At 33.7% G+C, this 57,671-nt stretch carries 38 protein-coding genes and 3 tRNA genes (2 of these 41 cut by a window edge); 23 read left to right on the top strand and 18 right to left on the bottom strand.

The window, feature by feature from the left end:
• Positions 1-1,556: the 5' portion of a bacillithiol biosynthesis cysteine-adding enzyme BshC gene (gene bshC / locus AB3G39_RS13530; RefSeq protein ID WP_369765466.1), read on the bottom strand. The gene continues 34 nt to the left of window position 1, outside the view; the window shows 1,556 of its 1,590 coding nt (coding positions 1-1,556); the start codon lies at positions 1,554-1,556; its stop codon lies off the left edge, out of view.
• A 104-nt stretch (positions 1,557-1,660) separates the two neighbouring features.
• On the opposite strand from bshC, the gene AB3G39_RS13525 reads away from it, so the two are divergent.
• Entirely contained in the window at positions 1,661-2,944 is a 1,284-nt protein-coding gene (locus AB3G39_RS13525) for an MFS transporter (protein WP_369765465.1), read from the top strand.
• A gap of 5 nt (positions 2,945-2,949) precedes the next feature.
• On the opposite strand, the gene AB3G39_RS13520 is transcribed toward AB3G39_RS13525, so the two are convergent.
• Entirely contained in the window at positions 2,950-5,043 is a 2,094-nt protein-coding gene (locus tag AB3G39_RS13520) for a T9SS type B sorting domain-containing protein (RefSeq protein WP_369765464.1), read from the bottom strand.
• Between the two features lie 63 nt (positions 5,044-5,106).
• The gene (locus tag AB3G39_RS13515; protein ID WP_369765463.1) at positions 5,107-9,174 is read right to left on the bottom strand and encodes a T9SS type B sorting domain-containing protein; all 4,068 of its coding nucleotides are present in this window, start codon (positions 9,172-9,174) and stop codon (positions 5,107-5,109) included.
• 168 nt (positions 9,175-9,342) lie between these two features.
• Between AB3G39_RS13515 and AB3G39_RS13510 the strand changes: the two genes are divergently transcribed.
• The 4 genes from AB3G39_RS13510 to AB3G39_RS13495 all read left to right on the top strand — a co-directional run bounded on the left by AB3G39_RS13510 (position 9,343) and on the right by AB3G39_RS13495 (position 15,291).
• Positions 9,343-11,571, top strand: coding sequence for a radical SAM protein (locus tag AB3G39_RS13510; RefSeq protein WP_369765462.1), 2,229 nt, complete (start codon positions 9,343-9,345; stop codon positions 11,569-11,571).
• 101 nt (positions 11,572-11,672) lie between these two features.
• Positions 11,673-12,158 carry an acetyl-CoA carboxylase biotin carboxyl carrier protein subunit gene (locus AB3G39_RS13505; RefSeq protein ID WP_369765461.1) on the top strand — a complete coding sequence of 162 codons (486 nt, stop codon included), beginning with the start codon at positions 11,673-11,675 and terminating at the stop codon, positions 12,156-12,158.
• 100 nt (positions 12,159-12,258) lie between these two features.
• Positions 12,259-13,698, top strand: a complete 1,440-nt coding sequence (gene accC, locus AB3G39_RS13500; protein WP_367751941.1) for an acetyl-CoA carboxylase biotin carboxylase subunit — start codon at positions 12,259-12,261, stop codon at positions 13,696-13,698.
• Positions 13,699-13,749: 51 nt separating this feature from the next.
• On the top strand, positions 13,750-15,291 hold the full coding sequence (locus tag AB3G39_RS13495) for an acyl-CoA carboxylase subunit beta (protein WP_369765460.1): 1,542 nt from the start codon (positions 13,750-13,752) through the stop codon (positions 15,289-15,291).
• A gap of 51 nt (positions 15,292-15,342) precedes the next feature.
• Here AB3G39_RS13495 and AB3G39_RS13490 read toward each other — a convergent pair whose 3' ends face one another.
• Complete coding sequence (locus AB3G39_RS13490) at positions 15,343-15,837, bottom strand: nuclear transport factor 2 family protein (RefSeq protein WP_369765459.1); 495 nt, start codon at positions 15,835-15,837, stop codon at positions 15,343-15,345.
• A 51-nt stretch (positions 15,838-15,888) separates the two neighbouring features.
• Positions 15,889-16,341, bottom strand: a complete 453-nt coding sequence (locus tag AB3G39_RS13485) for a DUF3291 domain-containing protein (RefSeq protein WP_369753425.1) — start codon at positions 16,339-16,341, stop codon at positions 15,889-15,891.
• Positions 16,342-16,651: 310 nt separating this feature from the next.
• Here AB3G39_RS13485 and AB3G39_RS13480 point away from each other — a divergent pair, with 310 nt between their 5' ends.
• From AB3G39_RS13480 to AB3G39_RS13465, 4 genes are all read left to right on the top strand, one after another.
• A complete protein-coding gene (locus tag AB3G39_RS13480) occupies positions 16,652-17,746 on the top strand; it encodes a GDSL-type esterase/lipase family protein (RefSeq protein WP_369765458.1) in 1,095 nt (364 codons plus the stop codon).
• A complete protein-coding gene (locus AB3G39_RS13475) occupies positions 17,736-19,115 on the top strand; it encodes a sialate O-acetylesterase (protein ID WP_369765457.1) in 1,380 nt (459 codons plus the stop codon). The genes AB3G39_RS13480 and AB3G39_RS13475 overlap by 11 nt, the downstream gene beginning before the upstream one ends.
• Positions 19,116-19,275: 160 nt before the next feature.
• Positions 19,276-21,570, top strand: a complete 2,295-nt coding sequence (gene bglX, locus AB3G39_RS13470) for a beta-glucosidase BglX (RefSeq protein WP_369765456.1) — start codon at positions 19,276-19,278, stop codon at positions 21,568-21,570.
• 126 nt (positions 21,571-21,696) lie between these two features.
• The gene (locus AB3G39_RS13465) at positions 21,697-22,653 is read left to right on the top strand and encodes an aldo/keto reductase (RefSeq protein ID WP_367768444.1); all 957 of its coding nucleotides are present in this window, start codon (positions 21,697-21,699) and stop codon (positions 22,651-22,653) included.
• 57 nt (positions 22,654-22,710) lie between these two features.
• Here AB3G39_RS13465 and AB3G39_RS13460 read toward each other — a convergent pair whose 3' ends face one another.
• The 6 genes from AB3G39_RS13460 to AB3G39_RS13435 form a co-directional block, all read right to left on the bottom strand.
• Entirely contained in the window at positions 22,711-24,270 is a 1,560-nt protein-coding gene (locus tag AB3G39_RS13460; protein ID WP_369765455.1) for a glycoside hydrolase family 28 protein, read from the bottom strand.
• Between the two features lie 91 nt (positions 24,271-24,361).
• Positions 24,362-25,651, bottom strand: a complete 1,290-nt coding sequence (locus AB3G39_RS13455) for a cellulase family glycosylhydrolase (RefSeq protein WP_367768450.1) — start codon at positions 25,649-25,651, stop codon at positions 24,362-24,364.
• Positions 25,652-25,824: 173 nt separating this feature from the next.
• Complete coding sequence (locus AB3G39_RS13450; RefSeq protein WP_369765454.1) at positions 25,825-27,027, bottom strand: AGE family epimerase/isomerase; 1,203 nt, start codon at positions 27,025-27,027, stop codon at positions 25,825-25,827.
• A gap of 2 nt (positions 27,028-27,029) precedes the next feature.
• Positions 27,030-28,226: a glycosidase gene (locus AB3G39_RS13445; protein ID WP_367768456.1), complete on the bottom strand. Its 1,197-nt coding sequence runs from the start codon at positions 28,224-28,226 to the stop codon at positions 27,030-27,032.
• Positions 28,227-28,249: 23 nt separating this feature from the next.
• Positions 28,250-29,641 carry an MFS transporter gene (locus AB3G39_RS13440; protein WP_369765453.1) on the bottom strand — a complete coding sequence of 464 codons (1,392 nt, stop codon included), beginning with the start codon at positions 29,639-29,641 and terminating at the stop codon, positions 28,250-28,252.
• 25 nt (positions 29,642-29,666) lie between these two features.
• Entirely contained in the window at positions 29,667-30,818 is a 1,152-nt protein-coding gene (locus AB3G39_RS13435; protein WP_369765452.1) for a glycoside hydrolase family 26 protein, read from the bottom strand.
• A 275-nt stretch (positions 30,819-31,093) separates the two neighbouring features.
• On the opposite strand from AB3G39_RS13435, the gene AB3G39_RS13430 reads away from it, so the two are divergent.
• The 8 genes from AB3G39_RS13430 to AB3G39_RS13395 all read left to right on the top strand — a co-directional run bounded on the left by AB3G39_RS13430 (position 31,094) and on the right by AB3G39_RS13395 (position 47,180).
• Positions 31,094-31,972 (top strand): AraC family transcriptional regulator, encoded by an 879-nt coding sequence (locus AB3G39_RS13430; protein ID WP_369765451.1) that lies wholly within the window; start codon positions 31,094-31,096, stop codon positions 31,970-31,972.
• A gap of 380 nt (positions 31,973-32,352) precedes the next feature.
• Positions 32,353-35,502, top strand: coding sequence for a SusC/RagA family TonB-linked outer membrane protein (locus AB3G39_RS13425; RefSeq protein WP_369765450.1), 3,150 nt, complete (start codon positions 32,353-32,355; stop codon positions 35,500-35,502).
• Positions 35,503-35,514: 12 nt separating this feature from the next.
• Positions 35,515-37,068 (top strand): RagB/SusD family nutrient uptake outer membrane protein, encoded by a 1,554-nt coding sequence (locus AB3G39_RS13420; RefSeq protein WP_369765449.1) that lies wholly within the window; start codon positions 35,515-35,517, stop codon positions 37,066-37,068.
• Positions 37,069-37,145: 77 nt separating this feature from the next.
• Positions 37,146-40,454, top strand: coding sequence for a VCBS repeat-containing protein (locus AB3G39_RS13415; protein ID WP_369765448.1), 3,309 nt, complete (start codon positions 37,146-37,148; stop codon positions 40,452-40,454).
• A gap of 180 nt (positions 40,455-40,634) precedes the next feature.
• Entirely contained in the window at positions 40,635-43,499 is a 2,865-nt protein-coding gene (gene galA / locus AB3G39_RS13410) for a beta-galactosidase GalA (protein WP_369765447.1), read from the top strand.
• Positions 43,500-43,510: 11 nt separating this feature from the next.
• Positions 43,511-44,749: a glycoside hydrolase family 27 protein gene (locus tag AB3G39_RS13405; RefSeq protein ID WP_369765446.1), complete on the top strand. Its 1,239-nt coding sequence runs from the start codon at positions 43,511-43,513 to the stop codon at positions 44,747-44,749.
• Positions 44,750-44,758: 9 nt separating this feature from the next.
• The gene (locus tag AB3G39_RS13400) at positions 44,759-45,721 is read left to right on the top strand and encodes a glycoside hydrolase family 5 protein (RefSeq protein ID WP_369765445.1); all 963 of its coding nucleotides are present in this window, start codon (positions 44,759-44,761) and stop codon (positions 45,719-45,721) included.
• A gap of 433 nt (positions 45,722-46,154) precedes the next feature.
• The gene (locus tag AB3G39_RS13395) at positions 46,155-47,180 is read left to right on the top strand and encodes an outer membrane beta-barrel protein (RefSeq protein WP_367768479.1); all 1,026 of its coding nucleotides are present in this window, start codon (positions 46,155-46,157) and stop codon (positions 47,178-47,180) included.
• A gap of 197 nt (positions 47,181-47,377) precedes the next feature.
• Here AB3G39_RS13395 and AB3G39_RS13390 read toward each other — a convergent pair whose 3' ends face one another.
• The 5 genes from AB3G39_RS13390 to AB3G39_RS13370 form a co-directional block, all read right to left on the bottom strand.
• Entirely contained in the window at positions 47,378-48,280 is a 903-nt protein-coding gene (locus AB3G39_RS13390; protein WP_367768482.1) for an N-acetylmuramoyl-L-alanine amidase, read from the bottom strand.
• Between the two features lie 36 nt (positions 48,281-48,316).
• Positions 48,317-48,796: a hypothetical protein gene (locus AB3G39_RS13385; RefSeq protein ID WP_367751987.1), complete on the bottom strand. Its 480-nt coding sequence runs from the start codon at positions 48,794-48,796 to the stop codon at positions 48,317-48,319.
• A 46-nt stretch (positions 48,797-48,842) separates the two neighbouring features.
• Positions 48,843-50,156 (bottom strand): 30S ribosomal protein S12 methylthiotransferase RimO, encoded by a 1,314-nt coding sequence (gene rimO / locus AB3G39_RS13380; protein ID WP_369753441.1) that lies wholly within the window; start codon positions 50,154-50,156, stop codon positions 48,843-48,845.
• Positions 50,157-50,411: 255 nt separating this feature from the next.
• Positions 50,412-51,914: an OmpP1/FadL family transporter gene (locus AB3G39_RS13375; RefSeq protein WP_367768488.1), complete on the bottom strand. Its 1,503-nt coding sequence runs from the start codon at positions 51,912-51,914 to the stop codon at positions 50,412-50,414.
• Positions 51,915-51,945: 31 nt separating this feature from the next.
• On the bottom strand, positions 51,946-52,956 hold the full coding sequence (locus AB3G39_RS13370; protein WP_367768491.1) for a hypothetical protein: 1,011 nt from the start codon (positions 52,954-52,956) through the stop codon (positions 51,946-51,948).
• Between the two features lie 101 nt (positions 52,957-53,057).
• On the opposite strand from AB3G39_RS13370, the gene proS reads away from it, so the two are divergent.
• The 5 genes from proS (at position 53,058) to rpsT (ending at position 55,202) form a co-directional block, all read left to right on the top strand.
• Positions 53,058-54,536 (top strand): proline--tRNA ligase, encoded by a 1,479-nt coding sequence (proS, locus tag AB3G39_RS13365; RefSeq protein WP_367768494.1) that lies wholly within the window; start codon positions 53,058-53,060, stop codon positions 54,534-54,536.
• Positions 54,537-54,613: 77 nt separating this feature from the next.
• Positions 54,614-54,685, top strand: a tRNA-Glu gene (locus AB3G39_RS13360).
• 47 nt (positions 54,686-54,732) lie between these two features.
• Positions 54,733-54,804, top strand: a tRNA-Glu gene (locus AB3G39_RS13355).
• Positions 54,805-54,843: 39 nt separating this feature from the next.
• Positions 54,844-54,915: transfer RNA gene (locus AB3G39_RS13350), tRNA-Glu, on the top strand.
• Positions 54,916-54,950: 35 nt separating this feature from the next.
• Positions 54,951-55,202, top strand: coding sequence for a 30S ribosomal protein S20 (rpsT, locus tag AB3G39_RS13345; protein ID WP_072941373.1), 252 nt, complete (start codon positions 54,951-54,953; stop codon positions 55,200-55,202).
• Positions 55,203-55,300: 98 nt separating this feature from the next.
• On the opposite strand, the gene AB3G39_RS13340 is transcribed toward rpsT, so the two are convergent.
• Positions 55,301-55,711 (bottom strand): response regulator, encoded by a 411-nt coding sequence (locus AB3G39_RS13340; RefSeq protein WP_367768496.1) that lies wholly within the window; start codon positions 55,709-55,711, stop codon positions 55,301-55,303.
• Between the two features lie 3 nt (positions 55,712-55,714).
• Positions 55,715-57,427: a PAS domain-containing protein gene (locus tag AB3G39_RS13335; RefSeq protein ID WP_367768497.1), complete on the bottom strand. Its 1,713-nt coding sequence runs from the start codon at positions 57,425-57,427 to the stop codon at positions 55,715-55,717.
• A 171-nt stretch (positions 57,428-57,598) separates the two neighbouring features.
• Between AB3G39_RS13335 and typA the strand changes: the two genes are divergently transcribed.
• Positions 57,599-57,671, top strand: partial view of a translational GTPase TypA gene (gene typA / locus AB3G39_RS13330; protein WP_367752001.1) — the 5' portion only. The gene runs 1,724 nt beyond the window's last position; only the first 73 of its 1,797 coding nucleotides appear in the window; the start codon lies at positions 57,599-57,601; its stop codon lies beyond the right edge, outside the window.

Below are 57,671 nucleotides of genomic sequence, written 5' to 3'. Positions count from 1 at the left end.
GGATGCAACTGTGAAATTAATTTTGGGATTAAATTGGGTCCATTCTCGAGGTAAAATTCAGAAAAATTAATCTGGCGTTCCTGTAAACTTTTGTTAGGAAATAATTCGTTTTGTAATTCGGTTGCTCGTTCTATAAGTTCGCTGTATTTCCTTTTTTGTGCTTTAAGGAGCCTTTTTTCAAGGTTTTCTAATCCTTTTATTTGTTTTACTTCTTGTGCTTTCACTGCTCCCACAAATGATTTATCGGTTTGTTTTGCTAGTTCAAATAAGTCGGCGAACTGTTTTTGCAATTGCTCTTTTTGAACTGTTAAATCGATTGGGAACGGAGATGCTGTCAGCGTTACCTTATCAATAAGATTATTTTGTTTTGAAAATAAATCGGACCAGGTTAACTCTAATTTGTCGGCTTTTTTTATTTGTTTTTCGGTTGCTAGAAGTACGGAGTTTCGAACTAATAACATAGGAAAAGTAATGTTTACCCCCTCGAAAAAAGATTTTAATTCTAACCAATAGGCTATTTCTCCGCCTCCGCCTATGTAGCAAAGATTAGGTAGAATTACTTCCTGAAATAAAGGTCTCATGATTACGTTTGGGCTAAACATTTCGGGGTTTGAATTTAATAATTTTAAAATTTCGTCTTCTGTAAATTCAATTTTGGTGTTGTTTACTTTATACTTATTATTTTCTATAATGATACGTTCACGTAAATTATCTTCAATATAAAATAAGTTAATCTCTCTTGGATTTACTTGGATATTGTACTCATTTAATTTTTCTGTAGTTTCTAAAACTGCTTTATGAGATGTTTGCTGAAGCAACTCTTCTTTTATATAAGGAATGAAGTTTCTTTTTAAGTCTTTGTCATCTGCATCAAGGATTACTAAACCGTAGGTGCCAAAAAGAGCATTAGCTAAATGTCTTGTTGCATTGGCTAAATTGTGATGTTGTAGATACGCATCTTCAAATAGTTTTTTTAATGCATTTGCATTAGTGCTTGTCCCTAATTCTTGTTCGTATATTTTAAAGAAAGCTTCAAGACCTTCGGTAGATAATCGCCCTACTGGACCAGTGCTTTCAGTATTCCATCTGAATTTTTTACCTTTGAAATTAAAATAATTGATTTCTTCAAAATCATGATCTTCTGTAGCCATCCAATAAATGGGAACAAAATTATAGGCTGGGTATTTTGTTTTTAATTCCTCAGTAAGATTTATAGTAGAAATAATTTTGTATAAAAAATACAAAGGACCACTGAATAAATTGAGTTGGTGTCCAGTGGTTACTGTAAATGTATTATTTACTTTTAATGCTTCAATATTTTGTTTTGTCAAATGTGATATAGCTATAGAAGCATATTGCTTTTCAATAACAGAAGCCAATGTAGCTCTTGAGTCATTATTAAAATTAGCTTGTTTCTCAATGATTTGCGATTCAAAGTTTTCCAACTTTGGGAATCGATTGTATAAGGGTTGTAAATTTGATTTTTCGTCTAAATAATCATTCATTAAGGGAGAAAAATATCCAGAACTTTGATAGCTGATACAGTCGGTAGGCATAAGAGAATTTATTTGATGTAAAAATACCGAAAATTTTTGAAACAAAATATATTTGTTACTTTCGAAAAATAGTATCAATTTTATCGAAATATTTTAACATACAAATGAAAGATAATTTAAGTTCTAAGAAAGAAAACTCATTAAAACATGTTCTTTTTAGCAGTTTAATTGGTACAACAATTGAGTTTTTTGATTTCTATATTTATGCCAATGCCGCGGTTTTGGTTTTTCCACAATTATTTTTTCCGTCTTCAAATAGTACCAATTCAGTCTTACTTTCGTTAGCCACTTTTTCAATAGCTTTTCTTTCTCGACCATTGGGTTCAGCGGTATTTGGCCATTATGGCGATAAGATAGGTCGCAAAACAACGTTGGTAATTGCTTTATTGACAATGGGAATTTCTACAGTGAGTATTGGTTTTTTACCTAGTTATGCCAGTATTGGGATTGCTGCTCCCTTGTTGTTAATGTTGTGTCGCTTTGGTCAAGGAGTTGGTTTAGGTGGCGAATGGGGTGGAGCAGTGTTATTAGCCATCGAAAATGCTCCACCCAATAAACGGGCTTGGTATGGTATGTTTCCGCAATTAGGAGCACCAATAGGTTTATTACTTTCTGGGGGAACCTTTTTGATTTTGACAGATATACTTAGTCCCGAATCTTTCCTTGATTATGGATGGAGAATTCCGTTTATAGCCAGTTCTTTATTGGTTGTAGTTGGTTTTTACATCCGATTAAAAATTACTGAAACCCCCGCTTTCGAAAATGCTAAAATAGAACAAGAGGAAGTGAAAATTCCGTTTTTTACTTTATTAAAATTTTATAAAAACCAATTGATTTTTGGGACATTTGCGGCTATTACTACCTTCTTGGTATTTTATTTAATGACGGTATTTACTTTGAGTTGGGCAACCTCAGATTTGGGTTATTCCAAAAGAGATTTTTTATTGATGCAGTTGTTTTCAGTATTGTTTTTTGCCCTTTTTATACCTATTTCGGCTTTAATTGCGGATCGAATTGGGCGTAGAAAAATGCTTATTTATTCCACAATCGCAATTGCAATTTTTGGTTTTATATTTTCTTTTTTCATGAATTCAGGAAATCCCGTTCTCGTGACTTTATTTTTATGTGTTGGAATGACTTTAATGGGATTTACGTATGGCCCTTTGGGAACTTTTTTATCGGAATTGTTTCCAACCAATGTACGTTATTCGGGGACATCTTTAGCATTTAATATGGCAGGAATTATCGGGGCCGCTTTTGCACCTATGATTGCGATTTGGCTGGCGACACATTATAGTTTGACTTATGTTGGTTTCTATTTAAGTGCAGCCGCTTGTATCTCTTTATTTTCGTTGTTAATGATTAGTAAAAAAGAGCATAAGTTTTAGTTGAATTAGCGTTTTAAGCTAAAATGCCCTCGGTATTCTATGCCATTTGCTCTAGTTACCACAAACCAATAATCGGTTGAGGGAAGTTCATGTCCGTTGAATGTTCCGTCCCAAGCGTTGCTGTGCGTTAATTCTTTGATGAGTTTACCATATCGGTCAAATATTTTTACGCTTAATCCTATCTCATCTGCTGAAAATTTAACTTTCCATGTATCGTTAAATCCATCTTCGTTTGGGGTGAAGAATTTAGGATACGTTATTGATGAATCAATGTCAGTTACTGGTTGACAATTTGCATCTGCTAAAATTCGGGTATTTATTACAATACGACTGCTTTCACAATTATTTATAGTTTGTGACGCATAATAATTTATTCCGTCTTTTAGTAAAGTTGTTTCAAGTAATTCAGTGCCTCCAGTTTGTGAATCATACCATTTTATATTGTCACCGCTAATAATTACATTACTTAAAGTTGCATTTTGTTGTGTACAAAATTCCTGTGGAGAATTTGCTGTTGGTACTGTTTCAATGTTTATCACAACAGTAGCTGACTTCTTATCATCGCATCCACCAGTTCCTGTTATACTACAAGTGTATTGACCACTTTGTGATGCATTTGCATTTAATATGGATGGATTTTGTTCTAATGAATTAAAACCATTTGGTCCAGTCCAAGCATAATTAGTCCCGCCAGATGCAGATAGCTGTATGGAATTGCCCTCACAAATTGGAGAATTACTGTTAGCAGAAAGGTTTTGAGAGCACAATTGGAGTTTAACCACCCAAAAATCCTGTAGCCCACTTTTATTTTCTGTTTTATCTCCAGATATATTAGACTGTGACCAGCCTAACGCAACATAACCTCCATCTTTGGCTTGTACTATAGATTGTGTTTGGTCAAGACTATCACCGCCTACAGTTTTATCCCATTCAAATTGACCAGCTGCATCGAGTTTTACAATCCAATAATCACGGTCTCCCCTTGAAGCTTCAGTTTTGTAGCCTGAAATTCCCGAGTAGGACATGATGCCTAGAATAAAACCATTATCCGAGGTCATTCGGATATCTGCAAATACTTCAGTATCATTTGCTCCAATATTTTTTTGCCATAAAATTTGCCCAAAATCATTTAATTTGAGAATCCAAACATCATTAGAATTATTCAATGTATTTTCTGTTTTATCTCCAGAAATGTTGGAGAAAGAATCACCTCCTAAAATGTAATTGCCATCTGAGGTCGCTATTATAGATTTTAAATAATCTCCATTATTTCCTCCAATAGTTTTTTGCCAGACAATAGTACCTAAACTATCGATTTTTAAAACCCAGTAATCTCCTCCTCCTCTTGAATTTTGGGTTTTATCACCAGAAATATTTGAGTTTGAAGAGCCAGCTAATAGATAACCTCCATCAGCTGTTTTTAGTAGAGATTGAACCCAATCAGAATTATCTCCTCCAAATGTTTTTTGCCACATTATATTCCCGGATGCATCAATTTTAATAATCCACATATCTAGATTCCCCTTTGAATTTTCAGTTTTATCTCCTGAAATGTTAGAGTCTGAAGAACCTCCCATAAGATAACCACCATCCACAGTTTGAATTATTGATGTCAATCGATCTACACCACTTCCACCATAGGTTTTGTCCCAAATAATATTCCGGTTTTCATCTAATTTTACAACCCAATAGTCATCTTGTCCCCTTGAATTTTGAGTTTTTTCTCCTGATATTCCTGAAGAACTGTAGCCGCCAAGGATGTAACCGCCATCCTTCGTTTCTTTTGCTGAAGTTAAATGATCAAAACTGTTTCCGCCAATAGTTTTTTGCCATAATAAATTACCAGAAGTGTCATCAATTTTAATTAACCAATAATCACCTTCTCCTCTTGAATTTTCAGTTTTATCATCAGATATATTAGAATAAGAATATCCACCCAAAAGATAATTTCCATCAGTAGACAGTTCTATAAAATCACTCCAATCATAATCATTACCTCCAATTGTATTTTCCCATTGTATGGTTTGGGAACTCATTCGGATAGAAAAAAAGATTGAAATGATTAGAGAGAGGGCAATGAGTTTTATATTTTTTATCATTAATTTTAAGGTTAGTGATTTGGAAAAGGATTGTTTTTGTTGACTAAAATGCTGTTTTCGGGATTATCGTTTTAAACTAAAATGACCGCGATATTCTGTGCCATTTGCTCTAGTTACCACAAACCAATAATCGGTTGCGGGAAGTTCTTGTCCATTGAATCTTCCGTCCCAATCGTTATTATGCGTTAATTCTTTGATGAGTTTACCATATCGGTCAAATATTTTTACGCTTAACCCAATCTCAACATTTGAAAATTTGATTTTCCATGTGTCGTTAAATCCGTCGCCATTTGGAGTAAAAAACTTTGGATACATCAATAAATACACTTCATCAGTTACGGTTCCACAACCGTTTTTGTCTCGTACATGAACCGTATATTGTCCACTGATGATGTTTGTAAACTGAGGCTCATCTTGAAAATGAATGCCGTCGATGGAATATTCAAAATCACCAGCACCAGTTGCATACACTGTTATTGTATTTTGATTGTCGTTCCAGTCTTGTGTGTCAATTGAAGTTATTGTGGCGATATTGGATTGTCGTACTTCAAAATTCTTTGTACTTGAACATGAAATAGTAGAGTAATTATTAGTGACGGTAACAGAATAATTACCCGGATTATCCACATTTATGCTCGATGATGTTTCACCAGTTGACCATAAGTAAGTATCGTAATCCAAGCCTGCGTCAATAGTAATGGTATTGTTTTCACAAATAGGAACTACATCTGGGATTGTTATTTTAGGTTTCGACAAAAGAGTTAGTTTTAATTCGGAAATAGCATAACAAGGTGTATTAGAATTAATACGAACGTAGATTTTATTATCTCCTAAAGATAAATTAAAATTAGAAAAATTAGTAATTTGACTACTTACCAATTGATTTTCGGCAGCTGAATAATTTGAATAATACGAAAAAGTATATCCAGCAGTATTGGATATTAACTTTGAATTATAATCAGACAAATCCACTTTTTCAGAACCATCATTTAAATCATCACAAAACAATTCTGCATAATCATTTGCCGGTAAAGTACTGATAAGCGAAATTATAATGGCTAATTTATTTGTGCTCTCACAACCGTTTTCTGTTTGCGAAGCATAATAGGTTATACCGTCTTGCAAAGCGGTTGAATTGGATAAAAGAGTTCCACCAATATCATACCATTGTATAGCAGTTCCAGAAGCTACAATAGTATCTAAAGTTGGATTTTGACTTTTACAAAATGTTTGATTTGCACTTCCTGTTGGAGTGGGAGTATTTTGAATATTTATTAAAACAGAAATTCTATCACTTTCACAACCATCAATCGTTTGTGAAGCGTAATAGGTAATTCCGTTTTGTAAAGGAGTCCTATTTGCTAATAAATTACCATTAGTCAAAGCATCATACCATTTGATGTTTTGACCTATGATTGTTATTTCGTTTATTGTGGCATTTTGTTGGATGCAAAAAGTTTGTGTAGATGGAGCAGTTGGTAATGGCTGAGCAGTTATTGTAATAGTTTGATTTTGTGTTGATGTGTTTCCGTTTCCATCATTATATTCCCAAATAACGGTATAGTTGCCAGGCAAGCTGTACGAAAGCGGACTGGTGGTAGTCGCTGTAATAGTGCCTGCACATACATCAGTAGCAGTTGGAATTGTATTTATGATAGTTTTGCAATCTCCAGTTATTGTTGGAAGAAATGCAAGATTAGGAATGGGAGCCTCAATATCTCCAATGATTACATCCACTTTTTTTGTGTCATCACAACCTCCACTTCCAGTAATACTACAAGTGTATTGCCCACCATTTGAAGCTGTTGCATTAGGTATAGTAGGGTTTTGTATGGTAGATGTAAATCCGTTTGGACCTGTCCATACATAATCTGTTCCTCCAGATGCTTTTAGTTCTAAAGTGTTGCCAATACATATTGGGGAGTTACTAGTTACTAAAGCGCTTGATTCACAATCTTTAAACTTTATTAGATAGGCATCATTACCAGAATTATAAAGATTTGTTTGATGAGTATTTGGTGTTGCAATGTAATCTGAGCTACTTGTTGTCCCAGCTAGATAAATATTGCCATTGTTGTCGGTTGCAGATACATTTCCCGTACTTCCACCATAGTTTCCACCATAAAATGTGCCCCATTTTCTTTTTCCATTGTTATCAAAATTTTCTAAGTAAGCTTGAGCCCGTCCGTTATTATCTTCTTGATAAGCATTTGGAGTGGATATTGAAGGAATATTTATACTAGTAGTGCCAGTAAAATAAAGGTCACCATTTTTTGAAACAGATCCTTTTAGAGTTTCCGAAAAAAAATAAGTTCCCCAAATTTTATCGCCGTCTGAATTAAACTTAAAGATACAACCATTATTATCCGTAGCCCAAAATGAATCATTATATACTTCTTGAAAAACACCTGGGGTTGAAATGTTTGATAAACTTTGAGTCCAACCAAAAGTGTAGAGATAATTATTAGAATCAATTCCTAAAGAGAATGCATAGTCGTGTTTTTCGCCTCCAAAATAAGTACCCCAAATTCTATTTCCATTGGGACTAAATTTTATTAAAAAACTATCTGCATTAGAGTGACTAGGAGTATTTGTTGTATTTATTGAAGCGATATTATTTGAACTTGAGGTAATTCCTGAAAAATATAGAAATCCGTTGGAATCGATTTGAGAATCAGAAATGTAGTCGTCATCTAGTCCTCCATAATAAGTTCCCCATTCTTTATCTCCATCTGAATTAAATTTAGCAATGAATCCATCACTAAAATAGCCGTAAATAGGATTTAAACTAGGGTTGTCAATATTAATTTGATGTGCATTTGGAGTAGATATTTTTTTATCAGCAAATGTTGCTCCTGATATGTATATTTTTTCGGAAGAATCAATAGATAAGTTACTAATGCTACCCCAATAATATGTACCCCATTTTCTTTCACCATTAGTATCAAATTTCACAAAAAAGCCTGCCAGTTTTTGCCTTCCATCCTGAATAATTGAGTCGAAATTAGGTTCGAAACTATTAGGTGTAGAAATGTTATTGTCACTTAGTGTTTCCCCTACAATATATACATTTTGATTGTTTGAGACTTTTACTTGAAATATAATGTCCGCTTTTCTGCCCCCATAATAAGTACTCCAAACTCTTGTTCCATTACTCTTGAATTTCACTAAGAAGCTGTCATAGTCGCTAATTGAGGCATAATAGAATGTGTTTGCTCCAGCACTAGCAATATTATTGGTGCTAGTGGTTGTACCGGTTAAATAGATATAATCGTCTTTGCAAAAAAGAGATGTAGGAGTTTCTCCATTTTCTCCCCCAAAATAAGTCCCCCACAGCCTCACTGGAACAGGATCAATAATTACCGTTTTATTCGAGATAGCATTTGCTGTTTTAAATCCATACACATCTTTTTTAATTTTTGAATAAGCAACATTTATTGACTTTTTACTCATTCCGTCTTCGGTCCAACTGGCGGGAAGGGTTTCTTCCATTTCACCAAAACGAACTTGCATTTTGATTTTATTGTCAACCAATTCTGTTTTAGCACCATTAAATTTCAATTGTATATCTGATATGTTCCCTTTTGGATGTACCACAAAATTATATTCTACAGTTTTAAGCGTGTCTTTAGGGATGGAGAATACAACATCAATATTAGGGTAAATATTCTTGTAAGTGATTTGTTGGTATTGATGTACATTGATAACACCTTCTGGTTTATTGGGTATATTATAATAATTATCATAATCAGTAGATGCTTTGTTACTTACTAATTCAACATTAGGATTTGAATTTACAAAATCAATATCTACTCTATGAAAAACGTATTCTAAAGTATAATCAGGTACTTTTTTATCATTATTTTTTAATGAAGGGAATGCTCTTTTTTCTTCTAAACGTTGTTTTATAGGACGTTTTTTTGTTTCATATATGTCATACGAAAATCCATCCTTTCTCAGTTGAACATTTAATCCTCTAGTGTTTAATAGGTATTTAACGGTATTATTTGGTTTGCCATTTTGGTCAATAATTTGCCCTTTGTTTTCTTTAAAACCAATTGTTTGACTACTCTTTTGGGCAAAAGAAGCTAGAGTTATTAATAAAAAAAGAAAGAGTAATTTTTGTTTCATTTTTACAATTTGGCAATTGTAAATGTAATTAAATATCTACAAATTTTGCAACTATTTAATTTAGATAGGGTTTCATTTTTTGAATTGAATTACCAATACAATTAGTAGTAGCATCTTTTCGTGGAAAGAACACAAATAACCCTTATTTTTGCACAAAACTTATTTCCTTTGAAAACCAAACTTTTCCTCATTACCCCGCCGTTTACCCAACTGAATACACCATATCCGGCAACGGCATATATAAAAGGGTTTCTGAATACTAAAAATATTGATTCAGTTCAGGCAGATTTAGGTATTGAGGTTATTTTAAAATTGTTTTCGAAAGAAGGATTGCAAAGTTTGTTTGAAGTTGCAAGTTTAAAGTTTGCTACGCCAGTTCGACTTTCAGTCTCGGGTGAAGTTGGAGAAATTTCAGATAATTCCAAACGTATTTGCGCATTAAAGGAGGAATATATTAAAACAATCGATTCGGTAATTGCTTTTCTACAAGGTAAAAATCCAACCTTAGCTTTGCAAATATGTCAAGAGGATTATTTGCCAGAAGCTTCTCGTTTTGCACAATTAGAAGAACTCGATTGGGCTTTTGGGACCATGGGAACACAAGATAAAGCGAAACATTTGGCTACTTTGTATCTCGAAGATATCTCCGATTTCATTGTCGAATGCGTGGATGCAAATTTTGGTTTCAGTCGTTATGCTGAGCGTTTAGGAAGAAGTGCTAATTCTTTTGATGAATTGTACGAGGCTTTACAACAAGAGCCTACTTATATTGACACTGTTTTACTTTCTATTCTAAAAGAAAGGATTGAAACCATACAGCCCACATTATTTTTAATTTCAGTTCCCTTTCCAGGGAATTTATATAGTGCCTTTAGATCTGCACAATGGGTAAAAAAACACCATCCCGAAATTAAGGTTTCGATGGGAGGCGGTTTCCCCAATACCGAATTACGTTCGTTATCTGATGCTCGAGTTTTTGAATTTATTGATTTTATTACTTTGGATGATGGCGAAGCTCCTGTTGAGGAATTGATTGCCAATATTGAAGAACCCAATTACAAGTCTTTTAAAAGAACGTTTCTTCTTGAAAACGGAAAAGTAGTTTATAAAAATAATTCTACCAAAAGTGATTACAAACAATCCCAAGTAGGAACGCCAGATTATTCCGATTTGCCTTTGGATAAATACATTTCGGTTATCGAAATCGTAAACCCAATGCACCGCATGTGGTCTGATGGTCGCTGGAATAAATTGACTATGGCACATGGTTGTTACTGGGGAAAATGTACATTTTGTGATATATCATTAGATTACATTAAAATTTACGAACCAGTAGCTGCTAGTTTACTTTGTGATCGAATGGAGGAAATGATTGCGCAAACAGGTGAAAATGGTTTTCATTATGTTGATGAAGCAGCACCACCTGCATTGATGCGTGCCTTGGCTCTTGAAATATTGAGAAGAAAATTATCTGTGACTTGGTGGACCAACATTCGTTTCGAAAAAAGCTTTACTAAAGATTTATGTTTGCTTTTAAAAGCTTCCGGTTGTATCGCTGTTTCTGGTGGACTCGAAGTAGCTTCGGATCGTTTGTTAAAATTAATAGATAAAGGCGTAACTGTTGAACAAGTGGCTAAAGTCACTCGAAACTTTACGGAAGCCGGCGTAATGGTTCATGCGTATTTGATGTACGGTTATCCTACACAAACAATTCAAGAAACAGTGGACAGTCTTGAAATGGTGCGCCAATTGTTTGAAGTAGGCGTATTGCAATCAGGGTTTTGGCACCAATTTGCCATGACAGCACACAGTCCAGTGGGATTGTATCCTGAGAAATTTGGAGTTGTAAAAGAAACCGAAGTTATTGGGACTTTTGCTAATAACGATATTAATTATATCGACTCAACAGGAATCGACCATGATAAATTTAGTTTTGGATTAAAGAAATCGTTGTTCAACTTCATGCACGGTATCTGTTTTGATTATGAGTTGCAAGATTGGTTTGAATTTAAAATTCCGAAAACTAAAATCTCTCCCGATTTTATTTTTGATGCACTTCAAGAAAACGATGGTTTTAATATCAAACCTACAGCCAAAATTGTTTGGTTAGGAGGAACCCCTTTTGTAGACTATTTTACTAAAACTAAAAAAGGGAATTCTTGGGAAATGATGAGTTTGACTTTTCATGATAAAAAAGAAAGTTTTACAATTCAAACCAACAAGGAAGAGGGCGAATGGCTTGCAGAAATACTTTTAAAAATAGCTGTTTCTAATGCTAAAATTTATTCTTTCCAAGAAATTAAATCTGATTTTGAAACTCATTTTGAAGACTTTGAATTATTTTGGTATTCAAAACCCATTAATTCATTAAGAGAATTTGGGTTATTGGTGTTGTAGATTAATTTTTGATAGCTATACTAATTTAGCATAAAACTTTTCTTTTTCTTTTACGAAAACGTTTTCTTTTACTTATTTTTACCACCATAAAAATAATACTAATGAGTGATAGTTATAAAGTAAAAGTAAATGATTCTTTTTCATTTGATATTAATAAAGAAGAAGTTTCAAAACTCGATGCTGTAAATTTGGATTCCAATTCTGTCCATATTTTACATAAAAACAGTCCGTATAAAGCAGAAATTGTAAGTTCTGACTTTCTTCAAAAAACGTATACTGTAAAGGTCAATAACAACTCTTATGTTGTGGCAATCTCTAATCCGTTGGATGTTTTGATTAAAGATATGGGATTTGAAGTTGGACTTACCAAACAAGTCAATTTCATCAAAGCACCTATGCCTGGACTAATTCTAGAAATCAGTGTAGTGGTTGGACAAGCGGTACTTGAAAATGATAATTTAATCATTTTGGGTGCTATGAAAATGGAAAATAGTTTCCTGTCTCCTCGTGATGGTGTTATAAAAACAATTTCGGTTGTGTTAGGAGATGCTGTTGATAAAGGGCAGTTGTTAATTGAATTTGAATAAAGTTGTAAGAAACAAGAAGAAAGAGGCAAGAAAATAGTTAGAGAGGATTTATATTGAATCTAGCAGCGTAGCGGTCTTTCGTCTTTTATCTAAAAAAAATATGAAAAAAATATTAGTTGCCAATAGAGGGGAAATTGCTATTAGAGTAATGAAAACCGCCCGTAAAATGGGGATTAAAACAGTTGCAGTATATTCAACTGTAGATAGAAATGCACCACATGTAAAATTTGCTGATGAAGCGGTTTGTATTGGAGGAGCTCCTTCTAGTGAATCCTATTTGTTAGGAAGTAAAATCATCGAAGTGGCCAAATCTTTAAACGTGGATGCGATTCACCCAGGGTATGGATTCTTGAGTGAAAATGCTGATTTTGCCGAAGAGGCCGAAAAAAACAATATCATCTTTATTGGTCCCAAGTCGAAAGCAATTCATATCATGGGAAGTAAGCTAGCAGCCAAAGAGGCTGTTAAAAAATACAATATTCCAATGGTTCCTGGTTATGATAAAGCCATTACCGATGTGGAAAAAGCCAAAGTTGTAGCTAAAGAAATAGGTTTTCCAATTCTAATAAAAGCGTCAGCTGGTGGTGGAGGTAAAGGAATGCGTGTAGTAGAAAACGAAGCCGAATTTGAATCTCAAATGGATCGTGCAATTAGCGAAGCTATTTCTGCTTTTGGAGATGGTGCTGTTTTTATTGAAAAATATGTGGGTTCGCCAAGGCATATCGAAATCCAAATAATGGCTGACAGTCATGGAAATATTTTGTATTTATTCGAAAGAGAATGTAGTATACAAAGACGTCACCAAAAAGTTATCGAAGAAGCACCTTCCTCTGTTTTAACACCAGAATTGCGAAAAGAGATGGGTGAAGCTGCCGTTTTAGTAGCTAAATCTTGTGATTATCTTGGAGCAGGAACGGTAGAGTTTTTATTAGACGAAAATAATAATTTTTACTTCTTAGAGATGAACACCCGCTTGCAAGTAGAGCACCCCGTTACTGAATTAATCACAGGAACTGATTTAGTCGAACTACAAATTAGAGTCGCTAGAGGAGAAGAATTATCAATTAAACAAGAAGACCTGAAAATAAAAGGACATGCGATGGAATTGCGTGTCTATGCCGAAGATCCTATGAATGATTTTCTACCTAGTGTAGGTCATTTGGATGTTTACCAATTACCTGTTGGCAAAGGAATTCGTGTAGATAATGGTTTTGAGCAAGGAATGGATATTCCTATTTATTATGATCCAATGCTAGCAAAGTTGATTACCTATGGGGAAACACGTGAGGAAGCTATTCAAATTATGCTGGAAGCAATAGATGGTTATCAAGTAGAAGGAGTAGAAACAACATTGCCTTTTGGTAAATTTGTATTTGATCATGAGGCATTTCGTTCTGGAAATTTTGACACCCATTTTGTAAAAAAATATTACAATGCGGATTTGTTGAAAAACCAATTGGCTCAGGAAGCTGAAATCGCTGCTATGGTAGCATTAAAACACTATTTTGAAGATCAAAAAATCGTAAGATTACCAAATTGATTTTTAAAGAGTTATAAATAAAATTTGCGAATTAGCGGTAAAAAAAACAGTATGCAAGACAAAATAAATACATTAAACGATAAAATTGCTCAAGCTCATTTGGGCGGAGGCACAAAGAGGATAGCAAAACAACATTCGAATAAAAAATTAACGGCAAGAGAGCGTGTTAATTATTTAATGGACGAAGGTTCATTTGAAGAAATTGGAATGTTGGTAACACACCGAACTACCGATTTTGGAATGGAAAAGGAAATGTATTACGGGGATGGTGTCATCACCGGGTACGGAACAATAAATGGACGATTGGTTTATATTTTTGCACAAGATTTCACCGTTTTTGGAGGTTCGTTATCCGAAACACATGCCGAGAAAATTTGTAAAGTTATGGACATGGCAGTCAAAATGGGTGCGCCTATGATTGGACTGAATGATTCCGGTGGAGCTCGTATTCAAGAAGGGGTTCGTTCTCTAGGAGGTTATGCTGATATTTTTTATAGAAATGTGCAAGCTTCGGGTGTTATTCCACAAATTTCGGCTATCATGGGACCCTGTGCTGGTGGAGCGGTATATTCGCCAGCAATGACGGATTTTACGATGATGGTCGAAGACACCAGTTATATGTTTGTAACAGGTCCTAATGTGGTAAAAACGGTAACTAATGAAACGGTAACTTCGGAAGAATTAGGAGGTGCGAGTTCGCATTCAACTAAATCGGGTGTGGCGCACATCACTTCTACAAATGATGTCGAATGCCTAGAAGATTTGAAACGTTTGTTGAGTTATTTGCCACAAAGCAATAAAGAAAAAGCACATAATTTACCTTATGAATTAAAGGATGAGGTTCGTACTAAATTAGCAACTATTATTCCCGAAAATCCCAATAAACCGTACGATATGCACGAGGTGATTGGTGGAATAATCGACGAAGATTCATTTTATGAAATTCATAAAAATTATGCCGAAAATATCTTGGTGGGTTTCGCTCGACTAGGAGGTAAAAGCATTGGAATTATAGCCAATCAACCGATGGTTTTAGCAGGTTGTCTGGATGTGAATAGTTCAAAAAAAGCGGCTCGATTTACCCGTTTTTGCGATGCATTTAATATTCCGTTATTAGTTTTGGTAGATGTACCAGGATTTTTACCAGGAACAGATCAAGAGTGGAATGGAATTATAGTTCATGGAGCCAAATTATTATATGCTTTAAGCGAAGCGACGGTGCCTAGAGTTACTGTGATTACGCGTAAAGCCTATGGTGGAGCTTATGATGTGATGAATTCCAAACACATTGGTGCCGACATGAATTTTGCTTGGCCTACTGCCGAAATCGCTGTGATGGGGGCAAAAGGAGCCTCGGAAATTATCTTCAAGAAAGAAATTCACGATGCCAAAGACCATGAAGCTAAATTGTTGGAAAAAGAAGCGGAGTATGCTGATTTGTTTGCCAATCCATATACAGCTGCACAACGTGGTTTTGTAGATGAGGTAATCCTACCGCAAGATACTAGACGAAAATTGATAAAAGCGTTTAGTATGCTCGAAAATAAAGTAAGCGTAACTCCCGATAGAAAACACGGGAATATTCCTTTGTAAAAGAATGATAAGAATAGAAAAAACCATTCGCCACGGCGAATGGTTTTTTGTTTAATGTAAACTAACCACTTTTGTTATAGTCCATACATTATTATCATTTTTCCAAAAAATGATAAATTTACTCGCATGTGATGGCGTTCCTTCTTTCTCCCTATTATTATGAAATTTATGCAGTCCCATTTCTATTGCTCCAAAATCTTTGATGGGATAAACCTCAATGCTTCCTTTTACTAATTCCCGCGTTACTTTACCGCAAATATTTTTTTTAGTACCATCAATTAGTTCTTGTTTAACAGTGCTTAATCCCCCTTTGTCATGGTAAAACTCAATATTGTCCGCGTATATTGCTGCCTGCTTATCTAAATTACAGGTATTGTACGCTTGGAAAAATGTACTATCCATGGCAACTATGGTATTGTAGAGTTCTAGATTGTCTGGAATGTATTGGTATGCTGGTTCTTTAGTAGTGTACTTTTGAGCAGAACATACAGCTGTTGTAATTGCAAATAAGAAAATTAAAAAACAGGGTAGGCTATAGTTTTTCATAATTTATTTTAAATATTTGTAAGTGAATAAATAAGGCTTTTTAAATACAACTTAAATAGGTTTTGGAAATTTTTTTCTAAAATCAAAAACAATTTCCGAAGCTCCATTTTCCTGCAAATAATCTAATTTTTCTTTTGCATTATATAGCGTTGGGAATTCCCCTTTTTTGATCCACCACATTGCAGTATATACTTTGCCAAAAGTTTGAAACCATTCTTTTCTTCTTTTCAAAAACTCAGTATGGAAAGTTTTATAAACGAAATTTTCCAATGATTCCACGTTTTCCCAAACGGAAACATTTACAATAATTTGTTCGTCATTATACGGGTTCAATGAAGTCGCATTATTTGTATCATCTTTTAGTCTCCAAACAAATCCGGCACTGCTTTCAGCCAGTTCATTAACGGAATCTAAATTATCGACAAACTCTTTCATTATTGGGTCATTAATTGCAACTCCCTTCATTTTTGCAATATTAATCTCTGCAATTTGGTATTCTGCCATAGAATTATTTTTTCGTTATTTTTTTTGTTGATAATGTGATTGATTGGAGACTAAATTATGCATTTATTTTTGAATTTTATCTAATGATTTAGATATATAACTATTTGTATTTTTATTATTTTAATAAGAAAATCGATAACTTTAAAATTAATTACGCGTTTTTTTTACCAAAAAGGAGTGACAAAGAAGGAGTCTTTGTGTAGAAACTACATAATGATATTTTTACATTGCTATTTGACATTTTAGTATCTTTAATAAATAGACAAAATAGATAAGTTTGTGACATATGTTTTTATTTAACCCATAAATTATGATTTTGAAAAAATATAGATTTTTAATTTTATTCTTATCAGTTTCTATTTTTTCTATGGCTCAGAATGTCAAAGAAAAATCTAGTTTTTATCACTATTCAGGGAGAGTCGAATTACAAGACAATAATAAAGTAATCTTGATTAGTGCAGCTTCATCTGTTTCCTTTGATTTTGTTGGAAAGACATGTAAAATATTTTTACAAAATGTAACAGACCAACATAGTTTTATTGCCTTAGAATTGGATGGGAATTATATAGGCCGAGTTCGAATCGAAAAAGGGATAGCTCAGACATTTCCTGTAAAAGTTACTACCAATAAAAAAACACACCACCTTGCCATTTATAAAGCAACCGAAGCTTCAACAGGTGGGGTTATGTTCATAGGAACTACTGCAAAATTGATAAAAAGCACCACGCCAAACCGAAATAAAATTGAATATATAGGTGATTCTATTACCTCTGGATTTGGAAATGACACGGCCGAAATTCCTTGTGGGACGGGAGGTTGGTTTGATCAGCATAATGGATATTGGGCCTATGGAGCTATAGTTGCTCGTAGTTTAAATGTAGATTATGTATTGAGTTCTGTTTCTGGGTATGGGATGTATCGCAACTGGAATGACGATCATAAAGAGGAGCCTAATATTCCTGATGTATATGAAAATTTGAATTTGGATACCAATACTTCAAAGCCTTATGATTTTGCTTTCCAGCCTGATTTAGTGAGTATTTGTTTGGGAACAAATGACCTCTCAGATGGTGATGGTAAAAAAGAAAGGTTACCATTTAGTGAAGATAAATACGTTTCAAATTATATCGCTTTTATCAAAACGGTATATCAACATACACCTAATACTAGAATTGTATTGTTGAACAGCCCTATGGTTTCTGGAGATAGAAATGTAGTATTAGTACGTTGTTTGAAAAAAGTAATTCAAGCTTTTGAAAATGATGCAGAACATAAAACCATTGCTTTATTTGAATTTCAATCGATGCAACCAAACGGTTGTGGTTCACATCCTGATATTGCCGATGACAAAATCATGGCAAGCCAATTGACTCCATTTTTAAAAAAAATACTAGATGAAAAATAATTTAATTGCTTTTATACTTTTTCTAACGCTTTCTTCTTCTGCTTTTGCAAATGTCACGCTACCCAATTTGTTTTCGGATAATATGGTGTTGCAACGCCATACCGAAGTTGCCATTTGGGGTTGGGCGAATCCACAGGAAGAAGTAGTTATCAGTCCAAGTTGGAATAATGAGGTGTATAAAGTTAAAGCTTCAAATCAAGCAAAATGGGAAATTAAAATACCTACTCCAAAAGAAGGTGGACCTTATACTATTTCCATAAAAGGATACAATGAGATTGTATTGAAGAATATTTTGATAGGCGAAGTTTGGATTTGCTCTGGACAATCCAATATGGAGATGTCAGCAGCTTGGGGAATTGAGAATGGTGATGAAGCAGTAAAAAAGGCAATGAATCCCAATATTCGATTTTTTTCGATACCTAAATTGACAGCTACTGCACCACAAAATAATGTGTCTGGTAATTGGACGGAATGTACGCCAGAGACCATGAAAAATTTTAGCGCTACAGGTTATTTCTTTGCCAAACGCTTACAAGAAGATTTAAAAAATGTGCCAATAGGTTTGATTTCGTCTAACTGGGGAGGTACGCCAGCGGAGATTTGGACACCGGAAGAAGTCATTCAAAAAGATGCCGTTTTACTTGAAAGTGCTAAAACTAGAAAAGAAGAAACCTATGGGCCAAACCAACCGGGACGCGCTTTTAATGCTATGATTTATCCTTTGGCTGGATTCAAAATTGCAGGTGTGATTTGGTATCAAGGCGAATCAAATGTGGGTTCGACGGTTTATGATAAAACCTTTTCGGCTTTGATTACTTCTTGGAGAAAGTTATGGAATTACGAGTTTCCTTTTTATTATGTTCAAATTGCACCTTATCAATACGGAGAAGATCATTTTGGCGGAGTTGAAATTAGAAATGCGCAACGCAAAGTGTTACAAGAAGTTCCTAATACAGGAATGGTATTAACAACAGATATTTCAACAATTGAAGACATACACCCAAAAGACAAGAAGTCGGTAGGAACTCGATTGGCGAATTTAGCCTTAGTGAAAACCTATAAAACCAATACGGATTTGGTAAACGGACCACTATATAAAGACATTAAAATAGAAAAGAATAAAGTTATTGTTGCTTTTGATTATGCTGAAGGATTGCATTTTACAAATAAAAAATCAAATCAATTTGAGATTGCAGGTGCGGATAATGTGTTTTATACTGCAGAGGCTAGCATAAAAAACAATACGGTTATTCTAAAATCAAATATAGTACCGCATCCTGTAAAAGTTCGTTTTGCATGGACAAATATTGCACAATCGAACTTATTTAATAAAGCCAATTTGCCTGCTTCGTCATTTTTGAGTGAATAATGGAAGTGATTATTGACAAAAAAACGCAGCTTAATTACGCAGATGCTGCGTGAGGGATAGTAGGTGATATCCTCGTAGCGCAGCGGAGAGATAAAGCCGAATAGCCCGACCCGAAGTTTTTACGAAGGGTCACGCCCAAAAAAGAAAACCAAAACAAACTATGAATACTAAAAGAATAATTACAACGGGGATTTTTGCCCTGATTACTATTGGAACTATGAATGCACAGAAAAAATCTTATTTAGATAATACAAAACCTACTGAGGAACGTATTAATTTGTTAATGAAACAAATGACACTGGAGGAAAAAGTAGGGCAAATGAATCAATACAACGGTTTTTGGGAAGTAACAGGACCGGCTCCAACAGGAGGGAATGCAGAACTAAAATACAAGCATTTGCGCGCTGGGTTAGTTGGATCTATGTTATCCGTTCGTGGAGTGAAGGAAGTAAAAGCAGTGCAAAAAATTGCTGTGGAAGAAACGCGTTTAGGGATTCCGTTAATCATAGGCTTTGATGTAATTCACGGGTATAAAACCTTGAGTCCAATTCCGCTTGCTGAAGCAGCGAGTTGGGATATGGAAGCGATAAAAAAATCGGCTCAGGTGGCTGCAGCCGAAGCATCGGCAGTGGGAATCAACTGGACTTTTGGACCAAATGTAGATGTATCTCATGATGCGCGTTGGGGGCGCGTAATGGAAGGAGCGGGTGAAGATGCCTATTTAGGAAGTAAAATAGCGATTGCTAGAGTTATCGGTTTTCAAGGCGATACTAGAGCTGATTTGTTAAGAGTAAACACAATTGCGGCTTGTGCCAAGCATTTTGCGGCTTATGGTTTTGCCGAAGCAGGGAAGGAATACAATACAGTAGATATTAGTAATTCAAGATTGTATAATGAAGTTTTGCCTCCGTTTCATGCGGCTACAGAAGCGGGAGTTCGTACGTTTATGAACTCCTTTAATATCCTGAATGGAATTCCTGCAACGGGAAACAGTTTTTTGCAAAGAGACATCCTGAAAGGGAAATGGAATTTTGATGGTTTTGTAGTTTCAGATTGGGCATCGGTAAAAGAAATGATAGTTCATGGTTTTGCCAAAGATGGTGCTGAAGCAACCGAGAAGGCGGTAAATGCGGGATCAGATATGGATATGGAATCGTATATGTATGTGGTTGAATTGGCTAATTTGGTAAGAGCTGGTAAGGTACAAGAAGTTTTAGTTGATGATGCGGTTCGAAGAATTCTCAGAGTGAAATTTGAGTTGGGATTGTTTGATGATCCGTATAAATATTGTGACGAAAAACGCGAGAAAGAAACTATAGGAAGCAAGGCTAATAATGATGGTGTTCTCGACATGGCAAAGAAATCCATTGTCTTGTTGAAGAATGAAAATAACCTACTTCCGTTACCAAAATCAGGACAAAAAATTGCTTTAATCGGTGCTTTGGCAAATGATAAAAACAGCCCATTGGGAAGTTGGAGAATTGCTTCAGATGATAATACCGCAGTTTCCGTTTTGGAAGGAATGCAACAATACAAAGGGAATCAATTGACTTTTGAAAAAGGAGCGGATTTGACGGTTGGGAAAACAGCTTTTGTAGATGAATTGGTTTTTAATACAACTGATAAAAGTGGATTTGATGCGGCCAAAAAAGCAGCAGCTACTGCCGATGTGGTAGTAATGGTGTTGGGAGAACATGGTTTTCAATCGGGGGAAGGACGTAGTAGAACGAATCTTGATTTGCCGGGTTTACAACAAGAATTATTAGAGGAAATATATAAAGTAAATCCCAATATTGTTTTGGTTTTAAATAATGGTAGACCTTTAGCTTTGCCTTGGGCAGCAGCACATATTCCAGCAATTGTAGAAGCTTGGCATCTGGGAACCCAAACCGGAAATGCCGTAGCGCAAGTTTTGTACGGAGATTATAACCCAAGTGGTAAATTACCGATGTCGTTTCCAAGAAACGTAGGGCAATGCCCTATTTATTATAACAATTACAGTACAGGAAGACCTACTAATGGAGAAGGAAATGTGTTTTGGTCTCATTATACTGATGTAGAGAAAACGCCACAGTTCCCTTTTGGTTTCGGATTAAGTTATACTACTTTTGAGTATAAAAACTTAAAATTAGATAAAACTGCTATTGCTTTAGGAGAAGAAGTAAAAGTATCTGTAGATGTTACTAATACAGGGGATTATGATGGTAAAGAAGTCGTGCAATTATACATTCATGATGATGTTGCTAGTTTAGCGAGACCGGTAAAAGAATTGAAAGGATTTGAATTAGTGGACTTGAAAAAAGGGGAAACTAAAACGGTAACCTTACCATTGACTGATAAAGAATTGGGTTTCTTTGATAATGATGGTAATTATCTGGTAGAACCAGGAACTTTTAAAATCATGGTAGGAGGAAGCTCAGACAAAGGGTTGGAAAGTGCTTTTGAAATAAAATAAAATTTTTAAAATACTATTAATAAACCCGACAGCTTAAAAAACAGGTCGGGTTTATTTGTATTATAAACATATGAATGCGAATTTTACGAATTATAAAATTGAAAATCAAATCTTTAAATTAATACAATGGAATACAATAGATGCGGAAAAAGTGGTTTATTACTGCCACAGATTTCTTTAGGATTATGGCATAACTTCGGTTCAGTAGATATTTTTGAAAACGGAGAAAATATTGTCAAAGAAGCTTTTGATAAAGGAATAACTCATTTTGATTTAGCCAACAATTACGGACCAATACCGGGTTCTGCAGAAACTAATTTTGGTAGAATTTTAAAGAATAATTTCCAAGGAAATTTACGTGACGAAATGGTGATTGCTACAAAGGCAGGATACAAAATGTGGGAAGGTCCTTATGGAGAATGGGGTTCAAGGAAATACTTAATATCAAGTTTGAATCAAAGTTTAAAGCGAATGAACCTCGATTATGTAGATATCTTTTATTCACATCGTTTTGATCCAAATACACCACTTGAAGAGACTATGATGGCATTAGATTATGCAGTACGAAGCGGAAAAGCTTTGTATGCAGGAATTTCTAATTATCCAGCGGAGCAAACGAAACAAGCAACTGAAATTCTGAAACAATTAGGAACACCTTGTTTAATTCACCAAGAAAAATATTCGATGTTTGTGCGCACCTGTGAGGAAGGGTTGCTGGACGTTCTAGAAGAAAAAGGAGTTGGTTGTATTGCTTTCTCACCATTGGCACAAGGATTACTTACCGATAAGTATCTAAAAGGGATTCCTGAAAATTCAAGGGCTTTTAATCCTAATGGACATTTGCAATCAGAAGAAGTATCTGAAGCTAAAGTTCAAAAGATAATAACGTTGAATGAAATAGCGAAAGAACGAAATCAATCTTTGGCACAAATGGCTTTGGCTTGGTTGTTAAAAGACAATAGAATCACTTCTGTTTTGATTGGCGCGAGTTCTGTGGGACAATTAAATAATAATATAGACAGTTTGCAGAATTTGGATTTCTCCGCAGCAGAATTAGCTGAGATTGAAAGTATTTTGGGATAATATATATAAAAAAGAGACGCACAATTGCGTCTCTTTATTTAATGTAATTTTAAAAGGTTAATTTTTTACGTTAATCTTTTTTGCAATAATTTTTTTATCTAAAACTAAGTCGGCATTTGTACCATTTTCAAGCAAAACAGGAACAGCCATTTTGTTTATTGGAGATGCGGATCCTTTAAAATTTGCAATACGTACATCGTTGAAATTATTAATTTCGATACCATTGGTAAAGTAAGGCATTCTGGTACCTGTCCAAGTTAATTTGAAGTCTTCAATAGTTAAGTTGTCAACATATTGTCCGTAAATTCCCGGAATGTCACGTTGAAAAAGCTGTTGTTTTTCATCCAGACATCCTCTTAAATCGATATTTCCGCCAGCTACATCGTTTAGTTTGCTGTCTACAAAATCAAAAGTTACATTTTTGAAATTGATGTTTTGAAGTCGGCTTTCTTCAGAACCATATACTAAAATTCCGTTTTCGGCTTTACAGTTTACGTTGCTAAAAGTCACGTTTTTGATTATGCCTAATTTTTCTGTTTCTGTACCAGCTACTTTTACTTTTCCGCGAACTGCCGAAATATGAATTGGTTCTCCATTTCCCCACCAATCGCCAGTTCTAAGCTTGGTTTCTATATTTACATTCGATACATTTATGTTTTCTAAGGAACCTTGATCTCTCAGAAATATCCCAATTCCTCTAGTTGAATTCGTAATATTACAATTGGAAATATTGATATTTCGAACCGAATTATGATCGAAATAACCTATTCTAATAGCACTTGAAGCAGATTGAAGATTACAATTTATGATATTAATATTTTCTGAAGAATGACGTAAATCTTTAAAACCGGGAACTTCAAAATGCGAAGCATACCCCACAACAATAATTGCATCGTCTCCTGTGCGAACATCACAATTACTAATCGTGATATTTTTTCCTGAAGTAATATCAATTCCATCTGCATTTGGCGCCAGCATATTGGTCCAAAGACGTATTCCGTCAATTAAAACACTGTCGCAATCGGCTATCAAAATAGTCCAGAAAGTAGATTGTGTTATGAAAACATCTTTTATAGTGACTCTTTTGCAATTACTGAAAATGATGGTTTGATAAGGTCTTTCTTTTGGTACAATTGGCCCGTCACCAATACTGCCATCCACCACTTTTCTGAAATTTTCTTTCTGGCGAGTGCCAGTAACGCCGCCCCATTCAATTTTTTTAGCTTTAGTTGCATCAAAAAATACACCGCCATTTGCATCAATATTTCCACTTCCAGAAATCGTAATATTTTCTGAATTCTCAGTAAAAAACATGCCGTAATGCACTCCGCTTACAGGAAGATAATCATTAATGTCAGCATTTCCTCTTAAAATTGCACCGCTTTCAAGATGCAGATTTACATTGCTTTTTAAGTTTACCGTTCCCATCATAAAAATACCTGCAGGCACATAAACGGTTCCTCCACCGTTTTTAAAACAAGTGTCGATTGTATTTTGGATAGCTTTGGTATTTATAGTTTTGGCATCGCCAATTGCTCCGTACTTTGTAATATCAAAAGTTTGTGCATTGGTTGAAAATGCAAAGCTGATGAATAGTAATATGATAATTTTTTTCATTTGATTTAATTTTAAAAAGTAACGGATTTAGTTGCAACTCAAAAGTTGTAATAGTACACTGCAGTACTTCTTTACATATAGAATTAAAAAGTTATTTCAATTTCAAATTGTACATTTTTACCAATTCCAATGTCAATTTATCCGAAGAAAAAACAGTATTCAAACCTTGTGGTTCTTGTGGAGGATCTGCAGTAAAAGTGTCTCCGATATTCCATTTTCCTGTAGCGTTAACGGCTTTTCCTTCGCCACCAAAGCCCCAGAAATTAATCCCTTGTAATGCCTCATTATTGTTGTGACTTTTCAGTAATCTTTCGAAGAAAGCTTTGTAAAATGTATTTCTATCCACTACGTAGGAATTTGGCAATAGACTTTCATTGGCTCTTGGTAATCCAAATTCTTCAATTACAATAGGTTTTCCTAATTTTTTTGCCACCGCAATATGGTCATTAATATATTGTGTGGCTTTTTCAATCGCAACTGGTAAAGTAGTTTTCGCATCATCAGCTTTGAACCAACCCCAGTTTTTCGGCCAAATATGCATCGTCAAATAGTCAATTTTTGGATTGTTATGGGTACGCTCAAAAGTAGCCAAATCATCATTCGAGCCTGCTTTTCCTTCAGAACCTGTCGAAATCAAATGGTTGGGGTCTAAACGGTCAATCAAATCAACAGTTTTATTCAGCCAAATTGTAAATTTTCCTTCATTTTCAATACTTTGTACACGAGGTTCATTACCTACTTGCCAAGCCATAATCGCATTGTCCTGGGTATATTTTTTATTATTATAGGCATTTGTTCGTCCCAAAATATACTTGATATGATTCTCAAAAGCCACCATACACGGTTCACAACTGTGGTATTGCTTTATATAATCCATAAATTGAGGCCAAGTGTTGGGTTTAATGTTCGGATTTGGAATTTTTCCGTAGCCATTCCATTCTAAATATTGTGACATACCGCCTGACCATTCCCAGTTGTTATTCAAATATAAAACCGCATACATGTTGCGTTTTCCCATTTCTGCAATCAAGAAATCCAAGCCATCCAATAAATCGGCATTGTATTTTCCTTGTTCGTATTGCAAAGCCGGACTAACGGTATAATCATACGTTCCGCCATCAGCTCCTACTAAAATTCGAAGATTGTCTATTCCGTTTTTTTTCATTAAATCCAGTTCGCGAAGCAATCGTTTACGATCACCCACTTTTTTGGAACCCAGTAAACTGCCATACCAATAATTGGTGCCAACATACGAATACGGTTTATCACCTTTGTAAAATTGCGTCCCTTTTACGGTTATTGGCGCTTGTTTTTGTGCCGAACAAACAGTTGCCGAAACACAAATAGCGAGCAGCATTATTTTTGAAACTAAATTCTTCATATTTTTTTATTTAGGAGCTATTTCCAGCTATACGTTGCAATCTTTTATTTTTTAAAGAAAAAAATAAAAGGATTTCCACTACTATCTGGGCTAGGGCTATTGTTATAACGGAACGATTATCTTGTCCATTTGTCTTTCTGATAAAGGAGTGATTAGACTCAAAATGGTTCTATCTATGTATTCTCGATTTTTTTAATTCGGTTAATGACTTCAATACAGGCCCGACCATTATGATAGGGACATTTCCAAAAACCGGCTTTGTCTTTTTCTATTAAAGAATAATCGGCATTTACACCCCAGTGCCATTCCCCGTTTTCTGTATCAAGAAGGTATTTCTTTATAAATTCCCAATTCTTTAAGACTACATCTAAATAGCTTTTATCTCCAGTTAATTCATAGGCATTAAAAAAACCAATCATCAATTCTGCTTGAGGCCACCAGTGTTTTTCGGCAATTAATTCATTTCTTTCGGGATCCAATTCATACCATAAACCACCATCTTCATCAATTCCTTCATTGGTGACATCCGTAAGTTGAATAGCGTGTTTTTTATAACGTGCTATTAATTTTTCATTTCCAGAAATTTCTGCACATTGTAATAAAAGCCATGCAGCTTCTATGTCGTGTCCATAGGATATTACATCTGGGTTTTCGATCCAGTTTTCATCAAAAAATAGTTTTAAATGACCTGTTTCTTCATTAATAAAATGAGCATCAATTACCTCGAGCAATTCAACAATGTCATTAAGTAAGGTTTCCTCTTTCCAAACGGTATACAAATTGGCATATGCTTCCACAATATGCAAATGCGTATTCATTGTTTTCTTTTCGTTAGCGTCTTTATCACTCAAGCGCAAATCGTCAATGTTTTGCCAATGGCGTGTAAAAGCTTCTAGATACCCTTTGTTTATTGGATCGTAACTGTGCTCTTGAATTTTTTGGTACAAATGAATAGCGAGTTCTAATGCTTTTTCTTCTTTGGAAATAGCATAATATTCCGTCAATCCATAGATTACAAATGCGATCGCATAAATTTGGTTTTTGGTATCTTTTGGTGTTCCATCAGCATGTAAACTCCAAAAAATACCGCCAAATTCCGTATCATAAAAATGATCAGCGATATAGTCAAAAGCACGTTTGGCAATTTTTTTGTGCTCTTCGTATTTTGTTTGTTTGTAAGCTGCTGAGAACGTCCAAAGAATGCGAGCATTCAATACCGAACCTTTTTCTGCTTCGGTATAAATTACCTCGTTGGCATCAATTTGGCCTACAAAACCATTATTAACTGTATCCAATGAAAACGCCGACCAATATCCTAAAATAGAATCGAGTTCTGCTGTTAGTTCAAATTTTAATTTTTTTAATTGTAAGGACACGTTTATGAAATTGCTTTATTTTTATTTACTAATTCAATAATTGTATGCACTGATCCTGCTGATGTAAAGGTGTCTTCAGGAGTATTGGTTACGTAATCTACTAGTTTTTCAACAGATGAAACCGCTACATGCATTCTCGTATCTGATGAAGCGTAATAGATAAAAACAGTTCCATCTTCATCCTCAATCCATCCATTAGAGAACAAGACATTAGATACATCACCCACTCTTTCAATTCCTTCTGGCCCCATAAAATGTCCAGCAGGTTTGTGGGTTACTTTTGAAATATCATCTAAAGCTGTCATAAACATGTACAAAGTATATCGCAATCCTGCAGCGGTATTTCTTACACCATGTGCTAAATGCAACCAACCTTTTGTAGTTTTAATTGGTGCTGGACCTAAACCGTTTTTAAGTTCGTAAACCGTATGATATTGCTTTCCGTAAATGATAGTCTCGTTTTGCACCACTGGATTTGTAATGTCATCGATATAACCTAATCCTACACCACCACCATTTCCTATGTCAATAAATCCGTCTTGTGGACGCGTATAAACTGCATATTTTCCGTTTACAAATTCAGGATGAAATACTACATTTCTTTGTTGACCTGTATTCGAAATTAAATCAGGCAAACGTTCCCAAGTTATTAAATCTTTGGTTCGTACGATTCCTGCATTTGCAATAGCAGAACTAGTATCTCCTTTTGGAGCATTTGGATCTTTTCTTTCGGTACAAAATATACCATAAATCCATCCGTCTTCGTGGTTTACTAAACGCATATCGTACACATTAGTGTCAGGATTCCCTTCGATTTGAGGCAATACACATGGTTTCTCCCAAAATTCGAAATTATCAACACCATTTGGACTTTCAGCAATAGCAATAAATGATTTACGATCAAAACCTTCTACACGAACAGCAAGAATATATTTATTATTCCATTTAATGGCACCAGAATTCAAAGTTGCATTTACCCCAATGCGTTCTAATAATAATGGATTAGTAGCTGGATTTAAATCAAATCTCCACTCAATAGGAGCGTGACTAGCTGTTATAATTGGATTTTTGTAACGTGTGAAGATACCGTTTCCAACAGTGTTTTTAGGTTCGTTTTTTTGTGCTATTAAAATTTGAAATTCGTTTTGAATATCAGTTTTTCTATTTTGGAAATCAGTGATCATATTTTTTGTATTCATAATTTAGAGTTCTAATTCAGGTATTATTTATTTAAATTTCGTTTGTTATCAAGTTCTTGTTCTATGATTTGTAGTTTTTCTTCATTCAATGGATAAAATAGAATAAAGAGTACTGAGATTGCTGCGGCAATAGCAGGAAGAATACTTAGCATGAGTTGGATTCCGTTTTGTGTCAAGGCTGTTTGTTCAATATTAGCTTGAAAACCATAAAATGCAAGTAACCATCCTGTTGCAGCCCCACCAATTGTCCAACCAAATTTTTGTGACATAGAAGAAGCAGAGAATACTAATCCTGTTGCTCTACGACCTTGTTTCCATTCAGAGTAATCAGCACTGTCAGCATACATCGACCAGATTAAAGGAAAGATGCAACCCGCACAAATACTTATTAATATTTGGAAAACCATAATTAGTAAAACATCTTCTTTTCCAAAAAAATAGAAAACAACGCTTAAAATTGCGGCTAAGGTCATCGCTCCAAAAAAGGTGTTTTTTTTACCAATTTTGTTTGCAATAGGAGTGGCGGCAATCACTCCTATAATATTAGCAGCTTGTCCTAAAACTAAGTATAAAGAAGTAGGAGTCATGGAAAATGTTTCTCCAAAGAGGTTAAAACTATAACTTACGGTATTGCTTACATAATATTTAAAATAATAAACTGCTGCACCGTCGCGAATTGAGTTGAATACTAAAGCTCCAATTCCTGCTCCTAGAAGAATCCACCATGGTTTGTTTTTCCAAAGATCTTTTAAGTCTTCTTTTAAATCTGTTTTTTCATCTGAAATGGGTTGCACTCTTTCTTTGGTTAGAAAAAAACAACCCCAGAAAAATAGGGTAGTGATAACACCAAAAACGATTATGGTATACAACCACCCTGTTTTTGAATTCATGTTTCCACCAAAATGATTCACTAATGGTTCAATCAACCAAAGAGCCAATAAACTTCCTCCAAAAGCAAAAACCATACGGTAAGATGAAAGAGTGGTACGCTCTTTTCTATCTGAAGACATTACTCCAAGAAGCGATGCATATGGAACATTGATTATAGAATACACCATCATCATTAGAGAATAAGTGAAATAGGCATAGATTATTTTTCCTTTTTCATCAAAATTAGGAGTGTAAAAAGTTAAGATTCCAATTATTGCAAATGGAATTGCGGTCCATAAAAGATAAGGTCTGAATTTTCCCCAACGTGTTTTTGTTCGATCGGCGATTATACCCACTAAAGGATCAAAACAAGAATCCCATATTCTAGTAATTAAAAACATAGTTCCTACAACTGCAGGAGCCAATCCGAAAACATCGGTGTAGAAAAACATAAGATACATACTGAATATTTTCCAAAACATGGAGGAGGCAGCATCTCCTAGGCCGTAACCCACTTTTTCTTTTATACTTATTTTATTGTGCATTTTATTGGTTTTGTATGTCTAAAGGTTAATTAATTGTTTTATCTAAGTTTTCTTTGGCCGCTTCTTTTTCGAATAAAATGTTGTCCAGCTTATAAAACTCTAGAAAATCTTTTGCACTTAGTTGTCCTTTATATGGAGCGTAATAATGCATTTTTTGTTCTTTTTCTTGCCATCCGTGGTTTCTCCAAACTAATACATAGGAAATTTTATAATCACCAATAGCTTTCACGAGGGTATTGGTCCACCATTTATCATAAGGAATAGCCTCATAACCAGTTTCAGCAAAGGCCATGATTTTATTTTGCTCTTTGGCTACTTCATTCATGATTTTAAATTGTTTTTGGCAATTTTCAACAAATGAATTGTCTTTAGTTGGATCGCTATATTGGTATTTGTCAAAGCTTAGAACATCAGCATAATCAGATCCTGGATAGTATTCGAGAAACTCTTCTTTGGTATTAAAATCGGCTGTGTTATATACATAGATTAAATTGTGAACTCCCTTTTTTTGTAAATAATCAATTGTGAATTTCCATAAGGTTTTAAATTCTTTAGGGCTTCCATTGTTTTTGCACCACCAAAACCAAGTTCCTGTCAACTCATGAAACGGACGATAAAGGATGGGAATCGGTTTTCCATTTTTATCTTTTAATGACAAAATGAATTTAGCTCCTTCATCTAACCAAGATTTATATTTATCGTGTTCTTTTCCACCAGGTAAGGCTGAGGCCAATGATTTAGGAGCGGTGTCCCAAGCATTTTTACCTGTCAATGGATTATAGAAATGCCAGCTAAGTGTTACAACTCCGCCTCTTGAATTGGCTTCTTTTATGTATTGTCTCATTTTATCAAATGGAACACCATCAATGTTCGTAGCAGATTTTTTCTCGAGTCCAGCAAGATCATATCCATAAACCGCGGGATAGTCACCAGTGAGTTCTTTTACATCACTTCTTCCCGCCTCATATTTCCAGTTTACTCCATAAGCTAAATCATCCTGATGGCCAAAAAGTATCCCTTTTGCTGTAAGTTTGGTTAATTTTTGGTACAAAATTAGTGTTTCAGGTGTCGATTTTTTATCAGAGATAGATGATTTAGTATCAATTAAAGAGATTTTAGAAGTACAGGAAGTTCCAATGTATAAAAGGGTTAAAAGTGCGACAAATGTCTTTTTCATATTTATTATGGTTAATTGAGGTAATATTAAAATGGTACTCTATGTTCAATATTTTTTTAAAAATATAAATGCAGTACTTTTTTAATGAAACCGTTTTAGGAATGTAATTATCAAAAATATAAAAATAGTGAGTATTAAAAATGATTCGTATTTAATATTGGATAAGTTTTTAAAATATTAATAATTGTACTTTTCAAAGGTAATTCGATGACTTGCTATTAATTAATATTATTTTATCAATTATATATCATATTATTGCAAATAAAAATGAAGATATGAGTAATCTTAAAAATTTTTATAGAGAAATACCGCCACTTTCATCAGGTGATAGTTTTTTAGTGTTTGATAGAGTAAAGGATAGTTTTGATTTTCCGGTACACTATCATCCTGAATTTGAGATCAATTTTATACAAAATGGAAAAGGAGTAAAGAGAGTGGTAGGGGACAATATTGAAGAAATTGATGATATTGAACTCGTATTAATAGGTCCTAATTTATATCATGGTTGGGAATTGAATAAGTGCAAAAATAAACAAATTCATGAAATTACTATTCAATTTCATAATGATTTATTTGATGAAGCTTTATTGTCAAGGCGGATTATGACACCTATAAAGGATATGTTTAATAGGTCTATTCATGGTATTTTATTTTCAAATAAAATTGCCGAAGAATTAGCATCACGTCTTGTTAAGATTCCAAAACTGGATGGGATGGATTATTTTTTAGAAATAATTTCTATATTATATGACCTTGCTAACTCTAGGAATCAGAGGTTGTTATCTACATTTACAGTGGATCATGATACATTTGAAGATTATGATAAAATGAAATTGGTATATGAATATGTCCAAAAGAATTTTGCTGATAAAATCACATTGGACGAAGTGTCTAATGTGGCAAGTATGTCAAGTATTTCTTTTAACCGTTTTATAAAAAAGAGAACTGGTAAAACATTTGTCAATTATATTAATGATATAAGAATAGGATATTCTGCTAGATGGTTAGTTGAAAAAGATCTTAGTATTTCGGAAATTGCTTTTAAATCAGGTTTTAATAATATTGCCAATTTTAATAGGAGTTTTAAAGCTATTAAAAAATGTACTCCAAGTCAGTACAGGGAAGATTTTTCTGGGTTAAAGCGTATTTTGTAGCACAGCTCAAGCAGTATTTTTTTTAATTATTTTGAAGGCTTTCTATTGGAAGCCTTTGTTTTTTTGTGCTTTATATTTTTTAGGTTACTCCTTTCGTAATGATTCTTCTGTTTTGTGTTGATAGTATTTTAATTCTTTTTATCGTATTTTTTTTATAATTAAATTATGTATTGTATAATTTAAAACCACTATTTTTTATAAATAGATATAGTTTTTACTTTTAAAGTAAAAATATTATCATCAAATGATATAATACTATTAATTATAAACTTTCTTCTGCTATAAATTTGTTGATTATTAATTGTCATATTATTAATAATGAAAACGATTTCTGAAAACCAGTATCAGAAATTTAAAATTTAACTAACTAAATATTTATTATGAAAAAATTATTATCAAATTTTATTCATTGGAAACTAAATTACCACAAGTTTCCATTGATGTTATTTTTACTATTAACGAGTAGTTTTATGTTTGCTCAAACCTCTATTTCGGGTATAGTTAAGGATGCTTCTGGACCAGTTCCGGGAGTTAATGTTGCTGTAAAAGGGGGTAATAACGGTACAACTACTGATTTTGACGGAAATTTTAAATTAAACGGCGTAAAGCCAAATGATGTATTGATATTCTCCTATCTTGGTTATGCTAGTCAAGAAGTAGGTGTTAATGGTAAATCTAAAATTAATGTTACACTACAAACTGATTCAAAGCAACTAGAAGAAGTTGTTGTAGTGGCATATGGGTCTAGTAAAAAGAAAGATTTAACTGGAGCGGTAGGAATTATAAATTCGGAAAGTTTAAATAGTACACCAGTAACCTCTGTAGATCAAGCTTTACAAGGTAAAGTGGCAGGTTTACAAATTACACAAGACTCTGGTGCACCAGGATCTGGAATGTCTGTGAATATTCGTGGTGTGGGTTCTTTTGGTAGTACTGCACCATTATATATTGTTGATGGGTATCCAACTGAAGATATCTCTTATTTAAATCCAAATGATATTCAATCTATTTCTATTTTGAAAGATGCTTCTGCATCTGCTCTATATGGTGTAAGAGCGAGTAATGGTGTTGTGATTGTACAAACAAAAAGCGGTAAAAAGGGAGCTACAGTTGTAGAAGTTAATAGCTGGATTAGTACAAGTGACTTACATAAAAAAGTAGATTTGTTAAATGTAAATCAGTTTGCTACACTAGCGAATAGTTTAGGTACAGCACAAGGAGTTGCAACATTGCCAGAATGGGCTAATGGTGGCTCTAGTTTAACCAATGTAGATTGGCAAGATTATGCTTTTAGATCAGCAGTGAGACAAGGTCATAATGTGTCTATTAGAGGTGGTGGAGAAAAAACTAAGATTGCTTTGACTGCAGGACTTACTGATGAAGAAGGAATTGTTATAGGGTCTTCAAGTAAAAAATGGAACTTAGGTTTGAAAGCTGATTTTGATATTACTGATAAATTGAGAGCGAAGGCAAATATTAAATACAATAAACAATCAACTTACACTCCGCTTGGAGGTGGATATGATAATTTAGCAAAAGTGTTTACAAATGTGCCTTATTTATCTAATGCTACAGGGACAAATTTGCCTTACAGTAATGGATTATATGGTTCTTTTACCGATGTAAGTCAATTTGCAACAAGTACTAATATCTTGGCACAAGGATTAAGTCAAGACAATGATAATGCAAAATATACAACTCAAGCTAATTTTGGTTTGGAGTACGATATCATTCCTGGGTTAACAGCTAAAGCTAATTATGGTTTTACTACAATTAGTGAGAATTATGCTCAGTTTTTACCGTCTTATTTCCGTAGTTCAGCTAATGCTGATAACAGAGCAAATGCAACCTATGCAGTTACTCATAATCTATATAATGACTGGGTTGCCGAAGGTTTATTAGATTATACAAAGTCTTTTGGTAAAAGTAAAATTAATTTATTAGGAGGAGTTTCTGCTCAAAGAGGAACTTCAGAGATTTTATCAACTAGAGGTTCAAGTTTTTTAAGTAATGACATTAGAGATTTATCTGCTGCAGGTAAAATTGATTACACAAATGCTTATACTCGTACAAGTACATTAGCGAGTCAGTTTGCTCGATTTAATTATAATTATGATAGTAAATATTACGTAACAATTACTGCTAGAAGAGATGGTGTTGGAGATCGATTTTTAGAGAAACCATACTCGCCATTTTATTCTGCTGGTGCAGGTTGGAATATTGATGAAGAGTCTTTCATGGATGGAAGTATCTTTAATGTGTTGAAATTGAGAGGTAGTTATGGAGAAACAGGAAATTACAAAGGGATTGGTTCTTTTCTTTACAAGACTACTTATGCTAATGGGATAAATGGTGATGATGCAGGATATACTTTTGGTGGTGTACTGTCACCAGGTTTAGCGCCTACAGGATTGGCTAATAGTAAATTAAAATGGGAAACTCAAATTCAAACAGATTTAGGTATTGACGGTGAATTGTTTGACGGTAAAATCTTTTTTACTGTTGATTATTTCAATAAAGAATCTAAAGATTTCTTATTGTATCAAACAATACCTGCACAAACTGGTTTTACAACAGGTCCTGTAAATGCTGGTAATATTGTAAATAGAGGTTTTGAATTTTTATTGGGTTATAGAAAAACTAAAGGAGATTTCACTTGGGATATTTCGGCAAACATAACTACAATTCACAATGAAATTACCAGTCTTGGTGGAGAAGATTTCGTGAAGTTTAGTTCTTCTTTTGCTCCTTCTTTTGTTGATAACTGGCAAGATATTACTAGATCTTATGTAGGTGGTAATGTAGGAGCTTTCTATGGTTATAAAACAGATGGAATTTTTCAAACTCAAGCAGAAATAGATGCCTTAAATACAAGTGCAGGTGGTGTTTACCAAAATTCAGCTACTGCTCCTGGAGATAGGAAATTTAAAGATGTAAATGGAGATGGTAAAATTACTGCCGAAGATAAAACAGTTATTGGAAGCCCAATTCCTAAGTTTTATGGTGGTTTAAACTTTAATGCCAAATATAAAAATTTCACTGTTGGAATTGATGTTAATGGTAGTTTTGGAAATAAAATTCTTAATTACACACGTGTTGAGCAGGAGTCTTTTGGTGGATTTGGTATTAATAATGGATACACTAATATTAGTGTTGATTACTTCAATAGCTATTGGAGAGGTGAAGGAACTTCAAACGAATATGCTAGAGCGACTTTAGTTGATTCTAATCAAAACAATAGAGCATCTGATCATTTTATAGAAGACGGATCATATGTAAGATTAAGAAATTTAAAATTTGGTTACTCTCTTCCTGATAGTATAATTAAGAATTTAGGTATGACTAACTTGAATGTTTATGTGAGTGGTCAAAACTTAATTACTTTAACAAAATACACTGGTTGGGATCCAGAAATTGGTCAAGTTTCTGATCAAAATGGGACTTCTGGTGGTGTTCAAACAAGAGGTATAGATTTTGGAACTTTCCCTGTAGCCAAATCATTTACATTAGGCTTAAACTTACAATTTTAAAAAAAAGTAGAAATGAAAAAAAATAATAAAATTTATATAGCAAAAATCTTTGTGAGTTTTGCAGTACTAATATCTTCTGGTTGCTCAGAGAGCTTCCTAAAGGATGAAAAGACTGATGGGATCGATGGAGATATTGTTTTCTCAAATGATAATACGGCTACTGCTGCAATTTCAGGAGTTTATGATACTTTTCAAGGAGAAAAAAGCGCTGAGTATGATACGAAGGCGTTGTTTTATCCAGCTAACTTTTTATCGCAAGATTTATTAAATGTAGGAGCTGATACCTTCTTTCAAAAATATGAAATACCATCTACTTTTGGTCCATTCAATGCACTTTGGGAAAGTCACTATATTGGTATTGGAAGAGCTAATAGTGCTTTAGAAAAATTACCTGCTGCAATTGAAGGAGGTAAAGTGAGTACTGATTTAGGGAATAGATTACAAGGAGAGTGTTTAGCAGTTAGAGGTATTTTGTATACTATTTTGGCTTCAAATTTTGGAGGTGTGCCTATCGTGATTAAACCAGCAACTGGTGGAGCAGATGATTATGCGCCTAGAAATACACAAGATGAGGTTTTTACTCAAATTGCTAAAGATATGGAAGAAGCAATTCCTAAATTGCCTTGGACTTATGATGCCATAAACAAAGGGAGAACTACAAAAGCGACTGCCTATGCTTACCTTGGAAATGCTTATATGTGGTTGAAACAATATGATAAAGCGGCTGCGGCTTATGAAGCTTTAGAAGGACATGTGGCACTAGAGGAAAATTTCCTAGATGTTCATGCTACTATTAATAGAAACGGTAAAGAATCTTTATTTGAGCTTCAATTTAATGATGCTGTTGGAGATTTATCATGGGGACGTGATGATAATGTTACTTATTTACAGTCATTTTGTATGCCTGCAGAGGTAGGAAATGGTGGTGGATATGCTGCTTCTACAAAAGGATTACATGACTCATTTGAGACTGGCGATACTAGAAAAGTAGCTACAGTTATTGGACCTGGAGAAACACATCCTGATCCATTAATTAAAATTTCTGAGTACGATAACATCATTAAAAATTATGGAGGAATGAATACTTGTGGAACTGTTGATGCGCCATGGTACGGTCCGGGTGAAACAGCTTCTAGTGGAAGAACGGGTTATTATAATGTTAAAACTTGGAGAGATCCAAAAGTAAAAGGATGGAGTTACCCTAATCTATTTGGTGGGCAAAATCTTATTATAATGAGATATGGTGAAGTTTTATTAAGTCAAGCTGAGTGTTACCATAAATTAGGTAATGATACTAAAGCAATGACGTATTTAATGAAAATTAGAAATAGAGCAGGTCTTACAACTCAGCCTACTGTAGATTTTGATAATGCTATTTTGAACGAATACCGTCATGAATTAGCAGGAGAGTTTTCATTATGGTATGTATTAAGAAGATCTGGAAATCATATTAAATACATTAAGGATAGATTTAATATCACAATTCCTTCAGGTCATGATTTAGTACCGATTCCACAAAATGCACTTGATGTGAATAAAAATCTTGAACAAAATCCAGGATATTAATTTGTTTTTGGTAGTTGATTAAATTCCTAAAAGAGGGTAATTTTTTACCCTCTTTTTACTTTTAAATTATTTTTGATATGCTCAATAGACTGGCCCCATTTTTATTTTTATTTTTTCTTCTTTCTAGTTGTTCAAAACAGAAAGAAGATTTTTTGTTTTCTAAACTGGATCCATCAACAACAGGGATAACCTTTGTTAATGAAGTGAAAAACGGAAAAACAATGAATGTATTTAATTATAGAAATTTTTATAATGGAGGTGGAGTCGCTATTGGTGATGTCAATAATGATGGTTTGCCTGACTTGTTTTTTACTTCAAATCAAAGTACCAATAAGCTTTATATCAATAAAGGGAACTTTAAATTTGAAGATGTTTCAAAAAAAGCAGGAGTCGAAGGAAATAATTCATGGTCTACGGGTGTGACTATGGTAGATATAAATGCAGATGGATTATTAGATATATATGTTTGTAACGCTGGAAATTCAAATTCAGAAAATCAAAAGAACCAGCTCTATATTAATAAGGGTGACGGAACTTTTGTAGAAAAAGCAGCCGAATATAATTTAGCAAATACTGGGATTACAACTCATGCTTCATTTTTTGATTATGATAAAGATGGAGATCTGGATGTTTATATTTTAAATAATAGTTTTATTCCAGTAAGTAGTCTTAATTATTCCAATAAAAGAGAATTACGGGATCAAGATTGGGATGTACCAGAAATGCTTAAAGGGGGAGGAGATAAATTATTGCGCAATGATAACGGTAAATTTACGGATGTAAGCAAGGAAGCTGGGGTTTATGGAAGTCTTATCGGATTTGGTTTAGGAGTTGCTGTAGGAGATTTAAATGGAGATTTATACCCAGATATTTATATTTCGAATGATTTTTTTGAAAGAGATTATATTTATATCAATAATAAAAACGGAACTTTTACGGAGCAATTGCAAGATAAAGTAAATCATACAAGCCAATCGTCAATGGGCTTGGATATGGCTGATATTAATAATGATGGATTAGCTGATTTGTTTGTTTCGGACATGTTGCCAGAGCCAGATGAGCGATTAAAAACGACGACAAGTTTTGATAATTACGATTTATTTACGCGTAAATTACATCTCGATTTTTACAACCAATACATGCAAAATACCTTGCAGCTGAATAATGGTAATGGACAATTTAGTGAAATCGCTAATTATGCGGGTGTGTCAAAAACAGATTGGACTTGGGGTGCTTTATTATTTGATATGGATAATGATGGGTATAAAGATATTTATGTGTGTAACGGAATTTATCATGATTTAACTAATCAAGATTTTATGGACTTTTTTGCCAATAGCTTCATTCAAAGGATGGCTGTAACTGGTAAGAAAGAGGAAATGGAAACCATAATAAATAAAATGCCAAGTACACCAATACCTAATTATGCCTACAAGAATAATAAAAATCTAACCTTTACAAATGAAGCTCAAAATTGGGGATTAGAAACTCCAAGTTTTTCTAATGGTGCTGCTTATGGTGATCTTGATAATGATGGTGATCTTGATTTAGTAGTCAATAATATCAATATGGAAGCATTTGTTTATCAAAATAATTCAGAGAAAAACAAAAGCAATCATTTTGTAAAAGTGAAACTGAAAGGGGATAATAATAACAAATTTGCGGTAGGAAGTACAGTTAAATTATTTGTTGGAAAAGAAATAATAAAACAAGAATTGACACCTTCAAGAGGTTTTCAATCTTCAATGGATTATGGTTTGGTTTTTGGGATAGGGAATAAAAAGATAGATTCTCTACAGGTAATTTGGCCCAATAATAAATACCAAACAATAAAAAAAGTAGCGGTAAATTCAACTTTGAAATTAGATATAAAAAATGCTAAAAGTGATTTTGTATTTAAGAAAGTGATTCCAAAACAATTTTTCACTGAGAAAGCGACTCCTTTTCTAGCTCATCAAGAGAATGATTATATCGATTTTGATTATGAAGGTTTAATTGCTGAAATGCTTTCGCAAGAAGGGCCATCATTAGCAGTAGCAGATATTAATGGTGATGGGAATGAAGATGTATTTATAGGTGGTGCGAAAGGGTTCCCCGGAAAAATATATTTGAACAAAGGAAACAACAGTTTTTCAATTTCAAAACAAGTTGACTTAGATGCCGACTTTAATTATGAGGATACGGCAGCTAGTTTTTTTGACGCGGATAATGATGGAGATTTAGATTTATTAGTAGGTTCTGGTGGTAATGAAAAAGCAGATCAGGTTAATTATGTAAATCGTTTGTATTTAAATAATGGGAAAGGTGTTTTTGGAAAAAGCAAATCAGTTATTCCAACCGCTAATAGTAATGTCTCAGTTATTGCAGTCAATGATTTTGATAATGATGGAGACAATGATGTTTTTATAGGTAGTAGAAGCATTCCTGGTGTTTATGGTATTAGTCCTAAACATGTCCTTTTAGAAAATGATGGGAAAGGAAATTTTAAAAATAGTATTGATAAAATAGCTTTCAAATTAAATCAAGTAGGAATGATTACTGATGCTGTTTGGGAAGATATTGATGGAGATAATAAAAAAGATTTGATTGTTGTAGGAGATTGGATGGCTCCAATTGTATTTAAAAACACAGGTAAGAAGTTGACAGAATATAAATCTAACTTGTCTGAGTATTCTGGTTTTTGGAATGCTGTTTCTTGTGTTGATCTAAATAAGGATGGTAAAAAAGACCTTGTTCTAGGAAATAAAGGGACTAATACTCCTTATAAAGCAACAGCTACTAATCCTTTGAAATTATTTATAAATGATTTTGATGGGAATGGTACAATAGAACAAATTGTTACGAGATGTAATAACGAACGCGATTTACCTATAAATCTCAAGAAAGAATTGGCAGGTCAGATTCCATCTATTAAAAAACACAATTTGAGCTATGCGGATTATGCAACAAAGACTTTTCAAGAGTTGTTTTCAGAAGAAGTAATCAAGAATTCAGAAATTAAAAAAGCAACAATTCAAGAAAGTATCATTGCTATAAATAAAGGCAATGGGAAATTTGAGATTCAGGTCTTGCCAAAAGAAGTGCAATTCTCTACTGTAAATACGATTTTCACGACAGATATTAATAAAGATGGGATTATGGATATTGTTTTAGGAGGAAATCAATATGAATTCAAACCACAGTATTCAAGGTTGGATTCTAATTTTGGAAGTGTTCTTTTGGGAAGCAAAAACGGAAAATATACTTGGGTTCCTTATGAAAAATCAGGTTTCTTCATGAGAGGTGAGGTAAAACACTTAAAAGAAATAAAAAATAAAAATAACTCGAAATCAATTATCGCAGTTATTAATGATGCTACTCCTAAAATATTTCAATTTAATAATTAGGTAGTTTTATTTCTTCGATTTAACAAAGCCTATTTTTGAAATGGAATTGTAGATTTTATTAGATCAATATTTTAGGTTTAAATTTTTCAATTTTGGTTAATTGGTTTTTTTTAAGAATTCCCTAGCATAAAAATTAGGGAATTCTTTATTTCTAATTGCCTTTTTAATAGTACATAAATAATGAAATTATTCAAATTAACAGCACTTGTATTTATTTGTAGTTTACAAGTTCTAACACCAATTTTGGCACAGACAGTCCCTTCAAGAGAACATATCTCACTGGATAAAGATTGGAAATTTGCATTTGGACATCCATCAGATACAAAGAAAGATTTTGATACTGGAACAGGATATTTTTCCTATCTAGCAAAAGCAGGCTTTGGCGATGGAGCCGCGAGTGCCACATTTGATGATCGGTCTTGGCGTGATTTAAGTTTGCCTCATGATTGGGCAGTAGAACAAGATTTTAGTAGTGAGGCTAGTTTTAGTCATGGATTTAAAGCAATTGGTAGAAACTTCCCAGACAAAACAATTGGTTGGTATCGCAAGAAAATATCAATACCAGCGAGTGATCTGGGACGAAGAATTCATATTGCTTTCGACGGAGTCTTTAGAAATTCTATTGTATGGGTGAATGGGCATTATTTGGGAAATCAAGACAGTGGTTATTTGGGTTTTGAGTATGATATTACAGATTACATCAATTATGGTGGAGATAATTCTATAGCAGTTCGGGTAGATGCAACAATGGAAGAAGGCTGGTTTTATGAAGGAGCTGGTATCTATCGTCATGTTTGGCTAAATAAAACAAATGAATTGTATGTTCCTGCCAATGGTACTTTTTTGCAAACGAAAACAGAAGATGCTAAATCTACAATAAACGCAATGGTTACTCTTACTAACGAGGGGAAAGTGGCTAAATCATTTCAAATTGTTCAAACTGTTATTGATGCATCTGGAAAAAAGATAGGGGACAAAACGATTAGTTCCTGTAGTTTAAATGCAAGGGAAACAAAAGATTTTACAACGGATTTAATCGTCCAAAATGCTACGCTTTGGTCCATCGAAAACCCGTATTTATATAAAATGGTTACCTCTATTTATGAAGGAGACAAATTAGTAGATACCTATGAAACTCCATTCGGAATTAGAACCATTCGGTTTGATGCAAATGAAGGATTCTTTCTAAATGGGAAACATATTAAGATAAAAGGGACCAATAATCATCAAGATCATGCAGGAGTTGGAGCTGCAATTCCTGATGAGTTACAAGAATTTAGAATTAGGACGCTAAAATCTTTTGGAAGTAATGCATATAGATGTTCTCATAATCCACCCACTCCTGAATTGTTAGACATTTGTGACCGATTAGGAATGTTAGTCATAGATGAAAATAGGTTGATGGGTAGTACACAAACCCAATTGGGTGATGTAAAAAAGTTGATTGAACGAGATAGAAACCATCCTTCAATTATAAGTTGGAGCATTGGAAATGAAGAATGGGGAATTGAAAATAATATCACAGGAGCAAGAATTGCAAGTTCGATGCAATCCTATGTAAAATCTATCGACTCTACAAGACCAGTAACGGCAGCATTTAGCGGGGGAATTGGTAGTGATGGAATTACGACTGTTATGGATTTATTGGGGATTAATTATATCGTCAATAAAAGTACGGATGAGCAACACAAATTATTTCCATATCAGTTTATTTGGGGAACAGAGGAAGGAAGTACTAATGCTTCTCGCGGGGAGTATTATAGAGATGATGAAAAACACATAATGCCGGCTTATGACAAAGCACCAAGTAGCAGTTTTATTAGTATTGAACAAGGATGGAAACATTATAATTCACGTCCGTACTTAGCGGGAATGTTTATCTGGACTGGTTTTGATTATCGTGGGGAACCTACACCATTTGTATATCCATCAGTGGGATCCTATTTTGGGATGGTAGATCAATGTGGTTTTTATAAAGATACCGCTTGGTACTTGAAAGCTTGGTGGCAAGAGGAGCCTGTTTTACATCTATTACCACATTGGAATTGGAGCGGAAAGGAAAATCAAAATATTGAAGTTTGGGCTTACAGTAATTGTGATGAAGTAGAACTCTTTTTAAACAAAAAAAGTTTGGGTAAAAAAGTAATGGAGAAAGATGGCCATTTAGAATGGAATGTAAAATATACTCCAGGAACTCTAGAAGCTATAGGTTATAAAAAAGGGAAGAAAATAATAACTGAGGTAGTAAAAACTACTGGTATAGCGGCTACTTTAAAATTGGAATCAAATAAAATGTTTCTTGATGGAAATAAGGATGACCTAGCATTGATAAAAGTAAGTACTTTAGATAATAATGGATTGCAAGTTCCAACTGCTGATAATGAAGTAACTTTTTCAATTTCTGGACCAGCCAAAATAATTGGTGTTGGAAACGGAAATCCAACATCGGTAGAAGCCGATAAGAATATTGAAGATATTGTAGTTTTGAATTTAGAAAATCTAAAAGAGAAAGAAGTTGAAAGTCTCAATTCAGTAGAAGATACCAAAGATATTTTAGATGCTTCAACTTGGCAAAAAGCATTTAAAGAAGATAGAGACAGCAGATTTGGAAACAAAGTTAAAGCAGTCATGTATAGAACGGAATTCGATTTACCTTCAAATTATGCAGAATCTAAGCTTACTTTCTTCTATAATAGTTTAGGCAAAAACCAGTCTCTTTTTGTAAATGGAAAGCAAATAGCACATGCAATTCCCGAAAATAAAAAGGGAGATACTTTTGTTTTGGATAAATCGATGCTTCGTTCCAGTAAAAACACGATAGCAATTGTCACTGAACCTTTATTAAAAGTAAAACCTTGGGATGTAGTAAATCAAAATCTAGGTACCATCCAAATTTTTACCTCGCCTGAACAATATAAGCGCAAATTATTCAATGGTTTAGCGCAGGTAATTATTCAAGCTACTGGCGAGGCAGGAGAAATAAAACTCACAGCAACTTCCAACGGAGTTAAACCAGCAATCATTTCTATTCAATCAAATAAATAACACCATTAAATATGAAAAAAATAACAATAAGTTTTTTAGCATTACTAACCTCTTTTGTAGGCTTTAGCCAAGGAAATAAAGTGAATCAAACTGGTGGAAAATTTGAAAGTCTTGCAATGACTCCACCAATGGGTTGGAATTCTTGGAATACATTTGAAACCAATATAAATGAAAAACTAGTAAAAGAAACTGCCGATATTATGGTAAGTACAGGAATGGCAGCCGCTGGTTATAACTATATTGTCCTAGATGATGGATGGATGACTAGAGAAAGAGATGCTAATGGAGATTTAGTTCCGGATCCTATTAAATTTCCAAGTGGAATGAAAGCCTTAATTGATTATGTTCATTCTAAAGGTTTGAAATTTGGACTGTACAATTGTGCAGGAACACAAACTTGTGCAGGGTATCCAGGTACACGAGGATATGAATACCAAGATGCACGATTTTACGCTAGCCTAGAAATAGATTATCTAAAGTACGATTGGTGTAATACAGCAGGAATTAATGCTCCCGAAGCGTATGCAACAATGAGTAATGCGCTAAAAAAAGCGGGAAGACCTATTGTTTTTAGTCTTTGTGAATGGGGAGATAATAAACCTTGGGAATGGGGGGAACCGATTGGGAATCTTTGGAGAATTTCGGGAGATATTTATCCTTGTTTTGATTGTGAATTTCACCATGAAGAAGGAAACTGGTCTTCTTGGGGATTTATGAAAATTGCCGAAATGCGTAAAGACATTCGTAAATATTCAGGACCTGATCATTGGAATGATTTTGATATGATGGAAGTGGGTGATGGAATGACAAATACTGAAGATAAAACCCATTTTACGATGTGGTCCATGTTAGCTTCACCATTAATAGCAGGTAATGATTTTAGAAAAATGTCTAAAGAAACCTTGGCGATTTTAACTAATAAGGCATTAATTGCAGTCAATCAGGATAAATTAGGGATTCAAGGGTTTAAACTTTCAGCAGTAGATGGATTAGAAGTATGGGTGAAGCCATTATCTGATGGAAACTGGGCAGTTACATTTTTAAACAGAACAGAAGTAGCTAAAAATATTAATTTTGATTGGAAAAAGAACCCAATTAAAGACCCTGACTTTGGCTTTGAAGCCGATTTCAATAAAACAATATTCAAGTTGAAAGACCTTTGGAATAACAAGGATATAGGTACTACCAACAAGAATTTAATGGTTACTATTGCTTCTCATGATGTAATTACTTTGAAACTAATTAAATAAAAATAAACTATGAGTATAATTTATAAGATTATTATAATGTTGCTTTTAATGTGTTCCAGTCTAATGAATGCTCAATTTGTAAAAAAGCACGGGCAGTTAAAAGTAGCAGGTACACAACTTGTGGATGTTAATAATGAACCTATAGTATTGCGAGGGATGAGCTTTGGTTGGCATAGTATGTGGCCACGGTTTTATAATGAAGATGCAGTAAGTTGGTTAAAGAAAGATTTTAAATGTACTGTTGTCCGAGCAGCTATGGGTGTTGAAGCTGGAGAAAGTCCTTACATTAAGAAGCCTGAATTCTCAAAAGAAAAAATTGAAGCAGTAGTAGAAGGAGCCATCAAATCGGATATTTATGTGATTATTGATTGGCATAGCCATAATATTAATTTGGAAGAGTCTAAAGTATTTTTTGATGAGATGTCAAAAAAATACGGAAAGTATCCTAATATTATATATGAAGTTTTTAATGAACCAGATTACGAAACTTGGCCCGAAGTAAAAGCTTATGCTGAAGAAGTAATAAAGGTAATACGAACTAACGATCCTAACAACGTAATTTTAGTAGGGAGTCCTCGCTGGGATCAAGATGTTAACCTTCCTGCAGAGGATCCTATAAAAGGATATAAGAATCTAATGTATACCATGCATTTTTATGCAGCGACTCATCAAAAAGTATTGCGAGACAGAACAGATAAAGCGATAAAATCTGGTTTACCCATTTTTGTTTCAGAGTCTGCTGGTATGGAAGCCACTGGAGATGGACCATTAGACTATAAGGCTTGGCAAGAATATATTGATTGGATGGAATCAAAAAAAATAAGTTGGATTACATGGTCGGTTTCTGATAAAGACGAAACCTGTTCAATTCTAAAAAAATCGGCAAAGTCTAATGGAAATTGGAAAAAGATAGATTTGAAAGAATCTGGAATTAAGGTGCGAGAATTATTACGGAAATATAATAAAGAATAGTGTGATAAAATAGACTGTAAAAATAACAGTGTAGTTTTTTAATAGTGAAATTTGTTTTTTTTTCTTTGTAGTTTATATGGGTGCCCCTATTTTTTAATAGGGGTATTTGTGTTTTTAGCATGTTTTTTATTGTTTTTAATCGTTTTTTATTTTGTTTTGACTATTTATTGTTTGAAAAACAAGGGGGTTTGACTGAGAAACGCGTTATGAATATTTTGTTTTTACATCGTCAAAAATGAGGAATACTTATTTTTTTAAAGTGTTTTTTTGTAATTAATAATTCTAACGGTTTTAAGTTAAAAATTCGGATTTTATTTATTTATCTTAAATAAAAGTTAATAAATTCGTCCCCAGAACAAGGAAAAATTCCTTCTTTAACATTTTTTATCATTAAAAAACGATTAAAAAAGTAACTAACTAAAACTAAATTAATATGAAAAAAGTAGTAATTATGTTGGCTTTTGTGCTAACGGGAACTATGACATTTGCTCAAGATGCACCAACATCAACACCATTAGAAATTTCAGGTTCGGGAGATCTTTATTATAAATATGACTTTTCTAAAACAGCAAACATCCCAACAAGCTTTGCTTCAGATCAAAACTCTGTTTCTTTAGGAATGATCGATATCGCATTGAAAAAAACAACTGGTAAAACCTCTTTTGTAGGTGAGATTTCTTTTGGTCCTAGAGGGCAATTTCAATCTATCTTAAATTCCGATGGTACTTACGATGAGTTAGGCGCTAACTCTTTCCATATTCAAAACTTGTATGCTACTTATGCAGCAACTGATAAATTAAGTTTTACCGCTGGTTTTATGGGAACATTTATAGGATATGAAGTGATTTCTCCTTTAGCTAATTTCCATTATTCAACTTCTTATTTGTTTACTAATGGACCATTCCAAAATGCAGGTGTTAAAGCTAACTACGCCATAACTGATAAAGTAGGTTTAATGGTAGGTGCATTTAATGATGCTTGGAATTCTTATCAAGCAGATGCATTTAAAGGATTAAACGCTTTTGGAGCTCAATTATCTTTAGCTCCAACTGAAGGGGTAAATGCTTACATCAACTTTATGGATGGTTCAGTAAGTGGTACAATCGTTGACTTAACTGCAACATTCAAACTTTCTGATAAATTTTTATTAGGTCTTAATGCTGCTGATTACTCTAACGATGGTGATGTTGGTTATACAGGTGTTGCTTTGTACCCATCTTATGCAATCTCTGATAATTTTGGCTTAGGTTTACGTGGGGAGTATTTTGATTATAAAAAAGGTTCTGGAGATACTTCAGTTACTGCATTAACATTTTCAGCCAATTTAAAATCAGGAGGATTAACATTTATTCCGGAGTTTAGAATAGATAATTCATCTGATGAAGTATTTGTTGACTCTAATATGGCTGCAACAAAATCTGCTGCACAGTTTGCTTTTGGAGTTGTATATGGTTTCTAACCATAAACCATAAAAGAATTTTAGATTATATATTTGTAATAATAACTTATAATTTTTTTTTTTGACTGTCAAAATAACTCTAGTATTTTGGCAGTTTTTTTATGATGTATTGTCTCGATAGTGCTTCATAAAATAAGACTATAAAAAAAGAGTTTTCCATATGGAAAACTCTTTTTTTATAGTCTATAAACTACTAGCTATTGTTTTTTGTATATGGAATAAATAGTGTTTATTGTATTTTCATCTAGTATATCACTTACATCTGTTTGAATAAAATGGCGTTTGAAAGCTATAATTGCAGCTGAAAGATTTTTTGTGTTATATCCTATAATTCGTAACCCTTGCTCTGGATTAAAATTTACTGGAGCTGTTTCTAAAAGATCATCTTTCCATATTCCAAATCCATTTTCGGCCAATGTTTTCCAAGGGAATAGGGTACTTGGATCATTTTTTCGAGTAGGAGCAATATCGGAATGGCCAATAATATTTTGAGCAGGAATGTTGTATTCTCTTTTTAATTTACTCAATAACGCCATTAAACTAGTTATCTGAGCTTCTGAAAAGGGCTCTGTGCCATTATTGTCTAATTCAATTCCTATTGAAGCCGAATTTACATCTGTATTTTTCCCCCATGATCCACTGCCAGCATGCCAGGCGCGTAAGTAGTCATTTAGCATTTGTACTACACTTCCATCATCTCCTATCACATAATGTGCACTTACTTGTGTTCTTGTAAGAGTAAATGTTTTGATAGTTTGTTGAATCGAGTCTTGTGCGGTATGGTGTATGATAATAAAATTTGGTTTACGTAAATTAAAATTTACAGTTCCAATCCATTCCGTTTTTATACCATTTCCTATTGGGGTAGACCCCATTTTAGATATTGTATCTTTAAAAGTATATAATTGTTTTGTGTACACATTATCTATACTAATTATAGTTTTTGTGACAATAGGTAATGCTTCTGGTTCTTTACTTGAAATTGTTTCTTTAAAAGATTTTAGTTTGCTATCATATTCCTTTTCACTTGCCTTATATGGATTTGTGGAGCAGGATGTAATAACAATTGTAAGAATGAAGTAATAAAAATATTTTTTCATAGTATTAACAAGGGGCTTATTGTTGATCAATAATTTTTATCTATTTCTTCTTGATCTTTTTTTGCTGTTGCTTTCTTCGTTTAGTGCTTTGTATTTTACTTTTTGGTCTTCATTCAAAAATTCGTTAATTTTTCTGTCAGTAGTTTCAGAAAGCGCTTTTATTTCCTCTATTTTTTGCTCTTGACTGGTCTCTCCCTTTATTAAAATTCCTTGAGAGCGAATGCTTTCAATTAAAACATTTGATATAGCAATCTCTTGTAAAGCGTCAAGATCAAGTTCAAGTTTTAGTTTTTCCATTATTTTACCTACGGTTACTTCTACAGGTATTTCCTTAGGTTTATCATGACTTGGGCCTTGATTCAATTGACTCATTTGCCCCATTCGTCCTCCACCATAACCACCTCCGCCATATCCATTACCATAACCACCATACCCATTATTTCCATATTGAGCCGAAACAGAATTAATTGATAATAACACAAGTGTCAAAACTAGTAAAGAGTGAATTGTTTTCATGTTTATTTTTTTAGTGATTTATAATGTGGAATAAGATAATATAAAATTAGGCTGGCTCTCCGTATAAGTCAAATTCAGTTGCTTCAATAATCTTAATCATAGCAAAATCACCAGTTTTCAAATAAAATTTAGAAGCATCAATAAGAACTTCGTTATCTACATCAGGACTGTCAAATTCAGTTCTTCCTACAAAATGACCGCCTTCTTTTCTGTCGATAATACATTTGAATGTTTTACCTAGTTTTAATTGGTTTAAATCCCATGAAATTTGTGATTGCAGTTCCATTATTTCGTTTGCACGGTCTTGTTTTACATCAGCTGGAACATCGTCTTCTAATAAGTAAGCGTGTGTGTTTTCTTCATGAGAATAAGCAAAACAACCCATTCTGTCAAATTTCATTTCTTGAACCCAGTCTTTTAAGATGTTAAAATCTTCTTGTGTTTCTCCTGGATATCCTACGATTAAAGTCGTACGAATCGCCATTTCTGGAACTGCTGTACGGAAATCTTTCAGTAATTTAGTTGTTTTCTCTTGTGTTGTTCCACGACGCATTGATTTCAATATAGAATCTGAAATATGTTGTAATGGAATATCAATATAATTACAAATTTTTGGTTCACGTTTCATGATTTCCAAAACATCCATTGGAAAACCAGTAGGGAAGGCGTAATGCAAACGAATCCATTCAATACCTTCTACTTTAACTAGTGCTTCTAATAATTCACCAAGATTACGTTTTTTGTAAATATCAAGACCATAATAAGTTAAATCTTGAGCAATTAAAATTAATTCTTTTACACCATCTCTTGCTAGACCTTCTGCTTCTTTTACTAGTTTTTCAATAGTTTGAGAAACGTGTTTTCCACGCATAATTGGAATAGCACAAAAACTACATGGTCTATCGCAACCTTCAGCAATTTTTAAGTAGGCATAATTTTTTGGAGTAGTAGTCAAACGTTCCCCAAGTAATTCATGTTTATAGTCCGCTCCTAAGGCTTTTAATAACGCAGGTAATTCAGTTGTTCCAAAGAATTGATCCACATTTGGAATTTCTTTCTCTAAATCAGGTCTGTAACGTTCAGATAAACAACCTGTAACGAAAACTTTGTCAACCAATCCTCTTTCTTTCTTATCGGCATATTCTAAAATCATATTTACTGATTCTGCTTTGGCATTATCAATAAATCCACACGTATTAATAACAATAATGTTACCTTCTGTTTCTGCTGGAGCCTCGTGTTCAACCTCTTTTCCGTTGGCACGAAGTTGCCCCATTAAAACTTCGCTATCGTATATGTTTTTTGAACACCCAAGGGTGATCACGTTGATTTTATTCTTTTTTAAAGACTTGGTTCTCATAGATTTGTAAATTGGAGTGCAAAATTACGCTTTTTTATTCAAACAGAACTTGTTTCCCTTCTTTTTAGCTATTTTTTATGGAGCTATTCCTGCTATCCGATACAAACGAAGTTCACTGAACTCCTTTCTAAATAAAGATTTAGTGAAGTAATCTCCTGAGAAAAATCGGGAGGATTTTCACTGCTATTAAGGCTAGAAAAAAACCGTCTTGTTAAAATTAGAACGAGACGGTTTGTAATTGTTTCTTCGTATTATTTACAATTCAAATAATAGGGTGAAAGTAATGTTGTTGTTAATGGAGTTGATTTTGGCTCCATCAGTTAACCCTTGACTAAAAAATCCTTGTTGTGAATCTCTTTTGGCGTAAGAATAAGCTAAATCCGCTTTAGTAGATCCAAAGTTGTAGCCTAAACCGCCTGAATATCCAGTTAAGTCTCCTATTGTTGTTCCGTTTTTGTAAGGACTTTGTTCATATCGATATCCTCCTCTTAAACTTATTTTTTCAATTTTATATTCGGCACCAATTCTTAGCTCGCCAGTATTGTTAAGAGTGTTACTCATAGTGTTATTTAATCCACTGAAATAGGCATCATTCTCTGGCTTGAATTTAGTTTTGCTATAATCTTTTATCGCATAATCAATGCTTATTAATCCTGATTTTCCAAAAATATAAGCAAAACTCCCTGTTAATTTACTTGGTGTTTGTAAATTGTACGGTGCATAAACATTAGTAATTCTTGGGTCAACTACATCCGATGGTAAAGAGCCGTCAACATTGCTACTTACAGCAACAAGTTTTTGAGAAAGTTCGTCACTTAAATGATACCATGTTGATGATTCATAGGCTAGTCCTAATCGCATTTCATTGGTCACTTTAGCGATGGCGCCTAATTGGAATGAAAATCCTGTTCCATAAGTGTATAATTCATTATTAAACTGTGCTTTAGTAACTTTGTAATTAGAGTCTAAAGCGTTGTTGTTGTCTTCATAAAAAACAGAAGACTGTCTGAAATCTGCAAAGTGTGAATTAAGATTTATTCCTAGGTATAATTTATCTTTATATGAAGTAGAAGCATTAAAAGAAAGTTTTCCATTATAACCAGTAGTGTAGACGCTATTTTCTTGGTAGTAATTTCCACCTGGAGCAACATTTGAATTGTATTGGGTGTTGTTAGCGTCAGTCGTTTCAGGATTTATGACGTACCCTTGGTATCCAAAATAAGCTTGTTGCGTTCCGTGGTCTAAACTACCGTAATTTGAATTTTCAAGTGTATTTAAAGGAACTCCATTTGCATAACTTAAAAAGTAATTGGCGATGGAATTCGTTGGGTTGGTTCCTGCAGAAAATACAGAATTATTATAATTATTGGTATTTTCATAATCGATACCTACAGCAATTTTGCTCCAATTACTACTTGGGTTTTGGTTTTTGAAAACAAAAACTCCTCCTGCTTGACTTAAGTCAAATGAATTCTTATTATCGGTTGTTGTAGTTCCAAAATAGGTTGAATTATTTTTAATATCATTATTGCTTAACGTAACTGCGATTTGATTGTTTATAAATACAGCTGAACCAGCTGGATTAACACTTAGAGAAGATAGGTCGCCTCCAAGAGCGCCAAAAGCACCGCTCATTGCTTTGAATCGTGCGGTACCGTTTAAGTTGTCTTGTGAAAAGCGTAATGCATCGGTTACCTCTTGTGATTGTACGACACCGAAAGTTAAGCCTGTCATTATTAAAAATATATATTTTTTCATTTTGATGATTTTTTATAAATATGAATTGTTATTATCTTCTTCCTCCACCAGATGATGATCTTCCTCCACCAGATGAAGATCCGCCTCCGCCAGATGAGGATCTTCCACTATTGCTATTGTTTCCACCGCTATTGTAAGAACTGTTAGATCTTGATGGAGAATAGCTGTCATTTCTTGAGCTATTTGAATTTGTTTGTCTACTAGTATTTGTATTGACTCTTCGAGTTGGAGTGTTGTAAGATTGGTTTTGTGATTCACTTCTTCTAGTAAAAGTTGGACTTGTTCTTGAGGTATTAAAATTTGTATTGTTTCTTCTATAGTCTACTGTATTGCTACTTCTATTAGTGCTTGTTCTGTTTGGAGAATAGTTTCTTGAGCTATAGTTTCGGTTTGTATTTGCTGTATTAGAATAGTAAGAAGAAGAACCTCTTCTACTTGGATTGTATGAATAATTGCGATTGTTGTAATAATTGTATCCATAATTAGAATAACCATAATATGGATAGCCATAGCCATAATAAGGATAACCCCATCCAAAGTTAGAATACCCATACCCGTAATAAGGGTAACCCCATCCGTAATTAGAATATGCCCAACTGTTATAAGGATAACCCCAACCGTAATTAGCGTAGCCTAATCCATATGATGAATAGCCCATTCCGTAACCAAAGCCGATTCCCCAATTGTTTGGTTGTATTGTAATATCTGTTCTTGAATAATTATTTCCCCAGTCAGCATAATTGGAGTTTGATTGTTGTAAACTATCATTTACAGCATCGTAATCACTGTATTCATCAATATTCGTAAAAATCTCAGTTGATTGATTCTCATCTTGGAGAGAACTGAAATAGTCTTTGTAGTGATTGTTTTCATTACTTTGTGGAGCTCTCTCAGTTCTGCTAGAAGTGCTTCCGCCGTAAATTCCATCACGTTCATAATAGGAGCTATTTTGATAGGATCCACATGAAGTGAATAAGAGACTCAAAAATACAATAATAGAATAAATTGGCGTATTTTGGGATGAAAAAATATTAGTTTTCATATCTGTATGGTTTTTTATTGTTGCACATTACAAAAATAGTTAGTTTTGTGGAACTATTTAGTTAAATAAAACAAAACAAAATTTGTGCCAAACTATTCAATATGAGTAAGAACCTTACTACAAGATCAGAAGATTATTCAAAATGGTATAACGAGCTGGTTGTAAAAGCGGATTTAGCCGAAAATTCAGGAGTTAGAGGCTGTATGGTTATCAAACCTTACGGTTATGCCATTTGGGAAAAAATGCAAGCAGAACTAGACAGAATGTTTAAAGAAACAGGGCATCAAAACGCCTATTTTCCTTTATTTGTTCCAAAGAGCATGTTTGAAGCCGAAGAAAAAAACGCAGAAGGATTTGCTAAAGAATGCGCTATTGTAACGCATTACAGACTGAAAAATGATCCAGATAAACCTGGGAAATTGATGGTTGACCCTAATGCTAAATTAGAAGAAGAACTTATTGTTCGACCAACAAGTGAAGCGATTATTTGGTCAACTTATAAAGGATGGGTTCAGTCTTATCGTGATTTGCCTTTATTGATTAATCAATGGGCTAATGTAGTTCGATGGGAAATGAGAACGCGTTTATTCTTGAGAACAGCTGAGTTTTTATGGCAAGAAGGGCACACAGCTCATGCAACAAGAAATGAAGCTATTGAAGAATCGGAAAAAATGATGAACGTTTATGCTGAATTTGCCGAAAATTTCATGGCTATTCCTGTTGTAAAAGGAATAAAAACAGAAACAGAACGGTTTGCTGGTGCTGAGGAAACGTATTGTATCGAAGCATTGATGCAAGACGGAAAAGCATTGCAAGCAGGAACGTCTCACTTTCTTGGTCAGAATTTTGCGAAAGCTTTTGATGTAAAATTTGCTAATGCCGAAGGAAAGCAAGAATTTGTGTGGGGAACTTCATGGGGAGTTTCAACTCGATTGATGGGTGCTTTAGTAATGACGCATTCAGATGATAAAGGATTGGTTTTACCTCCTAATTTGGCTCCTATTCAAGTGGTTATTGTGCCTATTTATAAAACGGACGAACAACTTGATGAAATTACAGTTGAAGTAAATGTATTGATAGATGCATTGAAAAAAAGGAATGTTTCAGTGAAATATGATAACAGAACTACTCAAAAACCAGGATTTAAATTTGCTGAATGGGAATTAAAAGGGGTTCCAGTGCGAATTGCTGTTGGTCCCAAAGATTTAGAAAACGGAACTTTTGAAGTAGCAAGAAGAGATACTTTAACAAAAGAAGTGCAACCTAAAGATGGAATTGCGACTTATATCAGTGATTTATTAGCTACAATTCAAGAAGATTTATTTAATAAGGCATTAAATTATCGTAACACTCATATCACTGAAGTAAATAGTTTTGATGAGTTTAAGGAAGTTTTGGATACTAAAGGAGGCTTTGTATCAGCTCATTGGGACGGAACGGCTGCTACTGAAGAGAAGATAAAAGATTTGACCAAAGCTACTATAAGATGTGTGCCTTTGGATGCGATAGAAGAGTCGGGAAACTGCGTGTTTACTGGGAATCCTTCTGGTAAAAGAGTTCTTTTTGCAAAGGCATATTAATTTTTTTAATTTTTTTCAAGTCTGCTATTGCACTTCTCAAAAATAGTTGTATTTTTGCATCCGCATTAGAGAAGCAGGGCCCGTTCGTCTATCGGTTAGGACGCATGGTTTTCATCCATGTAAGAGCGGTTCGATTCCGCTACGGGCTACTATTTTTTTTGCAGGTTAAAGTAATCCCAAACTTAGAGGGAAAAATGGCCCGTTCGTCTATCGGTTAGGACGCATGGTTTTCATCCATGTAAGAGCGGTTCGATTCCGCTACGGGCTACAATTTCAATTTAGATTGATAAAAACTTAGGAGGATAATGGTCCGTTCGTCTAGGGGTTAGGACGCCAAGATTTCGTCTTGGTAACAGGGGTTCGATTCCCTTACGGACTACAAAAAAGAATAGTAAAAGATAAAAACATAATAAAATGGCAAATCATAAGTCAGCTCTAAAGAGAATCAGAAGTAACGAAAAGAGAAGAGTATTAAATAGATACCAACACAAAACTACTCGTAATGCTATCAAAGCGTTAAGAATAGCTACTGATAAAGTAGATGCTACTTCTAAATTGTCAAATGTAATATCTATGATTGACAAATTAGCTAAAAAGAATATCATTCATGATAACAAAGCTTCTAATTTAAAATCTAAATTAACGAAATTTGTTGCTAAATTGTAATACATTCAATTTATCGATTATATAAAAAAAGCTCCTTTTTAAGGAGCTTTTTTTATATGCTTTATTTTTTAATAATGACTTATTTATGTTGTTGAATATTAGATTTTGTTTGAGAGGTAATCAAGCATTGATAAGGTGATGGGTTTAGATAGGAAGTCTATAACCATTGGATAAGTGCTTGCTTTTTGCAGGTCTTCTGGGTCTATTGTTGAGGAAAGAACGACTACTTTAATAGTGTTGAAATTAGAATAATCTGAACTACTAAAACAGTCTAGAAACTCCCATCCTCCCATTACAGGCATGTTTAAGTCTAGAAAAATTAATTGTGGGAGTGGTGTAGATTTGTTATTAACTTCAAAGTCGTTTTTTATTGCATCAAAATAGGAGAGTGCTTCTTCTCCATTTTGGGCTGTAATTATCTTATTTGAAAATGTTGTTTTTCCGATTACTTTTTTGCATAACATAAGTGTTATGGGGTCATCATCAACACATAAAATTAGATCTAGCATTGGTTATTTGTTTTTGAATATTAATGTAAAAGTAGTCCCTTTATTTACCGTACTTTCAATTTGAATCGTTCCTCCCATCGCTTCTACTTGTGATTTTACAAGATAGAGTCCAAGTCCTTTGCTGTCTGGGTAATTATGAAACCTTTGGTAAAGACCAAAGACTTTATCTCGATTTCTTTCTAAATCAATTCCAATTCCATTGTCTTTGAATAGTAATGTTATGGTATCGTTAACTTGGTTTGCAGTTATTGTGATTTTTAATTTTTGATTTTCAGACTTGTATTTTATAGAATTAGTCAAAAGATTGAGTAATATGCTTTCAATATAAGACTTGTTTATATTTAATACAGAAACTTTTTCGAAATCAATTTTTAAGATAGGCTTATGAGTGTCTATTTGAAAGGTAAGTTGGCTAAAAACATTTTCAAAAACTTCTTTTAATGAGACTTCTTCTTTTTGAATTGAAGGGTTGTCTTTTATTATCATGATTTTGGTCAAATCATTGACAGTCTCGTTAAGTAAGTGGGTAGATTTATTAAAGCCATATAAGATTTCTTTTAATTCAGGGTCTTTAATAGTTATATCTTCGATTAGGTTTAAAAGGCCTGTTAAATTAGATATTGGAGCTCTTAAATTATGAGAAGTAATATAAGAGAATTGCTTGAGATCTTTATTTGTTTGAGTTAATTCAAGTATAAGTTGTTCTTTTTCTTTTTCTTGTTTTTTCTCATCAGAAATATCTCGTTGCATGGAGACCCAGTGAGATAATTCATTATCTGAATTATAAATTGGAATAATAGAAAAGCGTAGCCAAAATTCTTGGTTGTTTTTTTTGTAGCATATCATTTCTATTACACATTCTTCTCTGTTTCTTATAGAAGAGATTATTTTTTTTATTTCTTTTTTATCAGAATTTGGCCCTTTTAATAAATCGGGTGATTCTCCTATAACCTCATTAGAAGAATATCCGGTCATAATTGAAAATGCAGGGTTCACATAAATAATCTTTGGTAGTTTTCTTTTATTAAAGTCAGCTTCAGTAATAATTATAGAGTCTTTAGTTTGCACGATTACTGTTTCTAATAATCTAAGTCTAAGTTCTTCTTCTTTTTGTTTCGTTATATCTTGAATAGCTCCAATCATTCTGACAGCTTTGCCACTTTCGTCTTTTAAAAGGAAGCCTCTGTCAAGTACATATTTATAAGAGTTGTCGGCGCATTTGAAACGATATTCATCTTGCCATTTTTCTGTTTTTTGCTCAATAAACGAGTATAGTTTAACAGACATTCTTATACTGTCTTCTGGGTGGATTTTGTCAAACCACCATGTTGAACTTTCGCCTACTTGGTCCTCATTATATCCAAAAATACCTTTTATTCCTTTGCTCCAAAGCAGTTTGTCATCTTGTATTTTCCAGTCCCAAATAGTGTCGCTTGTTGCTTTTGCTACAATGTCATATTTTTCATTTGACTCTTTAATTTCGTCATTTGTGTTCTTGAGTTTCTCAAAGACGGCTTTATTTCGATTGTCATTTTTGGATAAAATATACCTGTAAATTAGCCCTGTAAATAGTACTAAGAATAGGTCTTTTGTGAAGTTGAAAATTTCGTAATTTTCTACTTTTGAATAGATTAAGGATAGTTTATGAAAAACTATAGCCGTAAACATAGCGATGAGCAGATAAATTACGGTTATTTGATTCGTTTTGTTTTTCATTACTCAAATGTAATTAATTAAAATGAAATATAAAATTTCATTTTAAAGTTATTTATTTGAAAATTTTTGACGTTAATTTTAGACTGTAATGCGTTAACAATATGTAAAGTATTAGGTATTTATTTTTTTTATCAAAAAAAAGTGTACCTTTGCACCCATTAAAAATCACAGATGGAATCTATAAGAAACATTGCAATTATTGCCCACGTCGATCACGGTAAAACAACTTTGGTTGATAAAATTA

Origin of the sequence: Flavobacterium sp. WC2416 (assembly GCF_041200095.1) — a bacterium.
Lineage (GTDB): Bacteria > Bacteroidota > Bacteroidia > Flavobacteriales > Flavobacteriaceae > Flavobacterium.
The sequence above is the reverse complement of the archived record's forward strand: the minus strand, read 5'-3'. Positions and strand labels throughout refer to the sequence as shown.

Coding starts and splice junctions, on each gene's coding strand:
- AB3G39_RS13370 (WP_367768491.1), bottom strand. CDS start 52,956: ATGAAAACTAATATTTTTTCATCCCAAAATACGCCAATTTATTCTATT.
- AB3G39_RS13495 (WP_369765460.1), top strand. CDS start 13,750: ATGCAAGACAAAATAAATACATTAAACGATAAAATTGCTCAAGCTCAT.
- AB3G39_RS13460 (WP_369765455.1), bottom strand. CDS start 24,270: ATGAAAAAAATTATCATATTACTATTCATCAGCTTTGCATTTTCAACC.
- AB3G39_RS13465 (WP_367768444.1), top strand. CDS start 21,697: ATGGAATACAATAGATGCGGAAAAAGTGGTTTATTACTGCCACAGATT.
- rpsT (WP_072941373.1), top strand. CDS start 54,951: ATGGCAAATCATAAGTCAGCTCTAAAGAGAATCAGAAGTAACGAAAAG.
- AB3G39_RS13425 (WP_369765450.1), top strand. CDS start 32,353: ATGAAAAAATTATTATCAAATTTTATTCATTGGAAACTAAATTACCAC.
- AB3G39_RS13525 (WP_369765465.1), top strand. CDS start 1,661: ATGAAAGATAATTTAAGTTCTAAGAAAGAAAACTCATTAAAACATGTT.
- AB3G39_RS13375 (WP_367768488.1), bottom strand. CDS start 51,914: ATGAAAAAATATATATTTTTAATAATGACAGGCTTAACTTTCGGTGTC.
- AB3G39_RS13340 (WP_367768496.1), bottom strand. CDS start 55,711: ATGCTAGATCTAATTTTATGTGTTGATGATGACCCCATAACACTTATG.
- AB3G39_RS13490 (WP_369765459.1), bottom strand. CDS start 15,837: ATGAAAAACTATAGCCTACCCTGTTTTTTAATTTTCTTATTTGCAATT.
- AB3G39_RS13415 (WP_369765448.1), top strand. CDS start 37,146: ATGCTCAATAGACTGGCCCCATTTTTATTTTTATTTTTTCTTCTTTCT.
- proS (WP_367768494.1), top strand. CDS start 53,058: ATGAGTAAGAACCTTACTACAAGATCAGAAGATTATTCAAAATGGTAT.
- AB3G39_RS13385 (WP_367751987.1), bottom strand. CDS start 48,796: ATGAAAACAATTCACTCTTTACTAGTTTTGACACTTGTGTTATTATCA.
- AB3G39_RS13480 (WP_369765458.1), top strand. CDS start 16,652: ATGATTTTGAAAAAATATAGATTTTTAATTTTATTCTTATCAGTTTCT.
- AB3G39_RS13520 (WP_369765464.1), bottom strand. CDS start 5,043: ATGATAAAAAATATAAAACTCATTGCCCTCTCTCTAATCATTTCAATC.
- AB3G39_RS13515 (WP_369765463.1), bottom strand. CDS start 9,174: ATGAAACAAAAATTACTCTTTCTTTTTTTATTAATAACTCTAGCTTCT.
- rimO (WP_369753441.1), bottom strand. CDS start 50,156: ATGAGAACCAAGTCTTTAAAAAAGAATAAAATCAACGTGATCACCCTT.
- AB3G39_RS13335 (WP_367768497.1), bottom strand. CDS start 57,427: ATGAAAAACAAAACGAATCAAATAACCGTAATTTATCTGCTCATCGCT.
- AB3G39_RS13475 (WP_369765457.1), top strand. CDS start 17,736: ATGAAAAATAATTTAATTGCTTTTATACTTTTTCTAACGCTTTCTTCT.
- AB3G39_RS13505 (WP_369765461.1), top strand. CDS start 11,673: ATGAGTGATAGTTATAAAGTAAAAGTAAATGATTCTTTTTCATTTGAT.
- AB3G39_RS13485 (WP_369753425.1), bottom strand. CDS start 16,341: ATGGCAGAATACCAAATTGCAGAGATTAATATTGCAAAAATGAAGGGA.
- bglX (WP_369765456.1), top strand. CDS start 19,276: ATGAATACTAAAAGAATAATTACAACGGGGATTTTTGCCCTGATTACT.
- AB3G39_RS13455 (WP_367768450.1), bottom strand. CDS start 25,651: ATGAAGAATTTAGTTTCAAAAATAATGCTGCTCGCTATTTGTGTTTCG.
- AB3G39_RS13440 (WP_369765453.1), bottom strand. CDS start 29,641: ATGCACAATAAAATAAGTATAAAAGAAAAAGTGGGTTACGGCCTAGGA.
- AB3G39_RS13400 (WP_369765445.1), top strand. CDS start 44,759: ATGAGTATAATTTATAAGATTATTATAATGTTGCTTTTAATGTGTTCC.
- AB3G39_RS13445 (WP_367768456.1), bottom strand. CDS start 28,226: ATGAATACAAAAAATATGATCACTGATTTCCAAAATAGAAAAACTGAT.
- galA (WP_369765447.1), top strand. CDS start 40,635: ATGAAATTATTCAAATTAACAGCACTTGTATTTATTTGTAGTTTACAA.
- AB3G39_RS13435 (WP_369765452.1), bottom strand. CDS start 30,818: ATGAAAAAGACATTTGTCGCACTTTTAACCCTTTTATACATTGGAACT.
- AB3G39_RS13420 (WP_369765449.1), top strand. CDS start 35,515: ATGAAAAAAAATAATAAAATTTATATAGCAAAAATCTTTGTGAGTTTT.
- AB3G39_RS13390 (WP_367768482.1), bottom strand. CDS start 48,280: ATGAAAAAATATTTTTATTACTTCATTCTTACAATTGTTATTACATCC.
- accC (WP_367751941.1), top strand. CDS start 12,259: ATGAAAAAAATATTAGTTGCCAATAGAGGGGAAATTGCTATTAGAGTA.
- AB3G39_RS13405 (WP_369765446.1), top strand. CDS start 43,511: ATGAAAAAAATAACAATAAGTTTTTTAGCATTACTAACCTCTTTTGTA.
- AB3G39_RS13430 (WP_369765451.1), top strand. CDS start 31,094: ATGAGTAATCTTAAAAATTTTTATAGAGAAATACCGCCACTTTCATCA.
- AB3G39_RS13395 (WP_367768479.1), top strand. CDS start 46,155: ATGAAAAAAGTAGTAATTATGTTGGCTTTTGTGCTAACGGGAACTATG.